Consider the following 56,426-nt stretch of genomic DNA (forward strand, 5'->3'; position numbering starts at 1 on the left):
GTCGGGCGCCCATGGCTATACCGCCTTCTTCACCGAGAGCTTCGTCGACGAGCTGGCCCGCCAGGCCAGGGTGGAGCCCTTGTCGTTCCGGATGCAGATGCTCGGCTCCAACCCCCGTCTGGCCCGCTGCCTCTCGACGGCGGCGGCGCTCGGCGGCTGGGACGGCGGCGGAGCGGGGAGCAATATGGGCATCGCGGCGCACAGCGCGTTTGGATCGCATGTCGCGACCCTGGTCGAGGTCGAGGTGGACAAGGACCAGAGGATCCGGGTGACCCGCGCTGTCTCGGCGGTCGATTGCGGCCGGGCGATCAACCCGGACATCGTCCGCCAGCTGATCGAGGGCGGAATCTGTCATGGCATCGCCGCCGCCACCGGGCGGCCGATCGGCATCGAAGGCGGCCTCGTCGACGCGCGCGGCTTCGGCGACCTCGGCCTGCCGACGCTCGCTTACGCGCCCGAAGTGACGGTGGAGATCATCGCCAGCCAGGAACCACCGGGAGGGGTCACCGAGCTTGGCGTGCCGACCATCGCCCCCGCCATCGCCAACGCCTTGTTCGCCGCCACCGGGCAGCGCCTGCGTTCGCTGCCGCTGGTGCCGGGGAGCGGCCAGTGAATCCGCCCCGCGACCACCCGAACGTCCCCGCGCCCCGGATCGGCGTGCTGCTGGTAAACCTGGGAACGCCCGACGCGCCCGAGCCGGGAGCCGTCAGAACCTATTTGAAGCAATTCCTCTCCGACCCCCGCGTCATCGAGATACCGCGCTTCGTCTGGCAGCCGATCCTGCGCGGAATCATCCTGCGGACCCGCCCGAAGAAATCGGCCCATGCCTACAGGCAGGTCTGGAGCGAGGAAGGATCGCCGCTCGCCGCCATCACCGCCCGGCAGGCGAAGGCGCTTCAGGGCGCGTTCGGCGACACGGTGGTGGTCGACCACGCCATGCGCTACGGCCGCCCCGCCATCGCCGAGAGGATCGACGCGCTGAAGGCGCAAGGCTGCGAACGCATCCTGCTGGCGCCGCTCTACCCCCAATATTGCGCGGCGACGACGGCGACCGCCAACGACGCGGCCTTCGCCCATCTCGCGCGGCTGCGCTGGCAACCGGCGGTGCGGACGCTGCCCCCTTATCATGACGATCCCTTGTATATCGGCGCGCTGAAGGAAAGCGTCGAGGCGAGCCTCGCCGCGCTCGATTTCGAGCCGCAGGCGATCGTCGCCAGCTTCCACGGAATGCCGGAGCGGACGCTCCAGCTCGGCGACCCCTATCACTGCCACTGCCAGAAGACGGCGCGGCTCCTTGGCGACGCGCTCGGCCGCGAGCTGGTCGTCGCCTTCCAGTCGCGTTTCGGCCGTGCGAAATGGCTCGGCCCCGCCACCGACGCGACATTGGCGGAGCTGCCCGGGAGCGGCGTCACCCGCGTCGCCATCGTCGCGCCCGGCTTTTCCGCCGACTGCCTGGAGACGCTGGAGGAGCTCGCCATCCGCGGCCGCGAGACCTTCATCGCGGCGGGCGGTACCCATTTCGCGTCGCTGCCTTGCCTCAATGACGACCCGCCCGGGATGGCGATGCTGCGCGCCCTGATCGCGCGGGAACTTGCGGGTTGGCTGAAGGCTTCATAAGCCCGACGAACAAGAAAAGAAGCAGGAGAGGATTTATGGCACGAGTCGCTATCGTCACCGGGGGAACGCGCGGAATCGGCGAGGCGATCAGCCTCGCGCTGCACGAGGCGGGATTGACCGTCGCCGCCAATTACGCGGGCAACGAAGAGAAAGCCCGCGCCTTCACCGAGCGCACCGGCATCCAGTCCTACAAATGGGACGTGTCGGATTTCGACGCCTGCATGGCAGGCGTCCAGCAGGTCGAGGCGGAGCTCGGGCCGGTGGACGTGCTGGTTAACAATGCCGGCATCACCCGCGACGGCACGATGAAGCGCATGTCGCGGTCGATGTGGGACGAAGTGATCGACGTCAATCTCGGCGGCTGCTTCAACATGGCCAAGGCGGTGTTCGTCGGCATGAGCGAGCGCAAGTTCGGCCGGATCGTCAATATCGGCTCGATTAACGGCCAGGCCGGGCAATATGGCCAGGTCAATTACGCCGCCGCCAAATCCGGCATTCACGGTTTCACCAAGGCGCTGTCCCAGGAGGGCGCGCGCGCCGGCATTACCGTCAACGCCATCGCCCCCGGCTACATCGACACCGAGATGGTCGCCGCCGTGCCCCCCGAAGTGCTCGAGAAGATCGTCGCGCGGATTCCGGTCAACCGGCTCGGCAAGGCCGAGGAGATCGCCCGCGGCGTCACGTTCCTCTGCGCCGAGGATGCCGGCTTCATCACCGGATCGACCCTGTCGATCAACGGCGGCCAGCACATGTATTGATGGCCGAGGACGCTTTCGCCGGCCCGGTCAAACGCTCGATGATGATCGCCGGCCACGCGACCTCGATCAGCCTGGAGCCGATTTTCTGGCAGGCGCTGCGCGATGCCGCCGAGGCGGAGGAGCTGCCGCTCAACGCATTGGTCGCCCGCATCGACGCCGCCCGCATCGAGGCGGCGGACCCGCCGAACTTGGCGAGCGCGATCCGGGTGTGGCTGTTCGTCCGGGAGAGGGGCTGAGCCTCCTCTCCCGGCGGCCTAGCGCCCGAGCAGCACTCTCGCCTGGGTGGCGATCTGGGCGAGCATCGCGGCGGTGGTGACCGGCGCCGCCCGCGCCCGGTCGACGACCCGCCGGAACTGGGCGATCCGCGCGCCCTGAGCATCGACCCATTTGTCAACCGCCTCCCTCGGGTCGCCGTTCCGGCGCCGTTCGAGGAATTCCAGCCGCAATTGCTCGAAGTCGCGCGCCAGGCCCGCGGTGAGGAGCCGCTCCCACTGGTCATGCGCCTCGAAGCGGTTGGCGGCGCTCTGCGCCCAGTCGAGCCCCAGCGCCTCGCCGAGCTTGGTATAAGCGTTGGTGAGCGCGATCTCGTCTATGCCCAGCCGGCGGGCCAAAGCGGAGATGCCGATGCCGCCGTTCAGCTCGAACAGCCGGACGATGCGCTGGGTGATCGCCTCGGGCGCCCCGAGATCGATCAGCCGTTCGCGCTGAGCCGTGGACTGCTTGCGCGCCTCGCTGCGCAGCAGGTCGCCGACATTGACGCTGAGCTTGGCGAGCCCCGGCGCGAGCGATTCCACCATCTCCGCGAGCATCATCGTCGGCGGCGTGACGCGCAGCAGATCGGCGATGTGGAGCTGGAGAGCCTTCGAAGCCTGGTCGAACAATTCGAGCCGGACATGCTCGGGCATGTCCGCGGTGTCCAGTTCCCGCCACAGATCGTCCATCCCGAACAGCCGCTCGGTGGCGACGAAGCCGGCCGCAGCCTGGCCCAGCGATGCGCCTTCCTCTTCGGTCAACGAGAAGGGCGCGGTGATGCCCAGCCGGTTGACGAAGCGATTGGCGATCTTGGTGGCGATGATGTCCTTGCGCAGGCGATGCTGGACGATGGCGTCGCCGTGCAGCTCCTGCATCCGGCGGGGGAAGGCCTCGCACAATTCGTGCGTCAGCGTCGCATCCTCGGTGAGCTTGCCGCCTTCGATCGCCGATTGCAGCGCCATCTTCGAGGTCGACAGCAGGACCGCCAGCTCCGGCCGGGTGAGGCCGCGCTGCTCCTGCGCGCGCCGCAGCAGATCCTCGTTGCTCGCGAGGCCCTCGACGGCGCGGTTCAGGCACCCGCTCTCTTCCAATATCTCGATCGCCCGGACGAGCGGCGGGATCGCGGCGGCGCCGCCGCGCTCGGCGATGGAAATGGCCAGGGTCTGGAGGCGGTTGTCCTCCAGCACGATCGCGACGACATCCTCCTCCATCTCGGCGAGCAAAGCGTTGCGCGCCTCGAAGGTCAGCCGCCCTTCCTGCATCTCCCGGTTGAGCGGGATCTTGATGTTGACCTCCTTGTCGGAGGAGTCGACGCCGGCCGAATTGTCGATGAAGTCGGCGTTGATCCGGCCGCCCTTCAGCGCGAATTCGATGCGTCCGGCCTGGGTCACGCCGAGGTTCGCGCCCTCGCCGATCGCCCGGGCGCGGATGTCGGCGCCGTTGACCCGCAGCGCGTCGTTGCCGGGATCGCCGACCTCGGCGTTATTCTCGCTCCGTGCCTTGATGTAGGTGCCGATGCCACCGAACCAGATCAGGTCCACCGGCGCCTTCAGGATCGCGCTGATGAGGCCCGCCGGGTCGATCGTCTCGACGTCGAGGCCGAGCGCGGCGCGGATCTCGGGCGTCAGCGGGATGGACTTCTGGGTGCGCGGGAAGACGCCGCCGCCCGACGAGATGAGCGCCTTGTCGTAATCGTCCCAGCTGGAACGGGGCAGGTGGAACAGCCGGTTGCGCTCCTCCCAGCTCTTCGCCGGATCGGGCGTCGGATCGATGAAGATATGGCGGTGATCGAAGGCGGCGACCAACTTCAGCGCCTTGCTGAGCAGCATGCCGTTGCCGAACACGTCGCCCGACATGTCGCCGCAGCCGACCACCTCGATCGGCTGCGTCTGCACGTCGATCCCCATTTCAAGGAAATGGCGCTGGACCGAGACCCAGCCGCCCCGGGCGGTGATGCCCATTTCCTTGTGGTCGTAGCCCTGGCTGCCGCCGCTGGCGAAGGCGTCGCCCAGCCAGAAGCCGCGCGACAAGGCGATCTCGTTGGCGACGTCCGAGAAGCTCGCCGTTCCCTTGTCCGCCGCGACCACGAAATAGGGATCGTCCCCGTCGCGGATCGTGACCTCGTCCGGATGGACGATCTCGCCCTCGACCAGATTGTCGGTGATCGACAGCAGAGCCCGGATGAAGATGCGGTAGCTCTCGGTGCCTTCGGCCAGCCATGCCTCGCGTTCGCCGGGGCTCGGCAATTGCTTGGCGTAGAAGCCGCCCTTGGCACCGGTCGGCACGATGACCGCGTTCTTCACCACCTGCGCCTTCAGGAGGCCCAGAATCTCGGTGCGGAAATCGTCGCGCCGGTCGGACCAGCGAAGGCCGCCGCGGGCGACCGGGCCGCCCCGCAAATGGATGCCCTCGATACGGGGGCTGTAGACCCAGATCTCGCGCCACGGCACCGGCGCGGGAAGGCCGGGAACCTGGCTGCTGTCGAGCTTGAAGGCGAGCGCTTCGCGGCCCGATTCGGCATAAGCGTTGGTGCGCAAGGTCGCTTCCACCACGCCCCGGATCAGGCGCAGGATGCGGTCCTCGTCGATCGCCGCGACCTGGGCCAGGCCCCTGGTGACCGCTTCCTGGGCCAGCTGGGCCGCCTCGTCGCGGCCGCCTTCATGGGCCGGGTCGTGCCGCGCGTCGAACAGGGCAAGGAGGCCGCGGGCCACGGCCGGCGCGCGCCGCAGCGCCTCGACCACCGTCACCATGCTGTAGGATAGGCCGGTCTGGCGCAGGTAACGGAACCAGGCGCGGAACAGGACGACATCGCGCGGCTTGAGCCCAGCGCCGACCAGCAACTGGTTGAAGGCGTCGTTCTCGGCCTTGTTCTCCAGCACCGCCGCGATGGCGCGCTCGACCAGCCTGGCCCGCTTGAGCACTTCCTGCGCATCGCCCTCGGCGGGCATTTCGAGGAGGAAATCGTGGATGTAGCCGAGCTGGCCGCCGTCGAGCGGGGTCGGCTGCTCCTCGAGCACGCGGAAACCGAAATTCTCGAACACCGGCACCGCCTCGGACAGCGGGATCACGCCCGCCAGGCGATAGGTCTTGAGGCGCAGCCGGCTCGGCCCGTCCTCGTCCTTGCGGTAGAGGCGGGCGTCGCGCGCGTTCGCGCCCTCCAGCTCGCAGATGCGCAGCACGTCCATCGCCGCTTCCTGCGGAGAGGTGCGGGTGCGATAGGCCTCGGGGAAATCGTCGACGAAGCCGAGCGCGAGGCGGGTCGCGCGGGCGCGGCCGACAAGCGCGCCGAGCGCTTCCTCCACGCTCGGCTCCCAACCGCGCACCATCGCATTGAGCCGGTCGTCGAGCGCGGCGACCTCGGGGATGGTCATCTCCGGATCGACTTCGAGCGTGTAGCGGACGAGGGCGAGCTCGCCATCGCCCAGCTCGATCGACCAGGTGGTGATGCCGCCCGTCGCCGCGGCCTCGATCATCTCGCCGATGGCGATGCGGCGGCGCGTCGAAAGCTCGTCGCGGGGCAGCCAGACGAAGGCGAACAGATGGCCCTTGAGGATGCTGCGCAGCAGGAGCAGGGTCGGCCGGGGGCGGTCGGCGAGCGACATGGCGATGGCGGCCAGCTCCTTGACCGAATCCTCGGCGAGGCTGACCAGCAGGTCCCGCGGCAGCGAGGCGACCGCGTGGCGCAGCGCCTTGCCGGCATGGCCCCTCGGGTCGAATCCGAAATCCTCCTCCAGCGCGGCCAGGCGGCGGCGCAGCACTGGCACGTCGTCCGACGGCGCCTTCATCGCCTGGCTCGTCCACAGGCCGGCATGGACCGAAAGGCCGGTCACCTTGCCGCCCTCGCACACCGGCAGCACGACCAGGTCGAAGGGGACGCGGCGGTGGACGGTCGAGCTCAGGTCGGCCTTCGCCACCAGCGGCGCGGCGCCGCCTTGCTCGAAATAGGCGATCGCATCGGCGCAGCTGCCCTCGTCCCAGACCGGCTCGCCCGGAAGCTTCAGCACGCCCAGCGCCTGCTCGGGCTCGGCGTTCGGGCGCTCGACATGATAGCCGAGCAAAGTCATCGCCCCGTCGGCGAACCAGTGGAGCAAAGCCGCCCCCTCCTCGTCGTCGAGCCGGTCGGCGTCGGCGTGCATCCTGTCCTGGAGCGCCTGCCAGTCGCTGACCGAGGCGCGGACGTCGGCGAGGATCCGGTGCAGTTCGGCGACCAGCTCCTGGCGGCCGCGCGCGTCGGTGCGGTCGACCTCCAGATACATGATCGATTCGCGCTTCTCGGTCTCGTCGCACAGCGGCTGGACGGTGAGCAGGCAGCCACGCTCGTCGCGCTCGACGCAGACCACCGGGTGGAGGAGACGATGGACGATGAGGCCCTTGGCGGCGATCGCCGCCGCCACCGAATCGACCAGGAAGGGCATGTCGTCGTTGACGATGCAGATCCGCATCCGCCGCTGGCCGACCTGGCCGCCGACCGATTCCAGCCGGACCAGTGCGATGCCCGGCGGGCGGCGCTGGGCGCAGGCGGCGACGAACTCGGCCGCCTCGCGCCGGTCGTCGTCGCCGAAGCCGCCAGTCTCGTCGGGGAGCGCGCCGTCCACCAGCGCGCGGGCGAGGGCATCGAGATAAGGCAGGTCAGCGGCCTTGCCCGCTACCATGCTGTCGGCAGTCATAATTGTCGGCTCCCACGCGGACGGCAGGACAGCGCCGTCGGCTTAGTCGCGGGGCTATATGCGCCGGGAAGATAGGGGGGGCAAGGCCGCGTAATGCGCCTCGCCGACAATTCGTCCGGTCAGGGCGCGCTCTTGCGAATCGCGCGGTCGAGCAGGCCCTGGTCGGCTTCGACCGGCGCCACCACGGCAAGCCGCCCGTCGGCCTCGCGCCGGGCGACGAGCAGGACGAATTCGTCGCCCCCCCCCGCCGCAGAAAGATAGGCCAGCGGCTCGGCCCGGCGAAGCGCGACCCGCGCGGTCTCGGTCGTGTCGGGCCGGGGCTCCGGCCGCCGCGCCTTGCGCTCGGCCTGGACGATGCCCTTGAGGCCGCCGGCGAAGCGTTCGAGACAGGATGCGAACGCCCCCGGCTCCACCGCCTCGCGGCGGGCATAAGCCAGCGCGGCCGCATATTCGGTGAGGCGGGTCTTGTCGTGGCCCGCGCCGAAGACCAGCTTGACGATCGGAGTCATCGGCGCGCGGGCCTGCGCCTTGACCCCGGCATGGTCGAGAATCTCGGCATAATCGTCCGGCGCCGCTTCGGCCGCCAGCGCGAAATCATAGGCCTGGCCGAGCGCGCGGTAGAGCGCGGCGCGGCTGCGCACGTCGGCGTTCCGGACCGCCTCGGCGGTCTCGCGAGCGACGCACAGGCGGTCGGCGAGGCCGGCCTCGGGGTCGACGGGAAGCTCGAAGGCATGCTGGTCGTCGTCGAAACCGGCCTGATCCGCGACGTCGGCGAAACCGACCAGCGGCTCGGCATTGGGTCCGTCCGCCCAGACCGGGCTCGCCTCTGCCGCGAGCGACGATGCGGCGGCGCGATGGGCTTCGCGCGCGATCCCGGCGGCGGTGTCGTGGTCCGCCACTTCTTTCCAGTTGATGACGCCGTAGATGAAATCGATCGTGTCGCCGTCGGACGACAGCGGCATCAGGATGCCGCGATACATGGTGGCCGCGCCGCCCCGGCCGACGAATTCCGCCTCGAATCCGATCGGCGCGCAATTGGCGATGATCTGAAGATAATGGTCGGTCAGCCGGGACAGAAGCGACCGGCTCGGCACATCCTCGATGGTACGGATGTCGCCGGTCAGCTCGCATTCCTCGCGCAGCGCCCGGCCGATGAAGGAGATTCCCGGATTGTCGCTGCCGCCGGTGAAATCGAGCAGCACCGAATGCGGCCCGAAATCGTCGATATTCTGGGGTTCGAGGTCGCGGATCGAGGGATAGGCGCGGCCGTCGAGCAGCGACACCCAATAATTGTAGGCGCGGACATGCATCCGGCGCTCGTCGACCCCGATCTCGGGCGGCGCCTCCATCGTCGGTTCCTCCTCGCCGGCGAAGTCGGCGTCGGCACCCTCGTCGAACGCCCGAAAATTATCCATTCGCGCCGTCCCCGCAGCTTGCCCTTCCAAGGAGCCCGGACGATGCACCCGCCATGGTTGCGAAAGCGTTAAGAATGATGCGAGGCGCGCGAGCCGCTTGTCATCGCCAAGGCCCGCTGATAGAGCGCGCCGCTCCGGATAAGCCGCTTTAGCTCAGCTGGTAGAGCACATCATTCGTAATGATGGGGTCAGGTGTTCGAGTCACCTAAGCGGCACCACCCATAATTCTCTCGCGCCGTCGGAAAGTGATCCGACCGCGCCTCTCGCCTTTTGTGCCGCAATCACGGGCGTTTGGCTTGGGGCAGTCGAGCTGGCTTGAGCCCCAGAGAGCAGATTGGCACGCCCGAGAGTGCCAAGTTTACACGATTTTCTCTGACCCCCGGATTCGCTGGCACCAGATGCAGTTGCTGGTTGCACGTTTGCTCTAGTTGAACTGGAAATAAGCGCGCTGTGCTTTCCAAGCGAGCGGGATGTCCGTGGCGCGAAGCAGGCGACGGCCGGTTAAAGTAGCCGGCTGCGTGCCGCCAACGATCGCCGCGATGATGTCCGGCGCCAGCCAGCTGATGCGCAACAGCTGCCACAGGTGCCGCTTGCTGTAGTGGGAGACGAGTGGCGATTATGTAGCTTACAAACCCAACGCTACAGCCACCTCGATCACAATCCCGAGGAGGGGGAATGCGAGAGCGTAGGCTAAGACTGCTCGGCATAAGCTCCGCGAGTAACCAAGTCGGAGTAGGAACCAGCCGAAGATAAAGGGTAGCGCGATGAGCCCGACCATCTGCTACGATTCTTTGTTCTCACGAATGTCAGACATGGGAAAAGGTCCGCGGAAAGCCTGAAATGCGTCTGCCCGCTCGGCCGTACTCGGCCGATTGCCGGTAAAATCGAGCGATTTTCCCACTACTTTCCCACGAAATGGGAATATGGCGGGCCGAGACCGGTGCGCTCACGAGTGCGTCGCGCACCATTCCCGGTCAAACAACGGAGCGATGACGCAATCCAGCTCTGCCGCGCATGTGGTGCTTCGCTTCGCTCACAATGAAGATAGCGGGTCGTGTCGCCTGCCCCTCTTCCGCTTGCGCAAGGACCGTCACGGAAGTGAACCCGTCGATCGCGCTCGCTCTTCGAAGCTCGGGACATGCGTCGCGGCGCCGTCGCTCAGCGCGGCTCGGGAAGCTTCACCGGAACCTTCCGCTCGAAACGGTACCATCCTCTCGCGGCGGGGAGGTCGATCCGGTTTGGTTCCGGAATCCTGTCGAGCCGCAATTTCACGGAGGTCCTCGTGCCGTCGACCTCGAAACCCCTGTCCTCCCACGTGCCCACATAGGCGTCGGGAAGCAGATAGGGACCAGCCTCGTCGACCCTCAATTCGAAACCGACCGTCTGTCCGCCGCCCAGCACCATTTCGCCGTCGCGAAGTTCGATCGTGCCGCAGCAATAGTTGACGTAGGCGCCGTCGGCCTGGCCGGCGGGGAGGCCGGGGTCGCGGAAGGGGAGGAAGTTCGGCGCGAGCGCCACGGCCGCGACGACCGCGAGGGCAACGGCCCCAAGCATCCACCGTTTGCGGTTCATTCCGCCTGGTTACGGCGCGGTGAGGGGCATGTCACGGGGAAAGGGGGGCGAGCCGCGCGCTGCAAGAGCCGTCACGGGAGTGTGGCAGGGTCGTTCGCGCCACCGGCGCGAACGACGGGATACGGGGCATTCCGTACCCTGCCACCCCGTGACGTCAGACGGGTTCGCTGGCGCGACCCGCTGGCCGGCCCTTCGACAGGCTCAGGACAGGCCTCCGCCGTCTCTACGCGCTGCTCCGGCGGCTTCGGCTTACGCCATTTCTTTCTGGCGGCTTGCTTTCTTCCGCTCGTGCGGGTCGAGGTGGCGTTTCCTCAGGCGGATCGACTTGGGCGTCACTTCGACCAGTTCGTCGTCCTGGATATAGGCGATCGCCTGTTCCAGGGTCAGCCGCTTGGGCGGGGTCAGACGGATCGCGTCGTCCTTGCCGCCCGATGCCCGGAAGTTGGTGAGCTGCTTGGACTTCATCGGGTTGACTTCCAGATCCTCGGGCTTCGCATTCTCGCCGATGATCATGCCTTCATAGACCGGCTCCTGCGGGCCGACCATCAGGATGCCGCGCTGCTCCAGCGGCCCCAGCGCATAGGTCACCGTCTCGCCCGATCCGTTGGAGATGAGGACGCCGTTCTGCCGCCCCTCGATCCGGCCCTTATAGGGGCCGTATTTCTCGAACAGCCGGTTCATGATGCCGGTGCCGCGCGTGTCGCTGAGGAATTCGCCATGATAGCCGATCAGGCCGCGCGACGGGCCGGAGAAGGTGATGCGGGTCTTGCCGCCGCCCGACGGGCGCATGTCGGTGAGCTCCGCCTTGCGGCCGGCCATCTTCTCGACGACCGTCCCGCTATGCTCGTCGTCGACGTCGATGACGACCTGCTCATAGGGCTCCTCGCGACCGCCCTCGCCTTCGCGCAGCAGCACGCGCGGTCGGCTGATGGTGAGCTCGAAGCCTTCGCGGCGCATCGTCTCGATGAGCACGCCCAATTGCAATTCGCCGCGCCCGGCGACCTCGAACGCGTCCTTGTCGGCGCTCTCGGTGATCTTGAACGAGACATTGCCCTCGGCCTCGCGGTCGAGCCGGTCGCGGATCATGCGGCTGGTGACCTTGCTGCCCTCGCGGCCGGCCATCGGCGAATCGTTGACGGTGAAGGTCATCGCCAGCGTCGGCGGGTCGATCTTCTGGGCGGGAAGCGGCTCGGCGACGGCCGGCTCGACGATCGAGTTGGAGACGGTCGCCTTGGTGAGGCCTGCAATGGCGACGATGTCGCCCGCCACCGCTTCCTCGACCGGCACGCGCTCGAGGCCCCGGAACGCCATGATCTTGGTCGCCCGGCCTTCCTCGACCAATTTGCCGTCGGCGTCGATCGCCTTGATCGGCATGTTGAGCTTGAGCTTGCCGCTGGCGATGCGGCCGGTCAGCACGCGGCCGACGAAATTGTCGCGGTCGAGCAGGGTCGCCAGCATCTTGAACGGGCCGTCCGGATCGGCGTTCGGCGCGGGGACGTGGTCGACGATGGTCTCGAACAAAGGCGAGAGATCGCCCGAGCGCACGTCGTCGGTCCGCCCCGCATAGCCGGCGCGGCCGCTGGCGTAGAGGACCGGGAAATCGAGCTGCTCGTCATTGGCGTCGAGGCCGAGGAACAGTTCGAACACTTCGTCGAGGACTTCCGCGGGGCGGCCGTCGGGGCGGTCGATCTTGTTGACGACGACGATCGGCTTGAGGCCCAGCGCGAGCGCCTTGCCGGTGACGAACTTGGTCTGCGGCATCGGCCCCTCGGCGGCGTCGACCAGCAGGATGACGCCATCGACCATCGACAGGATGCGCTCCACCTCGGCGCCGAAATCGGCGTGGCCGGGCGTGTCGACGATGTTGATGTGGGTGGTCGTGCCGTCATGCTCCCATTCGACCGACGTGCACTTGGCCAGGATGGTGATTCCGCGTTCTTTCTCCAAGTCATTGGAGTCCATAGCTCTTTCTTCCACGCGCTGGTTGTCGCGGAAGGTGCCGGACTGGCGGAACAGCTGGTCGACAAGCGTCGTCTTGCCGTGATCGACGTGCGCGATGATGGCCACGTTGCGCTGGCTCATTTGAGTAGAATCCCGATGGAGAAAGTGTGGGGCGCGCCTATACGCATGTTATTGCGGCGCAACAAGGGCCGTGGGCGCACGCTGCGGCGCCGGCTGGACTCCCGCGGGGAAGTGGCGCAGGTTTGCCCCCGTCAACAGGAGCGATGACGATGCCGCAATTCGTGATCGAACGGGACATGCCGGGAGTGGGACAGCTCGGTCCCGACGATCTCAAGGGCGCATCCCGGGGATCGTGCAGCGTGCTCCGCGAGCTCGGCCCCGAAATTCAGTGGGTGCACAGCTATGTGACCGACGACAAAATCTACTGTATCTACCGCGCGCCGAGCGAGGAGCTGATCCGGCGCCACGCGGAAAGCGCGGGCTTCCCGGCCAACAGCATCGCCGAAGTAAGAGCCACGATCGACCCGACCACCGCCGAATAGTCACGCCGCGGGGATTCCCGGTGCTTCAGCCGGGAGCGGCGCGAGCAGGCGGGGGCGGCGCGAAGGGTCGTTCGCGAATCCAGCAGCTGGCGATGAGCTTGGTGCCGGAGACGACCGGAAGGCCGGCATGTTCCGACATCGGATCGGGGCGGCCGTCCGGCAGGATGTTGCGAAACAGGAGCGCGTCGCCCTTGCGGCCGCGGACCGCGAGGCCGGTCCTGACGAACCGCGTCTCGCCTCCTTGATAGGCGTCGTTCAGATAGACCAGCATCGTCAGCGCCCGCTGGTTATCCATTCCGGCGATGGCGTCATAATGGTTCCGATATTGCTGGCCGGGCCGGTAGCGCAGCACCTGGAGCGGCTCGCCCTGCTCCACCCGGGTGCCGCTCGCCGCGGCGATGCGCCGGTTGAGCGCATGGATGGCGGGATCGGCGATCAGCCAGGCGAAGGTCGCGCCGTCCGAGGTCCGGATCGGGTGCGGCCGCTGGCGGCCGTCCCGCTCGTCGACGACTACCGACGGCTTGAGCATCGGCTCGGCCGCGCGCGCCAGATAATCGCATTCGGCGGCCGTGAAGAGCGCGCGGAACAATGTTACGTGCGGCGAGATGCTCAGTTCCTCTCCGTCAGCGACCGTTGAAGGAGCACCGTCCGGAGTCAGCGCCATATCGGCGATCAGGCGGCATTGCGCGCGGCAGCGGGGCTCGGTCGCGGCAAGCCGGCCCAGCCGCGCCATCGCCTCCGGCCAGTCGGAAGGGCCGCCGGTTCCGCTGGCGAGGAGATTGACGTGGATCTGGGCGGCGTCCCTGCGCCCCGCCTCGCCCGAGCGCCGGAACAGGTCGCGCGCCTGCCCGAGATCGAAAGGCAAATAGCGGCCACCCAGCCGCCACATCGCCAGCGTGAACAGCGCATGCGGATCGCCGCGATCGACCATCCGGTCGAGGAGGGAGACCGCCTCGGAATGGCGGCCCTCCGCCGCGAGTCTCTCGGCGCGAGAGACGGACGATGGCGGCGGCACGGGCATGCGCCACCTATGCCCGCCAGCGCGGTCGAAATCCACAGATCGGGTGCATGCCGTTTCCCCGGAGGAACGATTTCACCGGACTCTCGTTGGCGGGTTGCGTGGCGTTTGGCTGCCGAGCAGCTCCGCCACCAAATTTCAGGGAGACTGACATGAACAGGAAATATCTGGCGGTCGCGATGGCCGGCACCTTCGTTCTGGGCGCGTGCGAGACCTATGACGACGAACCGATGATGCCGCCCCCGCCCGTCGGCGTCGGCGCGATCGCCGGCACCGTCGCGGCCGATCGCGATGGCGACGGCGTGGTCGACGGCTATTATGGCGCGGACGGCGTCTATCGCGCGTTCGTGATCCCGCCGCCGCCGCCGTGCCCGACGATGCCGCCGCCCAGCACGTCCGGCGAGCGAGGCTGAACGCCCCGAAATGAGCTCGACGATTCAGTATAGCGCCGGCGGACCCACTCCGCCGGCGCCCCTATCACCGCTCCGGAACCGCCTGCTGGTCTGCGTCGCCGCGGCGATGATCGCGGGGGCCTTCCCCGCGCCCGCGCTTGCACAACCCGTGACCTCTTACGAAGTCGCGGCGGAGATCCGATCCTCCGTCAACCGCGAGCTCCGAACCTTCTACAGGAACAGGGGCTACCGGCCGCTGTGGATCAGGAATGGCGAATCCGGCCCCGAAGCCGACCGGCTGGTCGAGCTGGTGGCGAGCGCCGATCTCGACGGTCTCGACCCTTCCGATTACGATCCTGGCGATCTGCGCCGCGCGGTCGAAAGAGCGCGCGACGGATCCCCCGAGGCGCTGGCCAAGGCGGAGCTCAAGCTGTCCCGGACCTTCGCCGATTATGTCCGCGACGTCCGCCGCCCGCCATCGGTGAAGATGGTCTATCTCGACAAGGAGCTGGAGCCGGAGCGCCCGACCGCCGCCGCCGTGCTGCGGGCGGCCGCCGTGGCGCCGTCGCTGGCTGATTATATGGATCGGAATGGCTGGACGAGCCCGTTCTACGCCCGCTTGCGCGAAGGCCTGGCCGAACATCGTTCGCGCTGGGCCGGTCTTCCCGAATTCACGATCCCCGGCGGCCCCGCGCTGCGGCCCGGCTCAAAAGGCGAGCGGGTGCGGATGCTCCGCCTGCGCCTGGGGCATCCCGACGGGGCGGCGTTCGACAAGGCGCTCGCCGCGACCGTCGAGGATTTCCAGGCGGCGCATGGCCTCCCCGTCGACGGGATAGTGGGCGCGACCACGATCGCGACCCTGAACCGGGGATCCGCGCATCATGCGCGGATGATCCAGCTCAATCTGGAGCGCGCCCGCGCCTTGCCGGCGCTCTCGAACGACCGCCACATCGTCGTCGACGCCGCCGCCCAGAGGCTCTGGCTCTACGAGAATGGCGAGGCGGTGGACACGATGAAGGTCATCGTCGGCAAGCCATCGGAGCCGACGCCGATGCTCGCCGGCGTGATGCGCTATGCCGTCGTCAATCCTTATTGGAACGTGCCCCCGGACCTGGTCCGTAAGAGCATCCTGCCCAAGTTGGTGGACCGGGGGACCACGCTCCGGGCGATGGGCTACGAAGCGTTGTCGGACTGGACCCACGACGCCCGCGTGCTTGAGCCCGACGAGATCGACTGGGACGCGGTCGCTTCCGGGCGCCAGGAGCTGCGCGTCCGCCAGCTTCCCGGCAAGGGCAATGCGATGGGGAAGATGAAGTTCATGTTCCCCAACGATCTCGGCATCTACCTGCACGACACGCCCGACAAGGCCCTGTTCGACGAGGAGGAACGGCGGTTCAGCTCGGGCTGCGTCCGGGTCGAGGATGCGCCGCGGCTGGCAAAATGGCTGTTCGGCGAGCCGGTCAGGGCGTCGTCCGACGAGCCCGAGCAGCAGGTCCATCTGGACCGGCCGGTGCCGGTCTATATCACCTACCTCACCGCCGCGCCGACGGAGACGGGCATCGCCTTTCGCGAGGATGCCTATGGCCGCGACGACGGCCAGCTGGAGCGGCTCGCCAGCCGGTGATCGCCGGGGCTCAGACGATCCACAGCCTCAGGACGTAAGCGACCGCGCCGATGACCGCGACGCTCGCCGCCCACAGGCCGACGAACCAGGCGATGCGCTTCCACCACAAGCCGGGTCCGTCCCCGTTCAACGCGCGGCGCTCAATGATAGCCGTCCTCGCCGACCTTGCCGCGGAACACCCAATAGGACCAGGCGGTGTAAGCGAGGATCAGCGGGATCAGCACGGCCGCGCCGACGAGCATGAAGATCTGGCTGCTTTCCGGCGCGGCGGCCTGCCAGATCGAGACCCGGCCCGGAATGATGTCGGGCCAGATCGAGATGGCGAGCCCGGCCATCGACAGGAGGAAGAGCATCAGGGTGAGCAGGAAAGGCAGCCAGTCCCTGCGCCAGCCAAGGCTCCTCCAGAGCGCGAATGCAACCAGGCCGATGAGCAGCGGCATCGGCACGGTGACGAGCAGGCCTGGAAATTCAAACCAGCGCTGAAAATATTGCGGCTCGACGAACGGCGTATAGAGGCTGACCGCGCCGATCGCCACGAGCAGGGCCGGTGTCAGGAGGCGCGCGAACCGGCGGGCGTCGGCCTGGATCAGGCCCTCCGTCTTCCAGATCAGCCAGGCGGAGCCGAGCAGCGCATAGCCGACGACGAGGCTGGCACCGGTGAGCAGACTGAACGGGCTCAGCCATTCCCACCAGCCCCCGTCATAAGCACGGCCTTCGACCGTGATGCCCTGGAGCAAGGCGCCAAGCGTAATACCCTGGGCGAAGGTGGCGATCACGGACCCGAGGCAGAAGCCTGCATCCCACCATTTGCGATGGCCGGGGTCGCGCCAGCGGAACTCGAAGGCGACGCCGCGGAAAACGAGTCCCAGCAGCATGGCCATCAGCGGCGCGTAGAGGGCGGGAAGAATGATCGCATAGGCGAGCGGAAAGGCCGCCATCAGCCCGCCGCCACCCAGCACCAGCCAGGTCTCGTTGCCGTCCCAGACGGGCGCGATGGCGTTCATCGCCTGGTCGCGCTCCTTGCCGACGGTGAAACCCGGGAAGAGGATGCCGATGCCGAGATCGAACCCGTCCATGACGACATACATCGCGACGGCGAAGGCGATGAGGAACGCCCAGATGATGGTGAGGTCGGGGTTCATGAAACCACCCGCGTCATCGCAGCGGAAGCTGGGATCTCCCTTTCTTGCGGCGCGACAGAGGTAAGTGAAGAAGTGGGATTCCAGCTTTCGCTGGAACGACGAATGTTGCTCATCCCTCGGCTCCCTCGCTCCGGTCCGGCCTCGGATCGGCCCCGCCATGGTCGACCGAAGCCGCCGGCGTGATCCCGGCCGTCCGGATCGGCGCCTCCGCCGGCTCGGGCTCGGCGGGGTGCGGCGGCCGCGACATGAGCTTGAATATGTACCAGGTGCCGATCCCGAACACGATGAAGTAGACGAGCACGAACGCGATGAGCGACGTCGCTACGGCCGGCGCTCCGATCGGCGCGACCGCGTCCTCGGTGCGCAGGAGATTGTAGATCACCCAGGGCTGGCGGCCGACCTCGGTCGTGATCCATCCGGCGATGACGGCGACGAAGCCGGCCGGCCCCATGAGCAGCGCGAAGCGATGGAGCAGGGGCCAGTCGAAGAGGCGGCGGCGGGCGCGGGCGACAAGGCTCCAGAGGCCCAGCCCCAGCATCAGGAAACCGAGCCCGACCATGATGCGGAAGGACCAGAAGACGATCTCGACCGGCGGCCGCTCGTCGCGCGGAATGGTCTTCAGGCCCTCGACGGGCTCGTGCAGCCCGTGGTGGAGGATCAGCGACGACAGATAGGGGATCTGGACGGCGGCGTGGACAGTCTCTCCCTCGGAATCCGGAATGCCGAAGAGGATGAGCGGCGCGCCATCCGGATAGCTTTCGAAATGGCCCTCCATCGCCATCACCTTGGCCGGCTGATGCTCCAGCGTGTTGAGGCCGTGAAGGTCGCCAACGAAGATCTGAAGGGGCGCGACCAAAGCCGCCATCCACATCGCCATCGAGAACATCGTGCGGACGCCGGGCAGGTCGCGGCCCTTCAGCAGGTGCCACGCCCCTACCCCGCCGACGACCAAAGCCGTGGTGAGGTAGGCGGCGATCACGGTGTGGACGAGGCGGTAGGGGAAGCTGGGATTGAAGACGATGTCGGTCCAGCTTCCCGCCGGCACGAACTGGCCTACCGCGTTCATCGCCCAGCCGGTCGGCGTGTGCATCCAGCTGTTCACCGACAATATCCAGAAAGCGGAGATGCAGGTGCCGATGGCGACCATCAGGGTGGCGGCGAAGTGGAGCCCCTTCCCGACCCGGTTCATGCCGAACAGCATGACGCCGAGGAACCCGGCTTCGAGGAAGAAGGCGGTCAGCACCTCATAGGCCATGAGCGGGCCGATGATCGGCCCGGCCTTGTCCGAGAAGACCGACCAGTTGGTGCCGAACTGGTAGGACATGACGATGCCCGAAACGACACCCATCGCGAACGCCATGGCGAAAATCTTCAGCCAGTAACGGAAGAGCGCGAGATAGACGGCCTTGCCCGTCCTCAGCCACAATCCTTCGAGCACGGCGAGATAGGAAGCGAGGCCGATCGAAAAAGCGGGGAAAATGAAATGGAAGCTGATCGTGAACGCGAACTGGATCCGCGCCAGCAGCAGGGCCGTTTCAGCGTCCGTCACGTCTTCGTCGCCTCCCGAGGTTGGGCGCGGCTCCCCTCTAGCCTATCGGGCGGCGATAGCCACCCCGCCCCGGCTGCCTTTCCGGGCGAAGCGGATGCAGGGGCCGCAACCATGACGCGGCTTCGCTCGTTTCGCCTTCAAAAGGAGTAGAGTCATGGATTTCATCAGAAGCATGGAGACGAAGGACTGGATCATCGCGGGCGTCGCCTTCCTCGCCGGCGCGATCATCCTGTAAGGCGGTCTCAGACGAAGATCGACCAGCCGGTCAGCTCGACCAGTCTTTCGAGCGCGACCGCCCCAGCGAGCGATGTGCCGGCCGCGTTGAGGCCCGGGGACCAGACCACCATGACCCCGGTGCCGGGAACGATGGCCAGCACCCCGCCGCCGACGCCGCTCTTGCCGGGAAGGCCGATGCGAAAGGCGAAATCGCCGCTATTGTCGTAATGGCCGCAGGTCAGCATCAGCGCGTTGATGCGGCGGGCGCGGGATGGCGTGACCACGGCCTCCCCGGTCAGCGGGTCGACGCCGTCATAGGCCAGATAGAGCGCGGCGCGGGCGAGCTGGCGACAGCTCATCGCGACCGCGCATTGACGGAAATAGACCGAGAGCACCTCTTCGACCGGATTCGAAAGGTTGCCGAACGCGTTGACGAAATATGCGAGGCTGCGGTTCAGATTGCCGGCCCGCGATTCCGACAAAGCGACGTCCATGTCGATGCCGATATCCCGATCGCCGCAACGCTGCCGCAGGAAGGCGAGAATCTCGTCGAGCGCGGCGTCGGCGTCGCGGCTGCCGATGAGCTGGTCGCAGACGACGATCGCGCCGGCGTTGATCAGAGGATTGCGCGGCTTGCCCTTTTCCGCCTCGAGCTGGACGATCGAGTTGAACGGCGAGCCCGACGGCTCGCGCCCGACATGGTTCCACAAGCCCGCGCTGACCTGGTTGAGCGCGAGCGAGAGGGTGAACACCTTGGAAATGCTCTGGACCGAAAAGAGTTCGTCGGCATCGCCCGCCGCGTAGCTCTCGCCATCGCCGGTGACCAATGCGATGGCGAGCTTGTTCGGATCGACCTTCGCCAGCGCCGGAATGTAGGACGCCAGCGCGCCATGGCCGCGATAATGGTCGGCATAGTCTAGCGCCTCGTCGACGATCGCTTGCAGGTCCACCGGCGGCCTCCCTTTCAACCGACGCCCTTCTCCCAGAGCCAGGCCGTTTTTGCAAAGCGGGAGCCATTTCGGCCCCGTGCGGTTGTAATGACCGTCCACATCCTTACCCTTGGAGCCATGCCGAACATTTTCAACGAGGCCCGCTGCCCATGTGCGGCATAGCGGGCGAAATTCATTTCCGGGGCGGCATTGCCGATGCCGGCGCGGTCGCCAGGATGATGGCGAGCCAGGAGCGGCGCGGGCCGGATGCCTGCGGCCAGCTGATGCGCGGGCGCGTGGGGCTCGGCCACCAGCGGCTCAAGATCATCGATCTGTCGGACCGCTCCGCCCAGCCGCTCAGCGATCCCGAGCTGCTGCTCGACATCGTCTTCAATGGCTGCATCTACAATTACCAGGCGCTGCGCGGGGAGCTGGAGACGAAGGGCTACCGCTTCTTCTCGGGCGGCGACACGGAGGTCATCCTCAGGGCCTATCACGCCTGGGGCACGGACTGCGTCAAACGCTTCCACGGCATGTTCGCCTTCGCCATCCATGAGCGCGAGAGCGGGCGCGTGGTGCTGGCGCGCGACCGGTTCGGGATCAAGCCGCTTTATTATGCGGAGGCGCCCGAACGGCTGCGCTTCGCCTCGACCTTGCCCGGCATCGTCGCGGCGGGCGACGTGGATACGTCGATCGATCCGGAGGCGCTGCAATTCTACATGAACTGGCACGCCGTGGTGCCGCCGCCCTGGACCATCCTGAAGGGCGTCCGGAAGATGGCGCCCGCCACCGTGCGCGTCATCGAGGCGGACGGGACGAGCCAGGAGCATGTCTATTGGGACCCGCCCTTCGGCCTCGGTGCCAACGACGCCGATCGAAGCAAGGATGATTGGGAGAATCTGCTCCTCTCCGCTCTCCGCACCGCCGTCGAGCGGCGGATGGTCGCGGACGTCCCGGTGGGGGTGCTGCTCTCCGGCGGCGTCGATTCCAGCCTAATCGTCGGGCTGCTCTCCGACATGGGCCAGCATGGCCTCTCCACCTTCTCGATCGGCTTCGAGGAAGCGCATGGCGAGAAGGGCGACGAGTTCCGATATTCCGACCTCATCGCCAACCATTATGGCACCGATCACCACCAGCTCTTCATCCCCTCATCGGACCTGTTGAAGGAGCTGCCCGGCGCGATCGCAGCGATGGCCGAGCCGATGGTAAGCTACGACAATGTCGGCTTCTACCTCCTCTCCCGCGAGGTGGCGAAGCACATCAAGGTGGTGCAGTCCGGCCAGGGCGCGGACGAGATATTCGGCGGCTATCACTGGTATCCGCCGATGGCCGGCGCCAGTGATCCGGTGGCGACTTACGCCAAGGCCTTTTTCGACCGGGATGCGGAGACGCTGAACCGGCAACTGGGGCCGGACTGGCGGAACGGCAGCCTGCCGCTTGAATATGTACGCACCCATTTCGCCCGGGCCGGCGCCGGCGACTCGGTCGCCAAGGCGCTGCGAATCGACAGCAATGTCATGCTGGTCGACGACCCGGTGAAGCGCGTCGACAACATGACCATGGCCTGGGGGCTGGAGGCGCGCGTCCCCTTCCTCGACCATGAGCTGGCCGAGCTCGCCGCGCGCATCCCCTCGGAGATGAAGCTCGCCGGTGGGGGCAAGGGCATATTGAAGGACGTCGCCCGCAAGGTGATCCCGTCCGAGGTGATCGACCGGCCCAAGGGCTATTTCCCCGTGCCGGCGCTCAAATATATCCAGGGGCCGTATCTCGACCTCGTGCGAGACGCGCTGACCAGTCAGGCGGCGAAAGAGCGCGGCCTGTTCGACCGGGGCTATCTCGACACCTTGTTCGACGATCCCACGGGGCACATCACTCCGCTCAGGGGCTCGGAGCTGTGGCAGGTGGGGCTGCTCGAACTCTGGCTCCAGCAGCAGGGCGTGGGCTGATGCGCCGCCCCCGCCACGGACGCAGCCAGGCACGGCTCGAACGTGCCCATCGCCAGCATCATTATGTCGAGGGCGAGCGGCCCGAGCCGAATGCGATCGTCGATTGCGGCTGGGGCCGTCTGCTTTTCGCCAACACGTTCGACGACGTCGAAACGCTCGTCTCCGAAATCCACGCCGAGGGGCCGGAGCAGCGCGACATCGCCATCTATGTGAGCGACCCGCATGTCCTCATCGGCACCGCCCCGGCGGAGCTATTCCTCGACCCGTCCCACACCTATCGGCTCAACCTCACCACCTGGCGCGGATGGGACCGCAAGCCGTCGGGCTTTTTCGTACGGCGCATGATCCCGGAGAATGACGCGGAGGCGGTCAACCGCCTCTATGCGCTGAGCAACATGGTCCAGGTCCGTCCCGACTTCTTCGAGACACGCGGCGAGCGGCGCGAGCTCGTCTATTTCGTCGCCGAGGACGAGGAGACCGGGGCGGTGATCGGCACCGTCACGGGCGTCGATCATGTCCGCGCGTTCGACGATCCGCAGAAGGGCTCCTCGCTCTGGTGTCTGGCGGTCGACCCGCAGGTCGGCCATGCCGCGGTCGGCGAGGCGCTGGTGCGCTGGCTCGCCGAGCATTTCATCGCCCGGGGGGCTTCGTGCATGGACCTGTCGGTGCTGCACGACAATGAAGGCGCGATCGCGCTGTACGAGAAGCTCGGCTTCGCCCGCCTTCCGCTCTTCTCGGTGAAACGCCGCAACGTCATCAACGAACGGCTGTTCGTCGGCCACGACCCGGCCAAGGACATGAACCCTTACGCCCGCATCATCATCAACGAGGCGCGGCGCCGGGGCATCGGCGTCGACGTGCTCGACGCGGCGGGCGGGTTGTTCCAGCTCTCTTCCGGCGGCCGCGTCATCAAGTGCCGCGAGAGCTTGAGCGAGCTGACCAGCGCCGTCGCCCTCTCCATCTGCGACGACAAGGCGCTGACCCGGCGCATCGTCGAGTCCGCGGGCGTGAGCGTTCCCGAACAGGTCGAGGCGGACGACGCGGACGCGGTGAAGGCGCTGCTCGATCGCCACGGATCGCTGGTCGTGAAGCCCGCGCGCGGGGAGCAGGGCCGAGGCGTAGCGGTGGATCTGGACACGATGGAGAGCATCGCAAGCGCCATTGAGATCGCGTCGGCGCATTCGGGCCGTGTTCTGGTCGAGAGCTATCACAAGGGCGACGACCTCCGGCTGATCGTCATCGGCTACAAGCTCGTCGCCGCCGCGATCCGCCGGCCGGCCGAGATCGTCGGCAACGGCCGGGACAGCGTCCAGACGCTGATCGAAAGGCAAAGCCGCAGGCGGTCGGCGGCGACGGGCGGCGAATCCACGATTCCGCTCGACGCCGAGACGAAGCGCTGCGTCGCCAGGGCAGGCTATAAGCTAACCGACGTGCCGGAAGAGGGCGCGGCCTTTTCGGTGCGAAAGGCGGCCAATCTCCATACCGGCGGGACCATCCACGACGTCACCGCGATCGTGCATCCGCGCCTGGTCGAGGCGGCCATCACGGTGGCGCGCGCGGTGGACATTCCCGTGGTTGGGGTCGACTTCATCGTCGGCAGCCCGACCGAGCCGGACTATGTCTTCATCGAAGCCAATGAACGGCCTGGCCTCGCCAATCACGAGCCGCAGCCGACCGCGGAGCGGTTCATCGACCTCCTGTTCCCGATGAGCATGCCGGCAGCCGCCCGCGACAGCTTCAGCCATCCAAGGAGGAACGATGTCTCTCCGGGCCATTGATACCGACTATCTGAAGGAGCAGCTCAAGGCCCTCCTCTGTATCCCCAGTCCGACCGGCTACACGGACACGATCGTTCATTATGTGAGCGAGGAGCTCGGGCGGCTCGGCATCGACCACAATGTCACGCGGCGGGGCGCCATCCTCGCTTGCTATCGCGGCAAGCAGGTCGAGGGCGCGCGCGCGGTGGTCGCCCATCTCGACACGCTCGGGGCGACGGTGAAGCGGATCAAGGATAACGGGCGGCTGGAGCTGGTGCCGATCGGCCATTGGTCGTCGCGCTTCGCCGAAGGGGCGCGGGTGACGCTGTTCACCGACGAGGGCAGCTTCCGCGGCTCGATCCTGCCGCTGAAAGCCTCCGGCCATACCTTCAACGAGGAGGTGGATACGCAGCCGGTCGCCTGGACCCAAATCGAGGTTCGCATCGACGCCGACAGCTACGACCGCAAGAGCAGCGAGGCGCTGGGCGTCCATGTCGGCGATTTCGTCGCCATCGACCCGCAGCCGGAATTCCTCGACAACGGTTACATCGTCTCGCGCCACCTCGACGACAAAGCGGGTTGCGCGGTCTCGCTCGCGGCGCTGAAGGCGATGGTCGACAGCAAGATCGAGACCCCGGTCGACGTCCATTTCATCTTCACCATCACCGAGGAGGTGGGATCGGGCGCCTCATCGGTGCTGCTCGACCATGTCGTCTCGATGGTGTCGATCGACAACGGGACCACCGCGCCGGGGCAGAACAGCTCCGAATTCGGCGCCACCATCGCCATGGCCGACCAGGTCGGGCCGTTCGACTATCACCTGACGCGCAAGCTCATCCGCCTGTGCCAGGAGAATGACATCCGCCACCAGCGCGACGTCTTCCGCTATTACCGTTCCGACAGCGCCTCGGCGCTCGAAGGCGGCGCGGATGTGCGCACCGCGCTCATCACCTTCGGCATCGACGCCAGCCACGGCTATGAGCGCATCCATATGCATGCCCTGAAGTCGATCGCCGAACTGACGGTGCTCTACGCCGCGAGCGAGGTGGAGATCAGTCGTGACGTCGAGGAACTGGGCGATATCGAAGGCTTCACCGACCAGCCGCGGGAGCCGGCGCCCCGCCATGAGGACGTGCCGGCGCCGCCGGAATGACGCGGCTCATAATTGTCGAATGGCGGCGCCTCGCCGGAGATGGCCGACGCAGGCCGTTCCCCGGCGAAAGCCGGGGTCCAGCGGGGCCGCCGAACTGGACCCCGGCTTTCGCCGGGGAACATGAGGCCCGATCAGTGCCGCCTTACACCGACTCCGGGTATATGGGCTGGATGTCGACCGGGATGTCCGACGTATTCTCCAGCACCGTCCGGGCATTCTCGTCGAGTCGGGCGTAGCGTTCGAAGAAGGCCTTGGTGCCTTCATAATCGCCATTGCCCTGCAGCCGGACGAGATCGGCGACGAGGGCGCCTATGCCGGCTTCCAGCTTGTCATAGTCGATGCGGTAGCGCTGCCGGGCCGCGTCCCATTCGAAGGCGCCCTTCTCCTTCAGATAGCTGTACTGGACGGCGGCGCCCCTTCCGTGCGCTTCCTCGATGCCGAAGCGGACGGCGCGGAAGATGCCGGCGAAATAGGTCGCCAGCGCCTGCTCGCGCTCGGCGGCGGGAAGCTCGCCGCGTTCCATCATGTAGACGATATTGTAGACGCCCATCACGTCCGCCTTGGCCTCCTCGCTTGCGGAATAGACTTCCTTCAGCTCGGCGTTGACCGTCGTCTCCCGCCCGTCGACATTGATCGTCCCCGGCCCGAGGCTGTGCGACAGCTCGTGGAACAGGGTCTCGTTGGTCATATATTTCTTGCTGACCAGCGCCGCTTGCTCCGGCACCAGGATGAACGGCGCCATCGGCGCGAGGATGCGGTCATATTTGGCGCCGAGCACGTTCGCCAGGATCACCTTCTTGGCGCCCTTCGCCTCCCGCACGCGTTCGTCGTTGGGCAGGTTGAAGGCGATGGTCTGGACGCCCGGCACGTTGTCGCCGCCGCCATGGACCTGGTCGGCGACCAGGATCGGCGATTCGAAGCCGCGCTGGAAATTCTTGTAGCGGTCCTCGACCGGGAGATTGGCCTCCATGTCGCGGAGCATCGCCTTATATTTGTCGAGGGCGCCGCTCGCCTCGGGGTCCTTGACCGTGACGAAAGCTTCGAAGGCGGTCTTGGTGCCGTAGAGCCGGTCGGTATAGACCTCGTAGGGGCCGATGACGATCTCGATGGGCGTGCCCTCAAGGTCCATCCAGGCGAGCTCCGACTCATAATATTCGTTGGTCCGGAAGGCCTCGGCGCGAAGGGTGAGGAAGCGTTTCAGGCTGGCATTGATGGTGATGGCGGCGGCCTGCTCCAGCAACTTGGCGGCGGGCTCCAGCCACTCGCGATATTCCTCGCTGTAAGGCACTGCGACGAGGCCGTCGCCTTGGCGGCGCACCACATCATGGCCGCTGGTCAGCGCCTCGCGCTGGTCGGGATGGGCGGCGAGATAGGCATCGAACTCCGCCTTGGTGAGGTCGGTCGGATAGAAGCCGGCGCCTTCCGGCCATGCCTGGTCGCCCCAGAAAGGATGGTTTTCAGCGAGCGTGTCCCACGGCCCGTAATGGAGGTCGTACATGTCGAGCAGAAGCGCCTGATCGGCGCGGCGCGTTCCTTCGATGGCCGAGCGGATCTGCGGATTTTCGACGAAGCGCTGGCGAAGGTAGATTTCGTCCATCAGCCCGGCGGCCTGGATGAGCAAATTCACCACCCGCCGCTCCTCTTCATTGAGGAAGCTGGTGTCCGGGTTCATCTCGATGCGGGCGATCTTGGCGCGCTGCGCGGCAAGGTCATATCCGGCCTCGGCGGGGGCGGGGGCGGGGGCTTCGGAGGCGGCGGACGGCGGGGGCGCGACGGCCACGGGGGTGGTACAGGCCGTCGTCGCCAGCAGCGCGGCCAAGATCGCAATGCGCATCATTCTCTCCTCGAAACGCCTATGGGCGCCGTCCTAGCCTCAAGTTCCGCCGATTGAAACGGCGGCGGCACGGCTTTCGCGACGACAACGCGTCGATCTCTCCGCCGTATCCGGCGGGCGTTCAGAGCGACGGCTCGCGGTCGATGAGGAGGCTGGATGCCCGACGAGGATTCGAACCTCGATTGACGGAGTCAGAGTCCGTAGTCTTACCATTAGACGATCGGGCAGCGAGGGGCGCGAAATAGGCGGCGGGGCGGAGGCTGTCAACGCTCCTCCCCGCCTTGCGCTTGCCCGGATGCGGCTTTCCCTATAGTCTGGCGGCAAGTCAAAGGCGGCGATCCGTCGCCTGAACGAAAACATAAGAGTTATGAGCATGGCGCCAACTGCCGCCACGGCTCCGCGAGCGCCGGAACCCGCGCCGGCTCATGCGGCCCCGCTCCGCCCTCCCCAGAGGCGGTATCCGCCGCGTCACACCTATGGCGCGCTCGATCTCGGCACCAACAATTGCCGATTGCTGGTCGCGCGGCCGATCGACAATGGGTTCACCGTCATCGACGCCTTTTCCAGAGTCGTTCGGCTGGGCGAGGGGCTGGCGGCGAGCGGCCGGATCAGCGACGCGGCGATGGACCGGGCGCTCTCCGCTCTGTCCGTCTGCGCCGACAAATTGCGCCGCCGGCGCGTCTCGCTGGCCCGCTCGGTCGCGACCGAGGCGTGCCGCCGCGCCGTCAACGGCCGCCATTTCGTCGAGCGCGTCCATCGCGAGACCGGCATCGCGCTCGATATCATCGCCCCCGAGGAGGAAGCGCGGCTGGCGATGCTCGGCTGCCACCGCCTGCTCGAGCCCGGCGAAGGCCCTGCCCTCATCTTCGACATAGGCGGCGGCTCCACCGAGCTCATCCTGATCGATACGGTCGATGAAGCGCCGCGCATCGTCAGCTGGTGGAGCGCGCCCTGGGGAGTCGTTTCCCTGACCGAGAGCGAGGGCCGCGACTTCGACGATGCCGAGGAGCGCCTCGCCGCTTATGGGAGAATGCGCGAACGCGTCCGCCACGCCTTCAGCCGCTTCGCCGAATTGCTGCCGGCCCGTAAGGAGAATATCCGCCTGCTCGGCACCAGCGGCACCGTCACCACCCTGGCCAGCGTCCATCTCGCGCTGCCGAGCTACGACCGCCGCGCCATAGACGGCCTCATGGTCCCCGCCGATTCGATGCGCGAGATCAGCTGGATGATGTCGCGCATGTCGCTTGCCGAGCGCGCCGAACTGCCCTGCATAGGCCATGAGCGCGCCGACCTGGTGGTGGCCGGCTGCGCGATCCTGGAGGCGATCATGGACATCTGGCCCGCGACGACGCTCGGCGTAGCGGACCGCGGCATCCGCGAAGGCATATTGCGCTCGCTGATGGCGCGCGACGGCCACGCGATATGACCGCCTCGGGCAAAAACGGCGGCCTGCGAACGCGGGTCAAGACCGCCAAGGGGCGCAAGATCGGCTCGACGCGCTGGCTCGAACGGCAGCTGAACGACCCCTATGTGAAGCGCGCTAGGGCGGAAGGCTACCGCTCGCGCGCCGCGTATAAATTGATCGAGCTGGATGAACGGTTCGGATTTCTGAAAGGAGCGAAAAGGATCGTCGACCTTGGCATCGCCCCGGGCGGGTGGAGCCAGGTGGCGCGGCAGCGGCTGCCGCAATCCGCGGTGGTCGGCATCGACCTCCTCCCCACCGACCCGCTCGACGGAGTGACGATCCTCCAGATGGACTTCATGGACGAGAAGGCGCCGGACCTCCTGAAGGAGGCGCTCGGCGGCCCCGCCGATCTTGTCCTGTCCGACATGGCGGCGAACACGGTCGGCCACCCGCAGACCGACCATCTGCGCACGATGGCGCTGGTCGAGGCGGGCTTGCTCTTCGCCACCGAGATACTGCGCCCCGGCGGCGCCTTCGTCGCCAAGGTTCTGGCGGGCGGCGCCGATTCGGCTTTGGTGGCCGAGCTCAAGCGCAACTTCATGTCGGTGAAGCACGCCAAGCCGCCGGCGAGCCGCAAGGGCTCCTCGGAATGGTATGTGGTGGCGCAGGGTTTCAAGGGCGGGACGGAAGGCTGACCTTCCCGTCATTCCAGCGAAAGCTGGAATCTTTCTTTCTCGAGGACGGAAGTGAGATCCCAGCTTTCGCTGGGATGACGTTCGTTTTCGCCCCGCCGACGTCGTTTATTCCGCCGCCCGCGCCTCGGCGATCGCTTGCTTCAGAGCGTCGTAGCCGACGGCGCCCTGAAGAACCTGGTCGCCGACGACGAAGGTCGGCGTGCCGGTGGCGTTGACGGCGCGGGCGAGCTCGTAATTCTTGTCGATCTCGGCGCGGGCTTCGGCGGCGGGGACAATGGTGGTGACGCCGACGGCCGCCTTCGCCTCGGCGATGTTGGCGGCGGTGGGACGGCCGAGCGAGAAGAGCGTTTCGTGGAACTCGCGGAAATCGCCTTCCCTGGCGGCGGCGAGACTCGCTTCGGCGGCGACCTGGCTGTCGGGTCCGAGCACCGGAAGCTCGCGCCAGACCACCTTGAGCTTGTCGTCCTCGGCGAGCAGCCGATCGATGTCGGGGTTGCTCTGGCGGCAGAAGCCGCAGGCATAATCGAAGAATTCGACGAGCACGACGTCACCGTCCTCCGCTCCCGCCCAGGCGCCGGCGAAGGGGGTCTCGTAAGCGGCGCGGTTGCCGTCGATCGCCTGGGCGAGCTGCCGATCCTGGAGGAGCTGGACGGCTTCCGGGATGATCTCGGGATGGGCGAGGATATAGTCGCGGACGATCCCTTCGATGCGCGCGCGATCGGGATCGGCCGCGCCGACGCCGCTCTGGCTCGCCAGCGCCACCGCGACGCCGCCGATCAACACGCCGACAAGGCCTGCCCCCAAGGTCTTTCTCCGATCGCCTGAAATGCGCTCAATCGCGCCGCGGAAGGCCCCGCCCGAGCCTGCCACTAGTCGTTCTTTTCCTTCTCCACCGCGGCGCGGGCGACCATCGCGATGTCCTGCGCGCGGATCCAGTCGGGCGTGCCGGTCGGGATGCCCTTCATCGCTTGCTCGGCGCTGGCCAGCGCCAGCTTGGACCGGCCTTCGAGATTATAGCGTTCGGCTGTGGCGAGCGAGGCCCGGGCAAGATCGCCCTCGCGGTCGTAGACGATGCCGAGCTGGTACCAGGCGAAGGGGTTGCTGTTGTCGCGCACCACCGCGGCGCGCAGCACCTTCTTGGCTTCCTCAAAATTGCTCTCATCCTCCGTCGCGATGAGGGCGTGGCCGAAGACGGCAGCGATGAGCGGCTGGTCCGGCGCCAGGGTGACCGCCCTGCGCAACGATATCAGCGCTTCATCGGGCTTGCCCGATTCGAGCAGAATCTGGCCCTTGAGCTCCAGGAAATAAGGATCGTTCGGCTGGTCGCGCAACAGGCTGTCTATCTCGGCATTGGCCTTCTCCGGATAGGCGCTCTTGTGCCAGGCATAAGCGCGGGCGTAGCGGCCGGGAATGCTCTTGTCGGTCTCGGGATATTTGATCAAAGTCTGCCGGGGATCGAGGACATAGCCGGCGAGCTTCGCCTTGATCCGCTGGAACCGCGCCTCCAGTTCGGGATCGCTCGGTTTGTCCCAGGCCGGGTCCGCCTTGTAGATATTCTCCAGCATCGACATGCGCTCGCCGGTCAGCGGATGGGTGCGGGCGTAGGCGTCCTCCTGCGGGATAGCGAGGCGGAATTCCTGGTTCTGGAGTCTCCGGAAGAAGGCGAGCGAGCCCTTGCCGCTGATGCCCGCCTTGCTGAGGAAACTCGCGCCGGCCTGGTCGGTCGACGATTCCTGGGTGCGGCTGTAGGCGAGGAACTTGCCGATCGCCGCCTGCTGGCCCGCCGCCATGACGCCCATGCCGGCTTCGCCCGCTCCCGCCGCCATCGCCGCGGCGCCGAGCAGCAAGGACAGGATGGTGATCCCGGTCGCGACCTTCACGCTCTCGCCGAAACGCATGATATGGCCGCCGGTGATGTGGCCGATCTCGTGCGCGACCACGCCCTGCACTTCGTTGGCGCTCTCGGCCGCGGTGATCGTGCCCGAATAGATATAGACGATCTGTCCCCCGGCGACGAAGGCGTTGATCTCGTTGCTGTTCAACAGGACGATCTCGACATTCTCCGGGCGCAGCCCCGAGGCTTCGACCAGCGGCCGCGCCATATCCTCGAAGAAGGCCTCGGTCTCGGCGTCGCGGAGCACCGACTGGGCCATCGCCGGCTGAACAGCGACGGCGAAGCTCAGCGTCAGCAGCATGAGCCAGCGGGCAAGGAAATTTCCGCGCCCGCACAGCGCCTGTGAAGCTTCAGCCATGGTTCGCGCTATCCTCGTACCCGCCTGAACGCCGGATTAAACCCGGGTCGAGGGCCAGCCTATCAGAGGCCCCGACCCGGGTACAGGAATAGGCGCTCAGCCGCCGAACGTGCGCTGCCACCAGCCGCGGCGCGGCGAGCCATCCTCGTTCATGCCTTCGTCCTCGGCGCCCGGCATTGTGTCGGCGGACTGCCGTTCGAGCACCGGAGCCTCGGGCGCCGCGGACGCCTCGGGAGGCTTCTTGGCCCGGCTGCGCCGCTTCGGCGCCGGCTTGTCGGCCGTCTCTTCGCGGTCATTGGCGGCCGACGGCGCGTCGGGCTCCACTTCCGCTGCGACGGGTTCGGGCGTTTCCGTGGCTTCCGGAGCCGCCTGCGGCTCGGCCTTCTTCCGGCGGCCGCGTCTGGGAGTGGGAGCGGGCTCCTCGGCCATTTCGGGGACCGGCTCGATCGCGGCTTCAGGCTCGCTCGCCGCAACGGCTACCGCTTCGCCCTCGGAAGGCTTGCGCGCGCGGGGACGGCGGCGCGCCTTCCTCGGCGGCTCCTCGCTTTGCTCCGCGATCTCGGGAGCGTCGGCCTGCTCCGCCGGCACGCCGGTTTCTTCGGCGAAGGTCGCTTCGTGCGCTTCGCCATCCTGCTGCGGCTGCTCGCCTTCCTCGCCGCCGCGACGGCGGCCGCCGCGGCGTCCGCGGCGACGCCGCCGCTTGCGGCCCTTGTCGCCTTCGCCGTCGTCGGAACGCTCGCGGGACGGGCGGCGCTCGCCGCGCGGCTCCTTTTTCTTCTCGCGTTCTTCCTCTTCTTCCTCTTCGATCTCGTCTTCCTCCTCCTCGATTTCATCGAGGACATCCTCCTCATCGACGGAGGGGGTGGCGGGAGCCTGGACGCGCGGACGCTCGGCCGGCGGCGGGCCGACCGATTCGACGCTCATCTTGGCCCCCTCGAAACTCTCGTCGATCAGCACCTCGACGATCACGCCGTAACGCGCCTCGATCTCGCCAATCTCGTGCCGCTTGCGGTTGAGCACGTAGACGGCGGCCTCGCGGCCGGCGCGCAGCACGATGCGGCTGCCGCGGCCGCGCGCGGCCTCGTCCTCCAGCATCCTGAGCGCCGACAGGCCGGCCGAGGACGCCGTCCGCATCAGACCGGAGCCCTCGCAATGCGGGCACGGCTTGGTCGAGGCTTCGAGAACGCCGGTGCGCAGCCGCTGGCGGCTCATCTCCATCAGGCCGAAGGACGAGATGCGGCCGACCTGGATGCGGGCGCGGTCGTTCTTCAGCGCCTCCTTCATTGCCTTCTCGACCTTGCGGATATGGCCGTTCGATTCCATGTCGATGAAGTCGATGACGACGAGGCCGGCCATGTCGCGCAGCCTGAGCTGCCGCGCGATTTCGTGCGCCGCCTCGATGTTGGTGGCGTAAGCGGTCTGCTCGATATTATGCTCGCGGGTCGAGCGGCCCGAGTTGATGTCGATGGAGACGAGCGCCTCGGTCGGGTTGATGACCAGATAGCCGCCGGACTTCAGCTGGACGAGCGGCTGGTACATGCCCGACAATTGATCCTCGACGCCGTGGCGCTGGAACAGGGGCACCGAATCCGCATAGGGCTTCACCCGCCGGACGTGGCTCGGCATCAGCAATTTCATGAACGAGCGCGCGGCCTTGTAGCCCTCGTCGCCCTCCACCGTCACTTCATCGATGTCGCGATTGTAGATGTCGCGGATGGCGCGCTTGATGAGGTCGCTGTCGCCATAGACCAGAGCCGGCGCCGACGAGTGCAGCGTCTTGTCGCGTATTTCGTCCCACAGGCGCGCGAGATAGTCGAAATCGCGCTTGATCTCGGTCTTGGTGCGGGAAAGGCCGGCGGTGCGGACGATGCAGCCCATCGTGCGCGGCAGATTGAGGTCGGCCATGATCGCCTTGAGGCGCTTCCGGTCGGCGCCGTTGGAGATCTTCCGGCTGATGCCGCCGCCGTGCGACGTGTTGGGCATCAGCACGCAATAGCGGCCGGCGAGGCTCAGATAGGTGGTGAGCGCCGCGCCCTTGTTGCCGCGCTCTTCCTTGACGACCTGGACGAGCAGCACCTGCCGGCGGCGGATGACGTCCTGGATCTTGTAGCGGCGCCTGAGATTCTGGCGCTTGCGGCGCAGCTCGTCCGCGGCATTTTCCTCGGGCGCGCTCTCGGCCGCTTCGGGCTGGGCCGGCGCATCGTCGTCGGACGCTTCGCCTTCCTCGCCTTCGCCTTCGGCGGACTCGGCGTCGTCACGGTCATCCTCGTCGCCTCCATCCTCGTAGCGGCGGTCCTCGGCGGCGCGCAGGCGCTCTTCCTCGGCGGCGTGCTCGGCCTCCTCGCGAAGCAGCGCCTCGCGATCCTCCTTCGGGATCTGGTAATAATCGGGATGGATTTCGCTGAACGCCAGGAAGCCATGGCGATTGCCGCCATAATCGATGAACGCCGCCTGCAGCGACGGCTCGACCCGCGTGACCTTGGCTAGATAGATATTTCCCTTGAGCTGCTTGTGCTCGGCGGATTCGAAATCAAACTCCTCGATCCGGCTTCCCTTGACCACGGCCACCCGGGTTTCTTCCTGGTGGCGCGCGTCTATCAACATGCGCATTGTCATTCATTTCACTCCACGCGCGCGCCGCCGCCGGGGGGCCGTCGCCGAACCTGCGGCTCGACGAAATTCCCCGCCGGGCGAGGTGGTGCGCGCGTTCGAAAAAGGACGAAGGCGCGGCCGGTGCGGCGCGCGCCTCGATTGTCCGGGTTAAACAGAAAAGTGCCTCTGCCGCGTCAGGCCGTCCGGTCATCGATGCCGGCCGCGCTGTCCCCATCACGCCAATACCCGATCGGGGGCGTATCGTTCGCGGGGATAAATGCCTCATGCAGCGTCAACCTAGGTGGCCGGGCGCCAATGGCCGGCGTAACTCGCTCGGCTCGACATGCTGACGGGGATTTTTCCGTTTTCTCTCGAACCGATGCCGCCTGCTAGCACCCGGCGGCGAAACCGGCAACCGTTAAGGCGGCGGAATCAACATGCGCCGGGGCCGGTCCCGGCTCCGCGCCTTTGCTTTTTGCTGGACCAACGGGCGGCGGAAGCGGCAAGAAACGGCCATGGGGCTTTTCGCCATCATCCTCTCCGCACTGCTGAGCCTGGCGCCCGGCCTCGCTCCAGGCCCGGCGGCGGGCGGCGCGCGGCTCGAAACCGGCGGCGTCACCGTCGCTTTGGCCGAGCCCGCGAGCGACCGCGACGAAGACCTCCCCGCCATAGCCGGCTCGTCCGATCCGAACCGTCCGCTGGTCGTGATCGACCCCGGCCATGGCGGGCGCGATCCCGGCGCGGTCCATGACGGCCGCCGCGAGGAGGCGGTGACGCTCGCCATCGCCCGCGCGATCCGCGACGCGCTCGCCGCTTCCGGCCGGGTCCGCGTCGCCCTCACCCGCGACGACGACCGCTATATCGAGCTCGTCGACCGCTACGGCATCGCCCGGCGCATGGGCGCCGACCTGTTCATCTCGGTCCATGCCGACGCCGCGCCCAACAATGACGACGCCCATGGCGCGACCATCTACACCTTGTCCGAAGTCGCCTCCGACCGCGAGGCCGCTTTGCTCGCCGCGCGCGAGAACGAACCCGGCGGGATCGGCGGCGCCGAGCTTGGCGCCGATGCCGGCGTCAACCGCATCCTCATCGACCTCGCCCAGCGCGAGAGCATGAACATGTCGGCGGACTTCGCCCGCCTCCTGCGCCGCGAGGCGGCGGAATTCTTCCCCTTCCGCCCCGATTATCACCGCTTCGCCTCGCTGATCGTGCTCAAGGCGCCCGACATCCCCTCGATCCTGTTCGAGAGCGGCTATCTCACCAACGCGCGGGATTCGGCCTACATCCATTCCCAGGAAGGCCAGCAGCAGATCGCCACCGGCATGCGCCGCGCCATCGAAGCCCATTTCGCGCGGCGGATCGTCGGGGAGAGGCTGGCGGCGCGCTGACGGCGAGGCGCGGGCGCCGCCAATTGAATAGTGTCCCCGGAATTTGAGGCCAATTTGTTCGCGGCGGTGACGGTTCATGTTAGTGGTGCCCCCCGAGGTCGGTGGGATCCCCGGAGTCGGTGTGGTGTGCCCGAGTGCTCGGCGTTCGGCGCGCGGCATCCGGAAAAGTTCCATTGACCGCCCCTAACTCCACCAGTAGCCGATATCCATCGGAAAACCGGGGGAATTTATGCGATTCGTTTTTCTGTTCGCGGTTGTGGCCTTGTCATTTCCTTCGGCTTCTCAGGCCTTTTGGGACAAGGGCATTCTTGAGAGCATCAACGGCGGATATGTGAGGGGTTCAATAAAAAAAGGAAACGTTGCCAAGGTCAGCAGTACCGGTGTCCGCAACGCTCGGCCAGACGTTGCGTCCAAGCTCGCGATTTACAAGATTGCTTTGCTCGCACGAGAGGCAGGTTTCGTGCGATTTGGGGTAGTCAAGCAATGGTGTGGAACTCTCATGATGTCCGGCGTCGAACTCAATCATCAGTGCAAGGCGGAAGCACAATTGCTCCGAGCTGATGAACCTGACGAGATGGTTAAGCCGCGCGGCAACACCGCAGTTTCATTCTTCGATGCAGAGCAAGTAATCGTGGCGGTGGAATCGGATCGCTTGCGCTTGCAGCGTTACTGAGCGCTCCCACGGTAGTTCCAATAGTTCGGGAGTTACGAATCCTGGGAAATTAAGTAATCCTGGGACGCAGTACTCAATTCCATCTCCGGGCCTGCCAACTCTCTACCCGAGCAACTTAGCGCAAAAGTCGAGGGATGCGATGGGGGCGGGAGGGCTGGCCCCGCTGCATCCCGCGCGAGGTCCGGCGCAACCGGCTTCACCCCGTCCGCATCATGCTTTAGAGACCGTCGGCGATGAGTACCGACACCCAAGCCGCCACCCGTTTCACCCTCCGCCGCGACGCGGGCGCCGTCTGGCCGGCGGTGAAGCGCGTCTGGTCGAACCGCTGGGCCAAGGTCTTGGCCGTCCTGATCGGCCTGCCGATCGTCGGCATCTTCCTCGTCTGGCTGATCTTCGCGCAGGGGCTGCCCTCGGCCGAATCCCTGCTCACCTACGAGCCGGCGCTCCCCACCCACGTCCGCGACATCAACGGCGCCACGGTGCAGACCTTCGCCCGCGAGCGCCGGGTCGAGCTCGAATATGCCGAATATCCGCGCCAGCTCGTCCAGGCCTTCCTCGCCGCCGAGGACAAGACCTTCTTCCAGCATGGCGGCATCGACTATCCGGGCATCGCCCGCGCCATCTTCACCAACCTCACCAGCTCGGGCCGGCCGGTCGGCGCCTCGACCATCACCCAGCAGGTCGCCAAGAACCTGCTGCTCACCAACGAATTGAGCTATACCCGCAAGATCCGCGAGGCTTTCCTCGCGCGGCGCATCGAGGACGTGCTGACCAAGGAGCAGATACTCGAGCTCTACCTCAACCAGATATTCCTCGGCCGCAATGCTTATGGGGTGCAGTCCGCGGCGCGCGCTTATTTCGACAAGGATGTCGGCGACCTCGCGCTTCACGAAATGGCCTATCTCGCCATCCTTCCCAAGGCGCCCAACAATTACGACCCCGAGGACGACACCGAGGCCGCGCTCGCCCGGCGCAACTTCGTGCTCGCCGAGATGGAGCGAAACGGCTTCATCGATGCGTCGCAGCGCGCCGCCGCCCAGGCCGAGCCGCTCGGCACGGTGCGCGGCTCGGGCGACAGCATCGCCAATGTCGGCGGCTATTTCATGGAGGAAGTACGCCGCCTGTTGGTGGGCAAGTTCGGCGAGGAAGCCGATGACGGCCCGCACGGCGTCTATTCGGGCGGCCTGTGGGTCCGCACCTCCTACGATCCGGTCAAGCAGAAAGCGGCCGAGAATGCGCTGCGCGACGGCTTGATGCGCTATGCCAGCGGCCGCGGCTGGCGCGACCCGGAGCTCAGCGTCGACATGACGCAGGATTGGCGGAGCCAGCTCGCCGCCGCCCGCTACGGCGTGGGCTATGACGACTGGCGCTCGGCGGTCATCCTCTCCAAAGAAGGCGGCGCCGCGACGATCGGTTTCACCGACGGATCGACCGGGACCCTCCCCGCCTCCGCCGCCTCGATGCCGAAGCGCGGCGTCGGCGGAACCGCTTTCTCCTTTCTCCAGCCGGGCATGATCGTGGCGGTAAAGCCGGAGGGCGGGAGCTATGCGCTGCGCTCCGTTCCCGAAGTTTCGGGCGGAATGGTCGTCGAAGAAGTGGCGACCGGCCGCATCCTCGCCATGCAGGGCGGTTGGGACGTGCGCGGATCGTCGTTCAACCGCGCCACCCAGGCCAAGCGCCAACCGGGATCGACCTTCAAGCCGATCGTCTATTCGGCCGCGCTCGACAATGGCATGACCCCGGCCTCGATCATCGTCGACGGGTCCTTCTGCGTGTCCCAGGGAGCGGGCCTCGGCCAGCATTGCTTCCGCAACTTCTCCGGAAGCAATGCCGGGCCGCAGACGATGCGCTGGGGCCTCGAACAGTCGCGCAACCTGATGACGGTGCGCGCCGCCAACATGACCGGCATGGACAAGGTGACCAGGCTCGCCAGGACGCTGGGCGTCGGCGATTATCCCAATTATCTCGCCATCTCGCTGGGCGCCGGCGACACCACCGTCCTCCAGATGACCAACGCATTCGCGATCCTCGCCAATAACGGCAAGGAAGTGAAGCCGACGATGATCGACTATATCCAGGACCGCCACGGCAAGGTCATCTACCGCACCGACACACGGCCTTGCGAGGGCTGCGACGCGCCCGACTGGAACGGCAAGCCGATGCCGCGCCCGCCCTTGCGCACCAAGCAGTTGATGGACGCGATGACCGCCTATCAGATGGTGCATATGCTGGAAGGCGTCGTCACCCGCGGCACTGCCCAGCGGCTGCGCGACCTCGGCCGGCCGCTGTTCGGCAAGACCGGCACGACCACCGGGCCGAACGACGTCTGGTTCATCGGCGGCACCGCCGACATCGTCGCCGGCGTCTATGTCGGCTACGACCAGCCGCGCAGCCTCGGCGGCTACGCGCAGGGCGGGCGGATCGCCGCGCCGATCTTCGAGCAGTTCGCCCGCGCGGCGATCAAGGACATGCCGGTCGTCGAGTTCCGCGCGCCCGCCGGCATCCGCATGGTCCGCATCGACCGCCGCTCGGGGCGCAAGGTGTTCGGCACCTGGCCTTCCAACGAGCCCAAGGCGGCGGTTATCTGGGAAGCGTTCAAGCCCGAGACCGAGCCGCGCCGCTCGATCCGCCGCGACCAGATCGCCGCGCGCGAAGCCGCCGCGGCCCCGACCCGCCGCCGCGCGGCCGCCGCTAACGACGGCGCCGACAGCGATTTCTTGCAAAGAGAGGGCGGCATCTATTAGGCCCCGCCAACCCCGTCATTCCCGCGAAAGCGGGAATCCCGTTTAGCTTTCTAGAGCAGGAAGAGGCGGGATTCCCGCTTTCGCGGGAATGACGATTTCTGCTGGAGAGTTCCGATGCGCGCCGAAGCGCAAGCTTATGTCGACCAGATAAGGTCCGCGCTCGATCTCCTGCGCCGCTTCCTCGATTGGGACCGCGCGCTGAGGCGGCTTGACGAACTCAACGCGCGCGTCGAGGACCCAGCGCTATGGAACGACGCCAAGGCCGCCCAGGAGGTGATGCGCGAGCGTCGCCGCCTCGACGAGGCGATCGGCGCCGCCAAGGCAATCGGCGCCGAGATGGACGACACGATCGAGCTCATCGAGCTGGCCGAAGCCGAGGGCGACGAAGCGATGGTCGATGACGCCGTCGCCTCGCTGGCCGCGCTCGCCGACCGGGCCGAGCGCGACAAGGTGACGGCGCTCCTCGCCGGCGAGGCCGACGCCAACGACACCTATGTCGAGATCAATTCGGGCGCCGGCGGCACCGAGAGCAACGACTGGGCGGGCATGCTCCAGCGCATGTACCAGCGCTGGGCCGAGCGGCACGGGATGAAGGTCGAGCTCGTCGACTTCCACGCCGGCGAGCAGGCGGGGATCAAGTCCGCGACCCTCCTCCTGAAGGGCGAGAACGCTTATGGCTATGCCAAGACCGAGAGCGGCGTCCACCGCCTCGTCCGCATCAGCCCCTATGACAGCTCGGCCCGCCGCCACACCAGCTTCGCCTCGGTCTGGGTCTATCCGGTGGTCGACGACAATATCGACATCGAGGTGAACGAGAGCGAGCTTCGGATCGACACCTATCGCGCGTCGGGCGCGGGCGGGCAGCATATCAACACCACCGATTCGGCGGTGCGCATCACCCACCTTCCGACCGGCATCGTCGTCCAGTGCCAGAACCAGCGTTCGCAGCACAAGAACAAGGCGGAGGCCTACAATCAACTGCGCGCCCGCCTCTACGAGGCCGAGCTACAGAAGCGCGAGGCCGAGGCCAATGCGACCGCGGCCGGCAAGACCGACATCGGCTGGGGCCACCAGATCCGGTCCTACGTCCTGCAGCCCTATCAATTGGTCAAGGACCTGCGCACCGGCATAACCTCCACCGCGCCGTCGGACGTGCTCGACGGCGACCTCGACCGCTTCATGGCCGCGGCCTTGTCGCAGAAGGTGACCGGGGAAAAGGTCGAGGTCGAAGACGTCGAGTGATCCGGCACGACGGCTTGCGGCGGGACATTTCGCGGCTCGCGCTGCAGTCGGCCGCGGCGTCGACGGCGGCCTATCTGGCGATCGCCTGGGCCGGCACGGGCGAAGCCTTTCTCGCCGTCATTTCCGCCGTCCTCGTTCTGCAGGCCAATCGCGACCAGACGATCGCCAGCGCCTGGATCCGGATCGTCGGGGCCTTGGTGGGAACCGGGGTGGGCATGGCGGCTCTCGCGCTGACGGCCGAAGGAACGGTGCCGCTGTCGCTCGCCGCGACCATGCTGGTGATGGGCGGGCTCGCCGCCTGGAAGCCCGGCTGGCGCTATGGCCTTGTAGCCGCCGCGGCGCTCGCGGTCGGTTCTGAAGCGACTTTCGTCGAGACGGCGCGGGATCGCGGCATCGCCATCTTCGTGGGAGCGGCGGCGGGAATCGTGGCGGGGCTCGTCGTCTGGCCGGAGAGCGCGCCCGCCCGCGCCCGCCGCCAGATGGCGCAAGCCCTGGCGATCTGCCGCGAGCTGCTCATCCGCACCCTGTCGTCGGCCCTCGAGCGCAACGATGAGGATGTCGGCGAACTTCACTCGCGTTTCGCGCGCGCGCTTTCCGCGACGAGGGACACCGCCGCGTCGATCAAGCTCGGCGGCTCCGGCCGCGCTCATCTTTATCGCGAGGCGGTGCACCGGATCGAGCGGCTGTGGCACGCACTGATAATAATCGACCGCGTCGGCGAGACGCGGCGCGGCGACCGTCTCCCGATCGAACCGGACACAGCCCGGAAGGTGGACCAAATCCGCTCCGCGACCTGCGACGCGCTGGCCTGCTTCGAACGGTTCGAGCGGATGCCCGAGGAGGATCTCGAAGCGCTGCAGACGGCCTGCCGCGAAATCTGGGAAGCCAGCGAAGTCGATCCGCGCCGGGACGGCGAGCTGGATAGCGTGGCTCTGGTGTTCGGGCTTTGGGAGATTGCCCGCAACATGCGCGAGATCGATGAGACGATTTGCGCAATCGCAGGGTCGCGCTAGAGAGCGAGAAGTGAAAGGCGCCGATTTCCTCCCGCTCTGCCTGCTTTCGGCCGCCTTCGCGCTGGGCGGATGCCGCGCCGAGCCGGAGCGTTCGCCCTTCCCCGATCCCGAACGGCCGGTCGCGCCAATCGTGTCGCCCCGTTATTCCAATGAGGACGCCCGCGACAGCATCGGCGAGTTCGAATCGGTCGTCGAGCTGGCCGGCATCGCGCCGGGCATGTCGGTCGCCGACATCGGCGCCGGCGAGGGCTATTATACGGTTCGCCTCGCGCCGCTGGTCGGCGACGAGGGCCGCGTGCTGGCGCAGGACATCGTTCCCGAGACCCGTGACGCGCTGGCCCAGCGCGTCACCCGCGAGCGGCTCGACAATGTCGCGGTCAAGCTCGGTCTCCCCAACAATCCGATGCTGCCCGAGACATCGTTCGACCGCATCCTCCTCATCCACATGTATCACGAAGTGCAGCGGCCGGCCGAGTTCCTCTGGCACGTGCGCGGCGCGCTCAAGCGCGACGGCAGCGTCGTCGTCGTCGATGCCGACCGGCCGACCGACCGCCACGGCACGCCCCCCAAGATGCTGCTCTGCGAGTTCGTCGCCGTCGGCTACGAGCTCGTCCGCTTCGAGCGGCTCGCTGATTCCGGGACCTATTTCGCCCAGTTCAAGGCGCTGGGGCCGCGGCCCGAGCCCGAGCAGATCCCCATCTGCCCGGCTTAGCCGGTCGGCTCCACGACCGCTAAAGCAGGCCCATCGCGCGCAGGCTCCGGCATTGCCCGCCGGCGAAGATCAAATGGTCGTGGAGGCGGAAGGCGAGGCCGGCGCCCATCTCCTGGAGCTTGCGGGTCGCGGCGATGTCGGCGTCGCTCGGCTCGGCATCGCCGCTCGGATGAAAATGCGCGAGGATCAGCCCCGCCGATTCGAACCGGATCGCATCGGCGATGATCGGGCGGACGGGAAGCGCGACATGATCGGCGCTCCCCATTTCCCGCGCGAGATGGATCAGCCGCCGACCCGCGTCGAGATGGGCGACGAGCAGCGACTCGCGCGGGCTGTCAGCGAGGCGCGCCTCGAAGAAGCGGGCCGCGTCGGCCGCGGTTCGGAGGGTCGGCGGTTGCGCTTCGGCGGTTTCCATCCCGGCGATTGTGCCACGCGCGGATGGCGGGCGGCTCGCTGATTCATCCGTTTCGGACGCATTCCGGAGCCTTGGAAACCTGTCCCGCACCCGCCATAAGCAAGTCATGCAGCCCTATCACGACCTCCTCGCGCGGATTCTCTCCGAAGGCGTTCCCCAGGCGGACCGCACCGGCGTCGGCACGCTCTCCGTCTTCGGCCATCAGATGCGCTTCGACCTTTCGGAGGGGTTCCCTCTTGTCACGACCAAGAAGCTGCATTTGCGCTCGATCATCGTCGAACTGCTCTGGTTCCTGAAGGGCGACACTAATATCGGCTATCTAAAGGACAACAAGGTCGGCATCTGGGACGAATGGGCAGACGAGAAGGGCGATCTCGGCCCGGTCTACGGCAAGCAATGGCGTGACTGGGAGGGGCCGGACGGCGTCCATATCGACCAGATCGCCGAGCTCATCGCCCTCATCAACCGCGATCCCGCCTCGCGCCGCCAGATCGTCTCCGCCTGGAACCCGGCCGAGATCGGCAAGATGGCGCTGGCGCCGTGCCACTGCCTGTTCCAGACCCAGGTCGCGGCGGGCAAATTGAACCTCCAGCTCTACCAAAGGAGCGCCGACGTGTTTCTCGGCGTGCCCTTCAACATCGCCAGCTACGCATTGCTGACCCACATGCTCGCTCAGCAATGCGGGCTCGAGGCCGGCACGTTCGTGTGGACCGGCGGCGACTGCCACCTTTATTCCAACCATCTCGATCAGGCGCGGCTCCAGCTGAGCCGCGACCCGCGCCCGCTGCCCCGGCTGACCATCAAGCGCCGGCCGGACGCGATCGACCAATATGAATATGAGGATTTCGAGATTTCCGACTACGATCCCCATCCGCACATCAAGGCCGAGGTGGCGGTTTGAGCATGCTCGTCATTCCAGCGGACGCTGGAATCTCATTGCCTTTTCAGAAGCTCCATAGCGAAGAGAGATTCCAGCTTCCGCTGGAATGACGGGACAAGACCAGAATGCGAAAACCGGAGATCACCCTGGTCGTCGCCCGCGCCGACAATGGCGTGATCGGCAGGGACGGCGGGCTGCCATGGCGCCTCCCCGCCGACCTCAGGCATTTCAAGGCCGTGACCGGCGGTACGGCGATGGTCATGGGCCGCAGGACGTTCGACAGTCTGCCCGGCCTGCTTCCCGGCCGCCGCCACATCGTGCTCACCCGCGACCCGAACTGGACGGCCGCGAGCGCGGAGGTGGCGCATTCGGTCGACGAGGCGATCACGATCGCCGGCGCCGACCCCGTCTCGGTCATCGGCGGCGCCGAGATCGTGGCGCTGTTCCTTTCCCGGGCGACCGCTTTCGAGCTGACCGAGGTCCATCTCGATGCGAAGGGCGATACCAGGATGCCCGCGCCCGTCGCGGCGGACTGGCGCGAAGTGTCGCGTGAGGATCATCCGGCGGAAGGCGGCCGCCCCGCTTTCAGTTTCGTCAGGTTGGAGCGTCGGTAGCCACGTCACCCCAGCGAAGGCTGGGGTCTCAAGGAGTTCAAGGCGCCTTCTCGTCCTGGGAGGCCAGCCTGCGCTGGCATGACGGTGATTGTCCCGCCGCTCCGCCTTTCCTATAGCCCACCCATGGAGCGGCTGGACGGCGGCTCGGCGGTTCCGGAGCGTTTGCGCGGCGGCATCGTCGCGCTTGGCAATTTCGATGGATTTCACGAGGGCCACCAGGCGGTGGTCGGCCGCGCGGTCGAACGCGCCCGCGCCGCGGGCCGCCCCGCTCTGGTCGCTACCTTCGATCCGCATCCGGTGCGCTTCTTCAAGCCGGAGCTGCCGCCCTTCCGCCTGACCAGCCTCGACCAGCGTCAGCGCCTGTTCGGCGCGGCCGGCGCGGACGCGATGCTGGTCTTCCATTTCGACGCCGCCCTCGCCTCCGTCACGGCGGAGGATTTCGTCACCGAGCGGCTGATCGGCCTGATCGGCGCGGCGGGCGTCGCGACCGGCGAGGATTTCACCTTCGGCCACAAGCGCGGCGGCAACATGGCCGTCCTGAAGCGCCTCGGCGGCGAGCACGGCCTCTCCGTCGATGCGGTCGCGCCGGTGATGGCGGACGGCGAGCCCGTCTCCTCCAGCCGCATCCGCGAGGCGCTGGAAGCAGGCGACCCCGAGTCCGCCGCCCGCCTCCTCACCCGCCCGTTCGCGATCGAAGGCGTCGTCGAGCATGGCGACAACCGCGGGCGCGAGCTTGGCTACCCGACCGCCAATATCGCGCTCGGCCCCTATCTCCGGCCGAGATTCGGCATCTACGCCGTGCGCGGCCGCCTCTCCGACGGGCGCGTGCTCGACGGCGCCGCCAATCTCGGCATCCGGCCGAGCTTCGATCCGCCGCTGGAACTGCTCGAGCCGCATTTCTTCGATTTCGACGGCGATCTCTACGGCCAGAGGATCGAGGTCGAGCTCATTTCCTTCCTCCGGCCCGAACGAAAGTTCGACCGCATGGACGCGCTCGCCGCGCAGATGGAGGCCGATTGCACCGAGGCGCGCAAGAGGCTCGCCGCTTGAGCAAATGGAAGATGCTCGGCATCGCGGTCGCCCTGTTCGCGGTGGCCGTATCCTTGCTCAACGCCTCCTGGCTCGCGCCGAAGCCGCGGGGCAAGCTGATGCTGGTCGCGCATCGCGGCGTCGCCCAGCAATTCTCGCGCGAGGGCATCGGCATAGAGGCCTGCACCGCCGCGCGGAGCCTGCCCTCCGGACATAATTATATCGAGAACAGCATCCGTTCGATCGAGCATGCCGTGCGGCTCGGCGCCGATGCGATCGAGCTCGACGTCCAGCCGACGGAGGACGGCCGCATGGTCGTATTCCACGATCCCACGCTCGAATGCCGCACAAACGGGACCGGCCCCGTCCGCGACCGCACCCTCGCCGAGCTGAAGGCGCTCGACATCGGCCATGGTTATACCGCCGACGGCGGCGAAACCTTCCCGTTGCGCGGGCGCGGCGTCGGCGCCATGCCGACGGTCGAGGAGGTGCTGGAGCGGCTGCCGCGCGTGCCGTTCATCTTCCACCTCAAGACCCGCGAGGAAGGCGATGCCGACCTCCTCCTCGCCGCCTTCGCCCGCGCCGGAATCCCGTTCGGCGGGCATTATGCCTTCTACGGCAACCCCGCCATGGTCCGCCGGATCGAGGAAAAGACCCAGGATGCCTGGACCTTCTCCAAACAGGCGGCGCGGCGCTGTCTGCTCGACTATCTGAGGGTCGGCTGGACCGGGATCGTGCCCCACGAGTGCCGGAACGCGACGGTCGTGGTGCCGCTCAACTATCAATGGGCGATGTGGGGCTGGCCCAACCGCTTCCTCGACCGGATGGAGAGGGCGAATACGCGCGTGATCCTGATGGGTGATTACAAGGACGGCGTTCCCGAGGGCATCGAGCGGCCCGAGCAGCTCGGTAAGGTGCCGCGCGGCTATCGCGGCTATCTGTGGGTTGAGGACATCTACACGATCGGCCCGGCGCTGAATTAGTGGACAGTCAGGCCCCGCCCCCGCTAAGCGGCGCGGAAATGTCCGAAAAACCCGATTACAAAGACACGGTCTTCCTGCCGAAGACCGATTTCCCGATGAAAGCCGGCCTTGCAGCGAAGGAGCCGGCCATTCTCGCGCGCTGGGCGGAGGAGAAGCTCTACGAGCAGCTTCGCCAGGCCCGCGCCGGACGCAAGCGTTTCACCCTCCACGACGGCCCGCCTTATGCCAATGGCGACCTGCACATGGGCCATGCGATGAACAAGATCCTCAAGGATATCGTCATCCGCTCGCGCTCGCTGATGGGCTTCGATGCGCCCTACATCCCCGGCTGGGACTGCCACGGTTTGCCGATCGAATGGAAGGTCGAGGAGCAGTACAGGAAGAAGAAGCTCGACAAGGACGAGGTTCCCAAGGCCCAGTTCCGCGCCGAATGCCGGGCCTATGCCGAGAAATGGGTCGCCGTGCAGAGGGAGCAGTTTCAGCGCCTCGGCGTGATGGGCGAGTGGGACGACCCATACCTGACGATGAAATATGAGAGCGAGGCGGCGATCGTCGCCGAGCTGATGAAGTTCGCGATGAGCGGCCAGCTCTACCGCGGCGCCAAGCCGGTCATGTGGTCCCCGGTCGAGAAGACCGCGCTGGCCGAGGCCGAGGTCGAATATGAGGACATCGTCTCGACCCAGATCGACGTGGCGTTCGAGATCGTCGAAAGCCCGATCCCGGAGCTGGTCGGCGCCCATGCGGTGATCTGGACGACCACGCCTTGGACGATCCCGGTCAACCAGGCTGTGGCGTACGGGGAGGAAGTCAACTACCGCCTAATCGAGCTGGAGTTGGCACTTTCCGACGAGTGGGGAGCTAGCGCCAAACTTGACGAAGACTCTCGATTCGATCGTGAAGAGGAACAACTGCGCCTGCGAAGCGAATTGAAGTGGCTCGGCAAGCGCGTTCTCATTGCCTCGGACTTGGTGGAAAGCTTCGTTGGCCGAGTCTCGCGATGGTACCAGGGGCTGGACCACCAAGCGCTCGGGCTACCGATTGGCACAGTTCAGTACGAAGACGCGTTCCAGTTTGGTGATGATCCGATGCTTCGCGAGGTGGTTGTTAAAGGCACCGACCTCGCCGGCACCGTCGCCCGCCACCCGATGCACCATCTCGGCGGTTTCTTCGCCAAGCCCCGCCCGTTCCTCCCCGGCGATTTCGTCACCACCGATGCCGGGACCGGTCTCGTCCACATGGCGCCGGACCATGGCGAGGACGATTTCCTGCTCTGCAAGGCGAACGGCATCGACACCGTCTTCGCGGTCGAGGGGGACGGGCGCTATCGCGAGGACTGGCTCTGGCTCGGCGGCCAGGGCAGCGTCATCAACAAGAAGTTCAACGCGCCCGACGGCCCGATCTGCTCGGATTTGCGCGAGGCGGGGGCTTTGCTGTCGGCGAGCGATGATTTCCAGCACAGCTACCCGCATAGCTGGCGGTCCAAGGCCAAGGTGATCTTCCGGGCGACGCCGCAATGGTTCATTCCGATGGACCAGAAGCCGAAATTCTCGGCTTCGCTCGAAGGGGATGTCTCGACTTCGCTCGACACGAACGGGGTTGAGAGTGGAACGGGGGAATCCGTTCGCCCCGAGCGAAGTCGAGGGGTCCTCCCGAGCGAAGCCGAGGGCTCTTCCTTGCGCCAAACCGCCCTCGCCGCGATCGAGGAGACGCGCTGGGTCCCCGCCCGCTCCAAGAACCGCATCCGCTCTATGGTCGAGGGCCGGCCGGACTGGGTGATCAGCCGCCAGCGCGCCTGGGGCGTGCCGATCGCGCTCTATGTGGACCGCAAGACCGGCGATTACCTCCGCGACGAGGCGGTGAACGCGCGCATCGTCGAGGCCTTCCGCCAGGGCGGCGCCGACGCCTGGTTCACGGCCGACCATCAGGCTCTGCTCGGCAACGAATACAGCCTCGCCGATTACGATCCGCAGTCCGACATTCTCGACGTCTGGTTCGATAGCGGCTCCACCCACGCTTATGTGATCGAGGCGCGATACGGCGAGGGCGTCCGCGCCGACCTCTATGTCGAGGGCTCCGACCAGCATCGCGGCTGGTTCCAGTCGTCGCTGCTCGAAAGCTGTGGCACTCGCGGCCGCGCGCCGTTCGAGGGGGTGTTGACCCACGGCTTCGCGCTCGACCAGACCGGGCGCAAGATGTCGAAGAGCGTCGGCAATGTCGTCGACCCCCTCGCCATCATCCGCGACAACGGCGCCGACATATTGCGCATGTGGGTCGCCTCGACCGATTATTTCGAGGATGTCCGCATCGGCAAGGAAGTGCTCGCCGGCGCGTCCGACGCCTATCGCAAACTCAGGAACACCTTCCGCTATCTGCTCGGCGCTTTGAGCGACTTCTCGGAAGAGGAAAGGGTTCCACCCGCCGACATGCCCGAGCTGGAACGCTGGGTGCTGCACCGGCTGGCGACGCTCGACGCCGAATTGCGCGAGGCGGCGGACGGCTTCGAGTTCAACCGCTACACGCGGGCGATCACCACCTTCGCCAATGACGATCTGTCGGCCTTCTTCTTCGATATCCGCAAGGACAGCCTCTATTGCGACGCGCCGACGTCGCCCAAGCGCCGCGCCTACCGGACGGTGCTGGACCATGTGTTCGAGGCTCTGGTCCGCTGGATCGCGCCGGTACTCTGCTTCACCGCCGAGGAGGTGTGGGGGAGCCGCTATCCGGAGGGCGGATCGGTGCATCTGCGGACGTGGCCGGAGATCGATGCCGGCTGGCGCGATGACGCGCTGGCGGCGGCATGGGAAACCATCCACGCTTCCCGGGAGCGAGTGACGGAAGCGATCGAGCCGTTGCGCCGCGAGAAGATCATTAGGTCAAGCAACGAGGCGAAGGTTCGGTTTCCCGACATTCAGTCCGGGATCAGGCAGGATGAGCTGGCGGAACTATTCATCGTCTCCGAAGTGGTGATGGAGCCGGGATCGAACGAAATCACGGTGACCCGCACCGACTTCGAGAAATGCGGCCGCTGCTGGCGCCATCTGCCCGAGGTCGAGGAAGACGGCGCGCTTTGCGCCCGCTGCGAGGAAGTCGTGAATGGCTGAAGCCACCGAAACACCTGGACAAAATCATCGTGCGCTCGGCTTCACTGTCGCCGGGCTCATCTTCCTCGCCGACCAGATCACCAAATATATCGTCACCTATCCGCTCCAGCTCCAGCAGCGGCGCATCCTGCCTTTGCTCGATTTCTTCGACCTGCGCTGGGTCGAGAATAGAGGCGTCTCGATGGGCTTCCTCACCGCCACCAGCGATCTGACGCGCTGGCTGCTGGTCGCGCTCACCGCCGCCATCTCGGTCGGCGTCGTCTTTTGGCTGTGGCGCGAGAAGCGCCGCGACGACACGGTCGCGCTCGCTTTCGTGCTCGGCGGCGCGCTCGGCAACATCGTCGATCGGGTGCGCTACGGCTATGTCGTCGATTTCGCCGACCTGCATTTCGGCGACTGGCGGCCTTTTTTGATCTTCAATGTCGCCGACGCTGCCATTACCATCGGCGTTCTGCTATTGCTGTTCCGGGCGCTGCTCACGCGCGAGCGCAAGGCCCCACACAAGGAAGTTTGACCATGCGTACGCTCATCCTGGCCGTCCCCGCCGCCGCCTTGCTGCTGACCGCCTGCGGCATCACCGACCGGCAGCGGCCCGACGAGTTCGCCGTCAGCCGCGCCCAGCCCCTGGTCGTGCCGCCCGATTTCGCGCTCACCCCGCCCGCGCCCGGCACGCCGAGCCCGGCCGTCGCCGACAGCCGCACCCAGGCGATCGAGGCCCTGTTCGGCGGACCCGCCGCGCGCAGCGACGCCGAGCGGCTTATGCTGAACGAAGCCGAAGCCGACCGCGCCGCCCCCGGCGCCCGCTCCGTCGTCGGCTCGCCCGATACGTTGGTGGTCGACAAGGGCAGCACTACCCAGACCATCCTGGCGGTCCCCGAAGGCGACGGCCAGGAAGCCAGCGTCACGACGCCGCAATAAAGGACGTTAGCGTCATCCCGGCGAAGGCCGGGATCCCGGCGAGCAGGTCCGTGACCTTTCATCCCGGGATGCCGGCCTCCGCCGGCATGACGTGAAATTTCAGAAACGCACCCCCAAGGACAGCACCACGCCCGCGTCCGCGTGCGGGACTTCCTCCGGCACGTCGGTGTCGACATAGCGTATGCCGGCCTGGAGCGGCCCCAGGGCCGCGCGGGCGCCCAGCGACCAGTTCCAGTAATCGCCGAACGCGCCCGCATCCTGATGCCCCGCGCCGGCGGTCAGGGTGAGCGGCGTCGTCGGAATCCCGGCCTCGATCTCGCCGAACGTGTAGAGCATGTCCTGATCGCCGAGCGCGGCCTGTTCGGGCGCATATTTGGCGCCCGCCGTCGCCTGCACCGGGCCCAGTTGGTGCGAGATCGACGCGTAGGGCTCGAAATAGTCGGTCTTCCCCTCGCCGTCGGGGAAATAATAATAAAGCAGGCCCGCATCCACGGACGTGCCGAGGCCGAGATTGAAGCCATAGCCGGCGTAGAGATCGAGTTCGGCGTCGCCGAAATCGCCGACCATGACGTCGCCGATCCCCTTCAAGGTCGTGCCGCGCCCGCCGACATAGAAGCCGCTGTCGGTCTGGACGGTCAGCGCGCCCTGGAGCGCCGGATCGCCCTCCGAGCGCGAGAGGCCACGGAAGCGATAATCCGACAGCAGGGTCGCCTCGCCAAAGAAGGTGATGCCGCCATCGGGAATCTGCGCCACAGCGGGCGCCGCTGCGAGCAAAGCGAGAACGGGGAGAATGGAAACGGCCTTCATGTCGACACCTCGATACGCACTCGTAATCCCGTCATTCCAGCGGAAGCTGGAATCCCTTTGTTCTACAAAACAGGGAGATTCCAGCTTTCGCTGGAATGACGGCTCAGGATGACACCTACCGCCCTCTCCTCCTCGCCGCCACGCATTAGCCCTTCCTTAGCGCCCGTGCGGTAGAAAGGCGCGCCATGACGCATCAATCCGAACCCCTGACCGCGCCTGCGACGAACGATGCCGGCCGCCAGGTCGCGCAGCTGCGCCATGTCCTGGGTCTGGTCGGAAAGATCGCCGGACGCCCCGACGCCGAAGCCGGCGACGCCGCCTTGGACGAATGCGCCCGAGTCACCGGCGCCTATGATACCGCTATGCCCATCGTCCAGCGTCAATTCGATGCACTGGCCGCCGAGACCGCTGCCTGGGCGGCCGCCGGAGTCGCCGCCTTGCTGGCCGCCGGCGGCGACCGCATTCAGCCCCGCGCCGCCGCCGCCCGCCTCGCCGACGAGCTGGACGTGGCGCTGGCGCGCCTGCGCGGCCTGTTGCGCGCCTGAGCCAACGCCCGGCATGGGCCGGCGAACGTCAGTCGTCCGACGTGTCTTCCGCAGAGGCTTTGGCAAAGCGCATCGCATCGGCCGGCCATTCCTTCACCCTGATGTCGCGCTGCGGGAAGGGGAGGCTGACCTCATGCTCCTTGAACAAAGTCCATAGCCGGTTGAGGATGTCGGATCGCACGCTCGCCACGCCCGCCTCGGGATCGCTGATCCAGACACGGATCTCGTGCTCGACCGCATTGTCGCCGAAGCCACGCATCCAGACGCTGGGCTTGGGCGTGGCGAGCACCCGCGCCGACGACGCGGCCGCCTCCGCCATCAGCCGCTGGGCCAGCGCCACGTCGCAATCATAGCCGACCCCCACGGGAATGCTGACCCGGACGTCGCGCGTCGAATAGGACCAGTTGACGACCTCTTCGGTCATCAGAATCTCGTTGGGGATCAGATGCTCCTTGCCCTCGCGGGTGACGATCGAGACGGCGCGGACGCCGATCTTGTTGACCGAGCCGAAGCTCTCGCCAACCGCGATCACGTCGCCCGGCTTGATCGAGCGGTCCATCAACAGGATGATGCCTGCGATGAGATTGCCGAACGTCTTTTGCAATCCGAAGCCGATGGCGAGGCCGAACGCGCCGGAAAAGACGGCCAACGCGGTGAGATCGATGCCGACCAAATCGATGCCGACGAAGAAGGCGGCGACGAGAAGCGCGATCGCGACCAGCTTCTGGACCAGCAATTGCTGCGTCGAATCGAGCCCGGAGGCGCGCTTCACCGAATGGCCGACGATCCGGTTGACGAGCTTTACCGTGGCGAACAGAGCGAGGAGGGTGGTGGCGATCTGCAGCAAGGTCAGCAGGGAGAAGCGCCGTCTCCCGACCGAGAAGCCGACGCGATCGAGGATATCGGTGATCGGCGTCAGGCCGCCCGCGGCTTCCGTGAGCACGATGAGGAAGACGATCAGCGCCAGCGATCCCGCGATCCAGCGCGCCACGCCGACCCCGCGGGCGACCTCGGCGAAGAGCATCGCCGCCGCGAAGGCGAGCGCCAGTCCGATGACGAACGAGGCGATGACCGGCCAGTGGTAAGCCTGGAGCGCGACCGCGAGGATCAGGGCGGCCGTGAAATCGCGCACCAGGCTGCACATCCGCGCCGCCATGCCTTCATTGCGGTTTCCGACGTGGCGCTCCCACAAGGCTGCGAGGCGCGGCCCAAGGCTGCGCCCGGCGATCCAGGCCAGCAGCCAGGCGGCGAAGGCCAGTCCGACGGCCACTCCCGACACCAGGAATTGAGGATCGGACGGAAGCGTCAGTCCGAGATCAGCGGCGATCCGGCGAACGATATTCATGCCGCCGTTCCGTAAAGGGCCAGCCCGCGCGCGAGGTCGGCGATCAGGTCGTCGGCATCCTCCAGCCCGATATGGAGCCGTACCATCGGCCCTTCCTGCTCGCGATGCGTGGCGGTGCGCAGCCGCTCCGGATCGACCGGCAGGGCCAAGCTCTCGAACCCGCCCCAGCTATAGCCGATGCCGAAATGGTCGAGGCCGTCGATCAGGCGCGAGCGGGCGGCATCGTCGCCACCCTTGAGGGTGAAGGAGAAGAGGCCGGACGAGCCCTTGAAATCACGCGCCCATAATTCGTGGCCGGGACAATCGGGAAAGGCAGGATGAAGAACCCGCGCGACCTGTGGCTGCCCGGCCAGCCAGCGCGCGACCGTGAAAGCGTTCTCCTGATGCTGGCGCAGCCTGACGCCCATCGTGCGCAGCCCCCGTGCGGCGAGCCAGGCGTCGTCCGGGCTGGCATGCTGGCCGAAGGCGCGGCTGGTCTGGTCCAGCGCCTTCCAATGCGCCTCGTTGGCGGTGACCGAGCCAAGCATCACGTCGGAATGGCCGACCACATATTTGGTGCAGGCGAGGATCGAGAGATCGACCCCCGCCGCCATGGCCGGAAAGAGGAGCGGCGTCGCCCAGGTATTGTCGAGCAGGGTGACGATCCCACGCTCCCGCGCCACCGCGCAGATGCCCGGAACGTCCTGCACCTCGAAGCTGAGCGAACCGGGGCTTTCGAGGAAGATGGCGCGCGTCTTGTCGCCGATCAGGCCCGCAATGTCGGCGCCGACCAGCGGGTCGTAATAGCGGGTCGCGATCCCCTGCCGCGCCAGCACGCCGTCGCAGAACAAGCGGGTGGGGCCATAGGCGCTGTCCACCATCAGCAATTCGTCGCCCGGCCGCAGCACCGCCATCAGCGCCATCGTGACCGCCGCGACGCCGGACGAATAGAGCCGCGTCCCCGCGGCGCCGGGCTCCAGTTCGGTCAGCGCTTCCGCCAGCGACCATTGGGTGGGCGTTCCGCTACGGCCGTAATGGAGGGTGCCGACCGGGCCGGTGCCCGCCGCGTGCAGCGCCTCGACGTCGTCGAACAGGATGGTCGAGGCGCGCCAGACCGGTGGATTGACGATGCCCGTCGTCCAATCCTTGCGGCGGCCGCCCTGGACGATCCTTGTGTCCGGCTTCACGCCCCCGTCGCTCATGCCGGGCCCGTCGCCTTGGGCGTGGCGGGATCGGCGCCCCATTCTGACCAGCTGCCGTCGTAGAGCTTCACGTCCTCCTTGCCGAGCAGATGCGCGCCGAACAAGGGCACCGCCGCCGTGACGCCGGAGCCGCAGGTGGTGACCATCGGCTTATTGAGATCGACGCCCGCCGCAAAGAAAGCGGCGCGCAGGTCATCGCCGCGCTTCCAGCTATTGTCGGCGTTGAACAGGTCGGTCTGGGGCAGGCTTCTGGAACCGGGGATATGGCCCGGCTCCACGCCCGGCCGAGGCTCCTTGTCCTCGCCGGCGAAACGCGACGCCGGCCGTGCATCGACCAGCTCATGCTCGGCCGAATGGACGATGCCGCTCACATATTCCTTGCCGGCGACCGCCTCGCGGTCGAGAAAGGCGGTGAAATGGGCGTGGCGGACATGGACTTTGCCGCTCTCCACCGGCCGCCCTTCCGCTTTCCATTTTTGCAGGCCCCCGTCGAGGATCGCGACATAATGGGCGCCGAACGCGCGCAGCATCCACCAGGCGCGGGCCGAGCTGTGCAGCGGCGAATTGTCGTAGACGACGAAGCGGTTGCCGTCGCCCAGGCCCAGCGACTGCATGCGGCTGGCGAATTTGTGCTCGGGCGGCAGCATGTGGGGCGCCGGATTGGCCGTATCGACGAGCTCATCGAGGTCCATGAACACCGCGCCCGGTATATGCTCCGCCTCATATTCCGCCCGCGCGTCTCGGCCGGCGCCGGACAGGAAGATAGTCGCGTCGATGACCTTTAGGTCGGGGGCGCCAAGCTCCCCCGCGAGCCATTCGGTGGACACAAGCGAGTTCATGCTTTCCTCCGCCGCCGACACAATGCGCGAAGGGCTAGCCCATATCGTCATTCCAGCGAAAGCTGGAATCTCCCTTTTCTTCGAGCGCCGGCCCTGGAAGGCAGGAGATTCCAGCTTTCGCTGAAATGACGGGCTCTCAACGACTCCGGATGAAGTCCCTGATGTCGCTGCTGAGCTTCGCCCGGTCCTCGTCGCGCACGTACATCATGTGGCCGGAATCATAATATTCATAGTGGATCCGTTCGGACGGCATCCCGGTCCGGCTGAGCGAATATTCGGCGGCGAAGAAGGGCGTGGCGAAATCGTAATAGCCCTGGCCGACGAAGACGCGCAGCGCGTTATTCTCGCGCAGCGCCTTGCCGATATAGGGGGCGACGTTGAGATAGGCGTCGCTGTCGCGCCCGTCGCCAAGCCGCCAGTCCCAGGGGCCGACCCGGCCGATCGTCACGTAGGAGCGGTCCGTATGGTAATCGAGATTGCCGCGCACATGGGCGTTGATCGCAGCGGTATATCCCGCGTCGATCCCGTAGAAGCTGGGATCGTTGTCGGGCCGCTCGCCGGCATTGTCATAGTCCCGGCCGGTATAGCGGCTGTCCAGCCGGCCGACGGTGAGGCCGCGGTCCCGCAGCAGCTCCTTGTAGAAGCGCGACGGCTCGACCCGGAGGTCCGCTTGCTCCAGATAGGCCTCGGACAGGCCGGTAAACCGCGCCAGTTCGCGCCGGACCTCGGCCCGCTCATAGGCGCCCAGCGCATTGCCCTTGAGCAACGCCGCCGCATAGGGACCGATCGCCCATTGCCGCGCTTCCTCGACGAACTGTTCGACCGAGGGCGCCTGCGCTTTTCCGTGGTAGAGCGCGGTCGCTGCCATCGAGGGGACGTTGAGCACGTGCGTCATCTCGTTGCCCGGCGTGTCGGCGCCGGCGCCGAAATCGAGCACCGTCGAGATGAGGATGATGCCGTTCAGCGCGACGTCGTTATAGGCGCCGGTCAGCTGGTTGACGACCGCGGCCGAGCGGGTCGTGCCGTAGCTCTCGCCGCCGAGATATTTGGGCGAGTTCCAGCGGCCATTGTCGTTGAGCCACAGGCGGATGAACTGGGCGACCGATTCCGCGTCCTTGGTGACGCCCCAGAATTCCTTGGGGTCGGTCTTGCCGAGCGCGTGGCTGAAGCCGGTGCCGACCGGATCGATGAACACGATGTCGGTGACGTCGAGCAGGCTGTCGGGATTGTCGAGGATCGGATAAGGCGGCGCGCCGTCGTCGGTGCCGTCCGAAGGGATTGCGACGCGCTTGGGCCCGAACGCGCCCATGTGCAGCCAGACCGAGCCGGAGCCGGGGCCGCCGTTGAACAGGAAGGTAATCGGACGGTTGGGGTCGCGCGGTTCCTTCACGTACGAAACGGAGAAGATGCTCGCCCTGGGCGTCCCGTCCTCGGCCTTAAGATAGGTCTCGCCCGTGGTCGCGGTGTAGGAAATGGCCTGGCCGCCGAAATTTCCCTTGTGGCGGGTCACGGAGACGCTCGGCGGCGGAATCGCGCCGGCGTCCTTCTCGGTGGCGGCGGCCTTGTCGCCCGAATCCTGCGCCGCGGCAGGCGCGGCGAGCGCGGCGAGCGCCATGGCGAGGGCAATCGATACGGGGCGGTTCATCTGACGCATCGGCGGTCCAGTCTCCTTGTTGGGCGCGCAAGCTATTGCACGCGTCCGACGGCAGCGGAAGACCGCGGAATACCGTAGTTTCCGCGAGGCGGACGCCTTTTTCGATCACGGTTAACCTCATCCTTACTAAAGCCGGGCCAGTGATGCTTAGTGGGAAGCAGAAGAACTGCTCATGCCTTTGGGGGAAGGACGTTCGGGTCGATGGCAAGTCATGCTGAGGCGGGGCAGGTTCCGGTCGCGCCCGATGTCGGATCGGACGAGCAGAAGCGGGTCGACGCGATCGTCGCGGAGGCCAAGCGCGGCATCTGGCGCCCGCAATTCCAGCCTGCCGCTCCGGCCGACTCTCCGCCGCCCTGCCCGAAACTGATCGAAAGGCGGCTTTCCGAAGAGCTCGAATATGTGCAGCGGTTGCTCGAGATGATGGGCGACCAATTGTCGAACGATCCGGCCATCCTCCAGCGCCACGCCCGCACCATGCAAGGCTTCGATCTGATGGGCCAGATTCTGGGGCACATTTCGAAGGTGGTCTTGGCCAACGACAAGGCGGCGGCCATCGACAATATCGGCATGCACGAACTGAAGGCACGGCTGAAGCGCCAGGCGCTCTGACGGCGACAATCGCCGACGGGCATGACACCAGGCCCGGCAGCTCCTAGATAGGCCGCATGACGCTCACCCATCTCGGCCAGTCCAGCACCCTTCCTGCTTCTCCGGAAGACGCCGTGCTCGATTACGTGCCCAATCCGCGGCCCGGACAGCCCTACCTCGTCCGCTTCACCGCGCCCGAATTCACCTCGCTCTGTCCGGTGACCGGACAGCCCGATTTCGCGCATCTCGTCATCGATTATGCGCCCAGGGAGACGATCGTCGAATCCAAGTCGCTGAAGCTGTTCCTCAGCGCCTTTCGCAACCACGCCGCCTTTCACGAGGATTGCACCGTGGGCATCGCCGAGCGCCTGGTCGCGGAGATGAAGCCGCTCTGGCTGCGCATCGGCGGCTATTGGTATCCGCGCGGCGGCATCCCGATCGACGTCTTCTGGCAATCCGGAGA

The 56,426-nt window shown here is 66.8% G+C and carries 48 protein-coding genes and 2 tRNA genes (2 of these 50 cut by a window edge); 29 read left to right on the top strand and 21 right to left on the bottom strand.

Annotation, left to right across the window (positions count from 1 at the left end; translation table 11 throughout):
• The 4 genes in view from ACFQRC_RS05455 to ACFQRC_RS05470 are tightly spaced (at most 35 nt apart) and all read left to right on the top strand, a layout consistent with a single transcriptional unit that may run on beyond the window.
• A protein-coding gene (locus tag ACFQRC_RS05455; protein ID WP_379958646.1) for a molybdopterin cofactor-binding domain-containing protein crosses the window boundary here: on the top strand, window positions 1–613 show its final stretch. Its footprint begins 1,625 nt before the window's first position; the window shows 613 of its 2,238 coding nt (coding positions 1,626–2,238); the start codon falls outside the window, past its left edge; the stop codon is at window positions 611–613.
• The gene (hemH, locus tag ACFQRC_RS05460; RefSeq protein WP_379958649.1) at window positions 610–1,617 is read left to right on the top strand and encodes a ferrochelatase; all 1,008 of its coding nucleotides are present in this window, start codon (window positions 610–612) and stop codon (window positions 1,615–1,617) included. The genes ACFQRC_RS05455 and hemH overlap by 4 nt, the downstream gene beginning before the upstream one ends.
• Window positions 1,618–1,652: 35 nt before the next feature.
• A complete protein-coding gene (phbB, locus tag ACFQRC_RS05465) occupies window positions 1,653–2,375 on the top strand; it encodes an acetoacetyl-CoA reductase (protein WP_379958651.1) in 723 nt (240 codons plus the stop codon).
• Window positions 2,375–2,611 carry a ribbon-helix-helix domain-containing protein gene (locus ACFQRC_RS05470; protein ID WP_379958654.1) on the top strand — a complete coding sequence of 79 codons (237 nt, stop codon included), beginning with the start codon at window positions 2,375–2,377 and terminating at the stop codon, window positions 2,609–2,611. The genes phbB and ACFQRC_RS05470 overlap by 1 nt, the downstream gene beginning before the upstream one ends.
• An 18-nt stretch (window positions 2,612–2,629) precedes the next feature.
• Here ACFQRC_RS05470 and ACFQRC_RS05475 read toward each other — a convergent pair whose 3' ends face one another.
• Together ACFQRC_RS05475 and ACFQRC_RS05480 are read right to left on the bottom strand one after the other, a co-directional pair.
• Entirely contained in the window at window positions 2,630–7,294 is a 4,665-nt protein-coding gene (locus ACFQRC_RS05475) for an NAD-glutamate dehydrogenase (RefSeq protein WP_379958657.1), read from the bottom strand.
• Window positions 7,295–7,413: 119 nt separating this feature from the next.
• Entirely contained in the window at window positions 7,414–8,709 is a 1,296-nt protein-coding gene (locus ACFQRC_RS05480) for a hypothetical protein (protein WP_379958659.1), read from the bottom strand.
• Between the two features lie 142 nt (window positions 8,710–8,851).
• Between ACFQRC_RS05480 and ACFQRC_RS05485 the strand changes: the two genes are divergently transcribed.
• A tRNA-Thr gene (locus ACFQRC_RS05485) sits at window positions 8,852–8,927 on the top strand.
• A gap of 206 nt (window positions 8,928–9,133) precedes the next feature.
• Here the strand turns inward: ACFQRC_RS05485 and ACFQRC_RS05490 are convergent.
• The 3 genes from ACFQRC_RS05490 to typA form a co-directional block, all read right to left on the bottom strand.
• Window positions 9,134–9,280 carry a hypothetical protein gene (locus ACFQRC_RS05490; RefSeq protein WP_379958662.1) on the bottom strand — a complete coding sequence of 49 codons (147 nt, stop codon included), beginning with the start codon at window positions 9,278–9,280 and terminating at the stop codon, window positions 9,134–9,136.
• Between the two features lie 587 nt (window positions 9,281–9,867).
• Window positions 9,868–10,281: a hypothetical protein gene (locus tag ACFQRC_RS05495; RefSeq protein ID WP_379958665.1), complete on the bottom strand. Its 414-nt coding sequence runs from the start codon at window positions 10,279–10,281 to the stop codon at window positions 9,868–9,870.
• A gap of 249 nt (window positions 10,282–10,530) precedes the next feature.
• Window positions 10,531–12,363, bottom strand: a complete 1,833-nt coding sequence (gene typA, locus ACFQRC_RS05500; RefSeq protein WP_379958667.1) for a translational GTPase TypA — start codon at window positions 12,361–12,363, stop codon at window positions 10,531–10,533.
• Between the two features lie 149 nt (window positions 12,364–12,512).
• On the opposite strand from typA, the gene ACFQRC_RS05505 reads away from it, so the two are divergent.
• On the top strand, window positions 12,513–12,785 hold the full coding sequence (locus tag ACFQRC_RS05505) for a DUF4242 domain-containing protein (RefSeq protein WP_379958669.1): 273 nt from the start codon (window positions 12,513–12,515) through the stop codon (window positions 12,783–12,785).
• A gap of 25 nt (window positions 12,786–12,810) precedes the next feature.
• Here the strand turns inward: ACFQRC_RS05505 and ACFQRC_RS05510 are convergent, their stop codons facing one another.
• Window positions 12,811–13,800, bottom strand: a complete 990-nt coding sequence (locus ACFQRC_RS05510) for a 2OG-Fe(II) oxygenase (RefSeq protein ID WP_379958671.1) — start codon at window positions 13,798–13,800, stop codon at window positions 12,811–12,813.
• Between the two features lie 155 nt (window positions 13,801–13,955).
• Between ACFQRC_RS05510 and ACFQRC_RS05515 the strand changes: the two genes are divergently transcribed.
• Both ACFQRC_RS05515 and ACFQRC_RS05520 read left to right on the top strand, forming a co-directional pair.
• Window positions 13,956–14,216 (top strand): hypothetical protein, encoded by a 261-nt coding sequence (locus ACFQRC_RS05515; RefSeq protein ID WP_379958673.1) that lies wholly within the window; start codon window positions 13,956–13,958, stop codon window positions 14,214–14,216.
• Window positions 14,217–14,226: 10 nt separating this feature from the next.
• Complete coding sequence (locus ACFQRC_RS05520) at window positions 14,227–15,819, top strand: murein L,D-transpeptidase (protein ID WP_379958676.1); 1,593 nt, start codon at window positions 14,227–14,229, stop codon at window positions 15,817–15,819.
• A gap of 10 nt (window positions 15,820–15,829) precedes the next feature.
• On the opposite strand, the gene ACFQRC_RS05525 is transcribed toward ACFQRC_RS05520, so the two are convergent.
• The 4 genes from ACFQRC_RS05525 to ACFQRC_RS05540 all read right to left on the bottom strand — a co-directional run bounded on the left by ACFQRC_RS05525 (window position 15,830) and on the right by ACFQRC_RS05540 (window position 19,676).
• Window positions 15,830–15,949 (bottom strand): DUF2474 domain-containing protein, encoded by a 120-nt coding sequence (locus ACFQRC_RS05525; RefSeq protein WP_379958678.1) that lies wholly within the window; start codon window positions 15,947–15,949, stop codon window positions 15,830–15,832.
• Between the two features lie 10 nt (window positions 15,950–15,959).
• Complete coding sequence (cydB, locus tag ACFQRC_RS05530) at window positions 15,960–16,961, bottom strand: cytochrome d ubiquinol oxidase subunit II (protein WP_379958681.1); 1,002 nt, start codon at window positions 16,959–16,961, stop codon at window positions 15,960–15,962.
• Window positions 16,962–17,070: 109 nt separating this feature from the next.
• Window positions 17,071–18,510 (bottom strand): cytochrome ubiquinol oxidase subunit I, encoded by a 1,440-nt coding sequence (locus ACFQRC_RS05535; protein WP_379958683.1) that lies wholly within the window; start codon window positions 18,508–18,510, stop codon window positions 17,071–17,073.
• Window positions 18,511–18,752: 242 nt separating this feature from the next.
• Complete coding sequence (locus tag ACFQRC_RS05540) at window positions 18,753–19,676, bottom strand: glutaminase (RefSeq protein WP_379958686.1); 924 nt, start codon at window positions 19,674–19,676, stop codon at window positions 18,753–18,755.
• Window positions 19,677–19,825: 149 nt separating this feature from the next.
• On the opposite strand from ACFQRC_RS05540, the gene ACFQRC_RS05545 reads away from it, so the two are divergent.
• The 3 genes from ACFQRC_RS05545 to ACFQRC_RS05555 are packed head-to-tail and all read left to right on the top strand — an operon-like array spanning window position 19,826 to window position 24,511.
• Window positions 19,826–21,601, top strand: a complete 1,776-nt coding sequence (locus ACFQRC_RS05545; RefSeq protein ID WP_379958689.1) for an N-acetylglutaminylglutamine amidotransferase — start codon at window positions 19,826–19,828, stop codon at window positions 21,599–21,601.
• Window positions 21,601–23,379, top strand: coding sequence for an N-acetylglutaminylglutamine synthetase (gene ngg / locus ACFQRC_RS05550; protein WP_379958691.1), 1,779 nt, complete (start codon window positions 21,601–21,603; stop codon window positions 23,377–23,379). Before ACFQRC_RS05545 ends, ngg begins: the two co-directional genes overlap by 1 nt.
• Window positions 23,360–24,511 (top strand): osmoprotectant NAGGN system M42 family peptidase, encoded by a 1,152-nt coding sequence (locus ACFQRC_RS05555; RefSeq protein ID WP_379958693.1) that lies wholly within the window; start codon window positions 23,360–23,362, stop codon window positions 24,509–24,511. Before ngg ends, ACFQRC_RS05555 begins: the two co-directional genes overlap by 20 nt.
• 142 nt (window positions 24,512–24,653) lie before the next feature.
• Here ACFQRC_RS05555 and ACFQRC_RS05560 read toward each other — a convergent pair whose 3' ends face one another.
• Together ACFQRC_RS05560 and ACFQRC_RS05565 are read right to left on the bottom strand one after the other, a co-directional pair.
• Window positions 24,654–26,345, bottom strand: coding sequence for a hypothetical protein (locus tag ACFQRC_RS05560; RefSeq protein WP_379958695.1), 1,692 nt, complete (start codon window positions 26,343–26,345; stop codon window positions 24,654–24,656).
• Window positions 26,346–26,498: 153 nt separating this feature from the next.
• Window positions 26,499–26,572 (bottom strand) — tRNA-Gln (locus tag ACFQRC_RS05565).
• 146 nt (window positions 26,573–26,718) lie between these two features.
• On the opposite strand from ACFQRC_RS05565, the gene ACFQRC_RS05570 reads away from it, so the two are divergent.
• Together ACFQRC_RS05570 and ACFQRC_RS05575 are read left to right on the top strand one after the other, a co-directional pair.
• Entirely contained in the window at window positions 26,719–27,771 is a 1,053-nt protein-coding gene (locus ACFQRC_RS05570) for a Ppx/GppA phosphatase family protein (RefSeq protein ID WP_379958697.1), read from the top strand.
• Window positions 27,768–28,445 carry an RlmE family RNA methyltransferase gene (locus ACFQRC_RS05575; RefSeq protein ID WP_379958699.1) on the top strand — a complete coding sequence of 226 codons (678 nt, stop codon included), beginning with the start codon at window positions 27,768–27,770 and terminating at the stop codon, window positions 28,443–28,445. Before ACFQRC_RS05570 ends, ACFQRC_RS05575 begins: the two co-directional genes overlap by 4 nt.
• A 105-nt stretch (window positions 28,446–28,550) precedes the next feature.
• On the opposite strand, the gene ACFQRC_RS05580 is transcribed toward ACFQRC_RS05575, so the two are convergent.
• The 3 genes from ACFQRC_RS05580 to ACFQRC_RS05590 form a co-directional block, all read right to left on the bottom strand.
• Entirely contained in the window at window positions 28,551–29,249 is a 699-nt protein-coding gene (locus ACFQRC_RS05580) for a DsbA family protein (protein WP_379958702.1), read from the bottom strand.
• Between the two features lie 65 nt (window positions 29,250–29,314).
• Window positions 29,315–30,697 (bottom strand): M48 family metalloprotease, encoded by a 1,383-nt coding sequence (locus ACFQRC_RS05585; protein ID WP_379958704.1) that lies wholly within the window; start codon window positions 30,695–30,697, stop codon window positions 29,315–29,317.
• A gap of 96 nt (window positions 30,698–30,793) precedes the next feature.
• On the bottom strand, window positions 30,794–33,307 hold the full coding sequence (locus tag ACFQRC_RS05590; protein WP_379958706.1) for an Rne/Rng family ribonuclease: 2,514 nt from the start codon (window positions 33,305–33,307) through the stop codon (window positions 30,794–30,796).
• A gap of 497 nt (window positions 33,308–33,804) precedes the next feature.
• On the opposite strand from ACFQRC_RS05590, the gene ACFQRC_RS05595 reads away from it, so the two are divergent.
• The 6 genes from ACFQRC_RS05595 (at window position 33,805) to ACFQRC_RS05620 (ending at window position 41,064) form a co-directional block, all read left to right on the top strand.
• A complete protein-coding gene (locus ACFQRC_RS05595; protein WP_379958708.1) occupies window positions 33,805–34,680 on the top strand; it encodes an N-acetylmuramoyl-L-alanine amidase in 876 nt (291 codons plus the stop codon).
• 229 nt (window positions 34,681–34,909) lie between these two features.
• Entirely contained in the window at window positions 34,910–35,353 is a 444-nt protein-coding gene (locus tag ACFQRC_RS05600) for a hypothetical protein (RefSeq protein ID WP_379958710.1), read from the top strand.
• Between the two features lie 233 nt (window positions 35,354–35,586).
• Window positions 35,587–38,097, top strand: coding sequence for a penicillin-binding protein 1A (locus ACFQRC_RS05605; RefSeq protein ID WP_379958712.1), 2,511 nt, complete (start codon window positions 35,587–35,589; stop codon window positions 38,095–38,097).
• Window positions 38,098–38,211: 114 nt separating this feature from the next.
• Window positions 38,212–39,339, top strand: coding sequence for a peptide chain release factor 2 (prfB, locus tag ACFQRC_RS05610; protein WP_379958714.1), 1,128 nt, complete (start codon window positions 38,212–38,214; stop codon window positions 39,337–39,339).
• Window positions 39,336–40,352: an FUSC family protein gene (locus ACFQRC_RS05615; protein WP_379958716.1), complete on the top strand. Its 1,017-nt coding sequence runs from the start codon at window positions 39,336–39,338 to the stop codon at window positions 40,350–40,352. Before prfB ends, ACFQRC_RS05615 begins: the two co-directional genes overlap by 4 nt.
• Before the next feature lie 10 nt (window positions 40,353–40,362).
• A complete protein-coding gene (locus ACFQRC_RS05620) occupies window positions 40,363–41,064 on the top strand; it encodes a methyltransferase domain-containing protein (RefSeq protein ID WP_379958718.1) in 702 nt (233 codons plus the stop codon).
• Between the two features lie 19 nt (window positions 41,065–41,083).
• Here the strand turns inward: ACFQRC_RS05620 and ACFQRC_RS05625 are convergent, their stop codons facing one another.
• Complete coding sequence (locus ACFQRC_RS05625) at window positions 41,084–41,479, bottom strand: JAB domain-containing protein (protein ID WP_379958720.1); 396 nt, start codon at window positions 41,477–41,479, stop codon at window positions 41,084–41,086.
• Window positions 41,480–41,585: 106 nt separating this feature from the next.
• Here ACFQRC_RS05625 and ACFQRC_RS05630 point away from each other — a divergent pair, with 106 nt between their 5' ends.
• The 7 genes from ACFQRC_RS05630 to ACFQRC_RS05660 all read left to right on the top strand — a co-directional run bounded on the left by ACFQRC_RS05630 (window position 41,586) and on the right by ACFQRC_RS05660 (window position 49,004).
• Window positions 41,586–42,380 carry a thymidylate synthase gene (locus tag ACFQRC_RS05630; RefSeq protein WP_379958722.1) on the top strand — a complete coding sequence of 265 codons (795 nt, stop codon included), beginning with the start codon at window positions 41,586–41,588 and terminating at the stop codon, window positions 42,378–42,380.
• Window positions 42,381–42,484: 104 nt separating this feature from the next.
• Window positions 42,485–42,973 (top strand): dihydrofolate reductase, encoded by a 489-nt coding sequence (locus tag ACFQRC_RS05635; protein ID WP_379958724.1) that lies wholly within the window; start codon window positions 42,485–42,487, stop codon window positions 42,971–42,973.
• 78 nt (window positions 42,974–43,051) lie between these two features.
• Complete coding sequence (locus ACFQRC_RS05640; RefSeq protein ID WP_379958727.1) at window positions 43,052–44,023, top strand: bifunctional riboflavin kinase/FAD synthetase; 972 nt, start codon at window positions 43,052–43,054, stop codon at window positions 44,021–44,023.
• Complete coding sequence (locus ACFQRC_RS05645; RefSeq protein ID WP_379958730.1) at window positions 44,020–44,985, top strand: glycerophosphodiester phosphodiesterase family protein; 966 nt, start codon at window positions 44,020–44,022, stop codon at window positions 44,983–44,985. Before ACFQRC_RS05640 ends, ACFQRC_RS05645 begins: the two co-directional genes overlap by 4 nt.
• A gap of 38 nt (window positions 44,986–45,023) precedes the next feature.
• Window positions 45,024–48,086, top strand: a complete 3,063-nt coding sequence (locus ACFQRC_RS05650) for an isoleucine--tRNA ligase (protein WP_379958732.1) — start codon at window positions 45,024–45,026, stop codon at window positions 48,084–48,086.
• A complete protein-coding gene (lspA, locus tag ACFQRC_RS05655) occupies window positions 48,079–48,600 on the top strand; it encodes a signal peptidase II (RefSeq protein WP_379958735.1) in 522 nt (173 codons plus the stop codon). Before ACFQRC_RS05650 ends, lspA begins: the two co-directional genes overlap by 8 nt.
• A 2-nt stretch (window positions 48,601–48,602) precedes the next feature.
• Window positions 48,603–49,004, top strand: a complete 402-nt coding sequence (locus ACFQRC_RS05660) for a DUF3035 domain-containing protein (protein ID WP_379958737.1) — start codon at window positions 48,603–48,605, stop codon at window positions 49,002–49,004.
• A gap of 99 nt (window positions 49,005–49,103) precedes the next feature.
• Here ACFQRC_RS05660 and ACFQRC_RS05665 read toward each other — a convergent pair whose 3' ends face one another.
• Window positions 49,104–49,811, bottom strand: a complete 708-nt coding sequence (locus ACFQRC_RS05665; RefSeq protein WP_379958739.1) for a TorF family putative porin — start codon at window positions 49,809–49,811, stop codon at window positions 49,104–49,106.
• Window positions 49,812–49,996: 185 nt separating this feature from the next.
• Between ACFQRC_RS05665 and ACFQRC_RS05670 the strand changes: the two genes are divergently transcribed.
• A complete protein-coding gene (locus ACFQRC_RS05670) occupies window positions 49,997–50,356 on the top strand; it encodes a hypothetical protein (protein ID WP_379958741.1) in 360 nt (119 codons plus the stop codon).
• Between the two features lie 28 nt (window positions 50,357–50,384).
• On the opposite strand, the gene ACFQRC_RS05675 is transcribed toward ACFQRC_RS05670, so the two are convergent.
• The 4 genes from ACFQRC_RS05675 to ACFQRC_RS05690 all read right to left on the bottom strand — a co-directional run bounded on the left by ACFQRC_RS05675 (window position 50,385) and on the right by ACFQRC_RS05690 (window position 55,375).
• Window positions 50,385–51,701 (bottom strand): mechanosensitive ion channel domain-containing protein, encoded by a 1,317-nt coding sequence (locus ACFQRC_RS05675; RefSeq protein ID WP_379958743.1) that lies wholly within the window; start codon window positions 51,699–51,701, stop codon window positions 50,385–50,387.
• Entirely contained in the window at window positions 51,698–52,882 is a 1,185-nt protein-coding gene (gene metC, locus ACFQRC_RS05680; protein ID WP_379958745.1) for a cystathionine beta-lyase, read from the bottom strand. Before metC ends, ACFQRC_RS05675 begins: the two co-directional genes overlap by 4 nt.
• Window positions 52,879–53,721 (bottom strand): 3-mercaptopyruvate sulfurtransferase, encoded by an 843-nt coding sequence (gene sseA / locus ACFQRC_RS05685; protein ID WP_379958748.1) that lies wholly within the window; start codon window positions 53,719–53,721, stop codon window positions 52,879–52,881. The genes metC and sseA overlap by 4 nt, the downstream gene beginning before the upstream one ends.
• Before the next feature lie 136 nt (window positions 53,722–53,857).
• The gene (locus ACFQRC_RS05690) at window positions 53,858–55,375 is read right to left on the bottom strand and encodes a S10 family peptidase (protein WP_379958751.1); all 1,518 of its coding nucleotides are present in this window, start codon (window positions 55,373–55,375) and stop codon (window positions 53,858–53,860) included.
• 201 nt (window positions 55,376–55,576) lie between these two features.
• Between ACFQRC_RS05690 and ACFQRC_RS05695 the strand changes: the two genes are divergently transcribed.
• Both ACFQRC_RS05695 and queF read left to right on the top strand, forming a co-directional pair.
• Entirely contained in the window at window positions 55,577–55,984 is a 408-nt protein-coding gene (locus ACFQRC_RS05695) for a hypothetical protein (RefSeq protein ID WP_379958753.1), read from the top strand.
• Between the two features lie 56 nt (window positions 55,985–56,040).
• Window positions 56,041–56,426 carry the 5' portion of a preQ(1) synthase gene (gene queF / locus ACFQRC_RS05700; protein ID WP_379958755.1) on the top strand. It continues 61 nt past the right edge of the window, so 386 of the gene's 447 nt are visible here — the first part of the coding sequence; its start codon is at window positions 56,041–56,043; its stop codon lies beyond the right edge, outside the window.

This window comes from Enterovirga sp. GCM10030262 (assembly GCF_042666435.1).
GTDB lineage: Bacteria > Pseudomonadota > Alphaproteobacteria > Sphingomonadales > Sphingomonadaceae > Allosphingosinicella.

What these genes read in the sequence shown, in the direction of transcription:
- phbB (WP_379958651.1), top strand. Translation starts at nt 1,653, where the DNA reads ATGGCACGAGTCGCTATCGTCACCGGGGGAACGCGCGGAATCGGCGAG.
- ACFQRC_RS05470 (WP_379958654.1), top strand. Translation starts at nt 2,375, where the DNA reads ATGGCCGAGGACGCTTTCGCCGGCCCGGTCAAACGCTCGATGATGATC.
- ACFQRC_RS05475 (WP_379958657.1), bottom strand. Translation starts at nt 7,294, where the DNA reads ATGACTGCCGACAGCATGGTAGCGGGCAAGGCCGCTGACCTGCCTTAT.
- ACFQRC_RS05480 (WP_379958659.1), bottom strand. Translation starts at nt 8,709, where the DNA reads ATGGATAATTTTCGGGCGTTCGACGAGGGTGCCGACGCCGACTTCGCC.
- ACFQRC_RS05495 (WP_379958665.1), bottom strand. Translation starts at nt 10,281, where the DNA reads ATGAACCGCAAACGGTGGATGCTTGGGGCCGTTGCCCTCGCGGTCGTC.
- typA (WP_379958667.1), bottom strand. Translation starts at nt 12,363, where the DNA reads ATGAGCCAGCGCAACGTGGCCATCATCGCGCACGTCGATCACGGCAAG.
- ACFQRC_RS05505 (WP_379958669.1), top strand. Translation starts at nt 12,513, where the DNA reads ATGCCGCAATTCGTGATCGAACGGGACATGCCGGGAGTGGGACAGCTC.
- ACFQRC_RS05515 (WP_379958673.1), top strand. Translation starts at nt 13,956, where the DNA reads ATGAACAGGAAATATCTGGCGGTCGCGATGGCCGGCACCTTCGTTCTG.
- ACFQRC_RS05520 (WP_379958676.1), top strand. Translation starts at nt 14,227, where the DNA reads ATGAGCTCGACGATTCAGTATAGCGCCGGCGGACCCACTCCGCCGGCG.
- cydB (WP_379958681.1), bottom strand. Translation starts at nt 16,961, where the DNA reads ATGAACCCCGACCTCACCATCATCTGGGCGTTCCTCATCGCCTTCGCC.
- ACFQRC_RS05545 (WP_379958689.1), top strand. Translation starts at nt 19,826, where the DNA reads ATGTGCGGCATAGCGGGCGAAATTCATTTCCGGGGCGGCATTGCCGAT.
- ngg (WP_379958691.1), top strand. Translation starts at nt 21,601, where the DNA reads ATGCGCCGCCCCCGCCACGGACGCAGCCAGGCACGGCTCGAACGTGCC.
- ACFQRC_RS05555 (WP_379958693.1), top strand. Translation starts at nt 23,360, where the DNA reads ATGTCTCTCCGGGCCATTGATACCGACTATCTGAAGGAGCAGCTCAAG.
- ACFQRC_RS05560 (WP_379958695.1), bottom strand. Translation starts at nt 26,345, where the DNA reads ATGCGCATTGCGATCTTGGCCGCGCTGCTGGCGACGACGGCCTGTACC.
- ACFQRC_RS05570 (WP_379958697.1), top strand. Translation starts at nt 26,719, where the DNA reads ATGGCGCCAACTGCCGCCACGGCTCCGCGAGCGCCGGAACCCGCGCCG.
- ACFQRC_RS05575 (WP_379958699.1), top strand. Translation starts at nt 27,768, where the DNA reads ATGACCGCCTCGGGCAAAAACGGCGGCCTGCGAACGCGGGTCAAGACC.
- ACFQRC_RS05585 (WP_379958704.1), bottom strand. Translation starts at nt 30,697, where the DNA reads ATGGCTGAAGCTTCACAGGCGCTGTGCGGGCGCGGAAATTTCCTTGCC.
- ACFQRC_RS05590 (WP_379958706.1), bottom strand. Translation starts at nt 33,307, where the DNA reads ATGCGCATGTTGATAGACGCGCGCCACCAGGAAGAAACCCGGGTGGCC.
- ACFQRC_RS05595 (WP_379958708.1), top strand. Translation starts at nt 33,805, where the DNA reads ATGGGGCTTTTCGCCATCATCCTCTCCGCACTGCTGAGCCTGGCGCCC.
- ACFQRC_RS05600 (WP_379958710.1), top strand. Translation starts at nt 34,910, where the DNA reads ATGCGATTCGTTTTTCTGTTCGCGGTTGTGGCCTTGTCATTTCCTTCG.
- ACFQRC_RS05605 (WP_379958712.1), top strand. Translation starts at nt 35,587, where the DNA reads ATGAGTACCGACACCCAAGCCGCCACCCGTTTCACCCTCCGCCGCGAC.
- prfB (WP_379958714.1), top strand. Translation starts at nt 38,212, where the DNA reads ATGCGCGCCGAAGCGCAAGCTTATGTCGACCAGATAAGGTCCGCGCTC.
- ACFQRC_RS05625 (WP_379958720.1), bottom strand. Translation starts at nt 41,479, where the DNA reads ATGGAAACCGCCGAAGCGCAACCGCCGACCCTCCGAACCGCGGCCGAC.
- ACFQRC_RS05630 (WP_379958722.1), top strand. Translation starts at nt 41,586, where the DNA reads ATGCAGCCCTATCACGACCTCCTCGCGCGGATTCTCTCCGAAGGCGTT.
- ACFQRC_RS05635 (WP_379958724.1), top strand. Translation starts at nt 42,485, where the DNA reads ATGCGAAAACCGGAGATCACCCTGGTCGTCGCCCGCGCCGACAATGGC.
- ACFQRC_RS05640 (WP_379958727.1), top strand. Translation starts at nt 43,052, where the DNA reads ATGACGGTGATTGTCCCGCCGCTCCGCCTTTCCTATAGCCCACCCATG.
- ACFQRC_RS05650 (WP_379958732.1), top strand. Translation starts at nt 45,024, where the DNA reads ATGTCCGAAAAACCCGATTACAAAGACACGGTCTTCCTGCCGAAGACC.
- lspA (WP_379958735.1), top strand. Translation starts at nt 48,079, where the DNA reads ATGGCTGAAGCCACCGAAACACCTGGACAAAATCATCGTGCGCTCGGC.
- ACFQRC_RS05660 (WP_379958737.1), top strand. Translation starts at nt 48,603, where the DNA reads ATGCGTACGCTCATCCTGGCCGTCCCCGCCGCCGCCTTGCTGCTGACC.
- ACFQRC_RS05665 (WP_379958739.1), bottom strand. Translation starts at nt 49,811, where the DNA reads ATGAAGGCCGTTTCCATTCTCCCCGTTCTCGCTTTGCTCGCAGCGGCG.
- ACFQRC_RS05670 (WP_379958741.1), top strand. Translation starts at nt 49,997, where the DNA reads ATGACGCATCAATCCGAACCCCTGACCGCGCCTGCGACGAACGATGCC.
- ACFQRC_RS05675 (WP_379958743.1), bottom strand. Translation starts at nt 51,701, where the DNA reads ATGAATATCGTTCGCCGGATCGCCGCTGATCTCGGACTGACGCTTCCG.
- metC (WP_379958745.1), bottom strand. Translation starts at nt 52,882, where the DNA reads ATGAGCGACGGGGGCGTGAAGCCGGACACAAGGATCGTCCAGGGCGGC.
- sseA (WP_379958748.1), bottom strand. Translation starts at nt 53,721, where the DNA reads ATGAACTCGCTTGTGTCCACCGAATGGCTCGCGGGGGAGCTTGGCGCC.
- ACFQRC_RS05690 (WP_379958751.1), bottom strand. Translation starts at nt 55,375, where the DNA reads ATGCGTCAGATGAACCGCCCCGTATCGATTGCCCTCGCCATGGCGCTC.
- ACFQRC_RS05695 (WP_379958753.1), top strand. Translation starts at nt 55,577, where the DNA reads ATGGCAAGTCATGCTGAGGCGGGGCAGGTTCCGGTCGCGCCCGATGTC.